Here is a 57,671-nt window from a genome sequence, read left to right as displayed (position 1 = left end):
GCGCCATTCCTGTGGCGCTGCATCGCCGAGCCGGGCCTGTACGCGGCCGCAGATTCGGAAGTCCACCAGCGCCCCCTTCCGCTGGCCGAGGTATCTCCCCGTGACTGCCGAGTGTCCTCGGCATCGACGGAGGCGGCAGCCCCTGATCGCAGTAAACACGTGAACGTGTTCGAGGGAACCAAACGGTTTGTACGCCGACTGACAGCGTTTTGCCACCCCGTTGAGAGCTACCAAAACACGGAATAATCCCGCCTTCTCTGAATGCATTAAATGATCATTTAAGTTGCTCGTTCAATATCAACAAGGGCTGCGATGAGGTGCGGATTTTCCGGAACCGGGAATGGAGTGACGGCGGTGTGTCCAACACGGCGAGTGAACCTTAGCCGGTCAGAAATCCGGCTCGTAGCACCGCCACCGCGGCGATGATCTCTCTGCGGTGAGGGGGCGGAAGAGGTGAACGGCATGGGCAGCAAGGTCGTGGTAGCGGGGACAGCAAGTCTCGCGATCAATGTCGGAGTGCAGGATCTGCCGGTCGATCCGGGCCAGGGGCCGTGGCGTCCCCGATGGTTAGAAGCCGGTGTCGGTGGGGCCGGGGGGCACATTGCAACGATCTTGGCCGGGCTGGGCGACGACGTGGAGCTGTGCACGGTGATCGGTTCCGACGGGCCCGGACGACTGATCCGCGATCAACTCCGTGAGCACGCCCTGGACGGACCGACGGTCCTCGAGGGCACGTCGTCCGCTTTAGCAGCTGTGTTGGTCGCCCCTGATGGCCAGCGGATGGTGTTCTCGCACATGGCCAGCGTCGCAGCGATCCAGTACCCCGAGGAGGTGTTCGCCGAGGCACTGCGCGGGGCTGACCTCGCGGTGTTGACCAGCACTGAGTTCACCCGACCGCTGCTGCCGAGGGCGGTACTGCGTGGCGTGCCGATCGCTGTGGACGTCAATGTGATCGCCGACGTCAACGAGGACTACTACGGACCATGGCTGGAAGTCGCCGACATCGTCTTCTGCAGCCATGAACGCCTTCCCACGACCCCGGAGAAATGGATCTCGCAGATCTTTCGCCGCTATCCGGGTTGTCTGATGGCTGCGGTCGGTCGCGGTGCGCAGGGGTGCCTGTTGGGACTGCGGGACGGAAGGATGGTCAGTGCCGAGGCCGTCGCTCCCTTGGGCGTGTGCAACACCTCTAGCGCTGGCGATTCCCTGTTCGCCTCATTCCTGCATGGCTGGCTGGCGACGGGAAATGCCGTGGAAGCCTTGCCCGACGCGGTGCTCTACGCCGGATGGCGCATCGGGCACCGCTTTCCGTCGGGGGTGTCGCTGAGTCCGGCGGATCTGGCCGTGCTGCGATCCCGCAACCCGGTGCGCGTCACCGTGGGTCGGTGGGACCGGAGTCCTGTTTCCGGTTGAGCTCGTCGAGTTGGCGCGACAGCACCTCGGCGGTGGCATCGCCGAGGTGCTCGAACAAGCTGATCGCCTCGGCGAAATGCGCCCGCGCCTGGGCAAGATCGCCACGCGCGCGGGCGAGGTCAGCCTGGGCGCGGTGCGCGAGGGCACGTCCCGGTCGCGACCGCAGCTCCTCCATGGCCCGGCTGCCGGCATCCACCAAGGGCGCTGCTGCGTCGATGTCGCCGGTGGTGGTCAATGCTTGAGCGACGACGAGGTCAGCCCGGGCATGGTGGAACGGGTCCTGCTGGGCGAACTCGGCCAACGCGTGGCGTCCGTTCTGCATGAGCCGGAGTCCTTCGTCCACGGACCCGGTAGCCAGGTGTGCTTGGCCGAGCAGCAACTCGGCCAAGGCAATCTTGCGTGCATGGCCAAGTGCGGTGAAGTGTTCGTGGGCTCGCCGGGCATGTTCCAGCGCGCGCTGGGGCTGGCCGCTCTCGAGCGCGAGTACGGCGCGAGCGTCGTGGATGCTGGCGACGCCGTAGGCGTCGTCGAGGGACTGGAACAGTGGCATGCATCGGTCCAGCAGGCGTGCGGCGTCTTCGTGGTGCCCGACACGCTGTTCGAGCACGGCCAGCCGACGTCTCGCGCGTGCTTCCCATTCGGCATGGTCCAGTGCTTGGGCGGCCTGGATCGCGAGTTCGTCGGCTCGACGCCAGTCGTCATGGTGGCCATGGAAACGAAACAGCGGCCAGAGCGCGTAACTCAACTGGTACGCCGCGGCCCACCATTGGTGCTCGCAGGCGGCGGCGATGGTCGCGAGCATGCTGGCCCGTTCGGTGTCCAGCCACTCCAGTGCTTCGAGACGTGCGGAGAAGCGTGGAACCTGTGGGGGAGCGGTCGCGCACTGGTAGTCGGTGCCCCGCAAATGTCCGGTGGTGACCGGCCAGGTGGCCTGCGCGGCGAGCAGGTAGTACTCCGCGATCCGCAACACGACTTGCGCTTGGGCGGGCGGTGATTCACGGGTCTCCGCGAGGCGCCGGGCGTGCAGGCGCACCAAATCGTGAAAGCGAAACCGGTCATGGCCTACCTCGTCCACCAGGCTTGCCTCGACCAGCTCATCGATCAAGTCTTCGGCGTGCTGTATCGGTGTGTTCGTGGCGGCAGCGGCCACCTCGAGGGGGAACTCTGTACCGGGATGGAGTCCGAGAACTCGGTACATCCCTTGTGCCTGCAGGCTCAGTGCGTCGTAGGACAGATCGAACACGGGCTCTACCGCCACTTCATCGTCTCGAGACAACAGGGCGAGCCGATCCTGTTCGGCCCGAAGCGCCCTGACCACGTCGCTGACCCGTAATCGCCGCCGTGTCACCAAACGCGCCGCGATCACAGATAGGGCGATCGGCAGACCACCACACAGACGGGCCAACTCCTCGGTCTGTTCCGACTCGTTCGCGATCCGTCCCGGGCCGAGCGTGTCTTCGAGAAGACGCGCACCGTCCTGTGTGGACAACGGGCCGACGTGGATGAAGCGGGCCCCATCGGCCAACAGGCTTCCGAGCCGACGACGACTCGTCACCAGCACCACGCTCTGCGAGGACGGCGGCAGCAGCACCCGCACCTGCGCAGCCGTGGCCGCGTTGTCGAGCAGGATCGCGACCTTCTTGTCCGCGAGCAACGAGCGAAACCAACCGACACGCTGCTCGAGGCCGTCGGGGAGGTCTTCGCCGGCGACCCCGAACGCACGCAGGAACCCACCCAGCACTACACCAGGATCAACCGGGCCCCGGACATCCCCGGTGAGGTCGGCGTACAGATGCCCGTCCGAGAACCGTGCTCCGATCGTATGCAGCCATTGCAACGCCAAAGCGGTCTTGCCCGCACCGCCCAAGCCGGATAACGTGATCAATCCGCCCCGCTCTCCAACCTGGCTCAGGGACGCGCCTAGCTCATCGAGTTCGGCACTGCGGTTGGTGAAGTGCGGCGGCGGGGGAGCCCACTGCCGAGGAGGCGCTACCGGCAACTGGGACGCATGAAGGTGAACCCCACCGTGGACCACACCGGTCTGGACGACATGACCGTGGACACGGCCAGCAACCGAATTCCCCACGGGAGACGCCTCGTCGGCACACATCAGCGACCACCCCCAGCCGCTACACAGTACGCATGTACTGCCCGCGAACCGACCGCCGACAGGGCGACCGTCCCCTCCGCCGAAACGCCGCACGTAGCGCGTCGCTCGCTACCGTGACAGCGTGACCATCCTCAGTGGCCTATCGGTACTTGTTTGCGGAGGAGCGGGAGTCGATTCCGGTTACACCGGTGCGGTCATCTCCGATTGCAAAGGCGTAGGCAAACGCATCTTGCTGTATACGAACTTCGCTTGCGGGACGTCGCTGAGGATTGACCAGTTGGCGGTGTGCTAGCCGGGTGGAGCGGTCATTCCGGAGCTGGCTGGAGCGAGACTTGGCACGCCGGCGGTGGCACTCACGAGCGTGTGGAGGTGTCCGGGCACGCAAAGGGATGCATTACCCCTCCTAGTCTTGCCTGGACGTGATCGTTGCGAACGTTGTAACGTCGGCAGCACGTGTGGAGGGGAGTATTCCTTCGCGGCGGCATCGTCAACGCGGCAGCGACCGTTGGTTCGACTGCCCGGTGTCCCGGCTAGCTCCGGCAGCTGGTGGGAGAGACCTCCGGTTAGTTCAGCATGCCTGGACGCAGCCGGAGGACCCCTCGCACTTGGAGATGCTCCAGTGAGGTTTTCTTCGGCTACGTTGAGCAGCCGGAGGGAATCCGTGAACCAGCCTCTCGCCATCTTGGCGCTTTCGTTGAGTCTGCTGATCGCCGTCGTCAAGCCGATGTGCCTGTGGCTGCGGCTACGGTTCCTCCGCCACCTCTTCGACCTAGGTGGCGTCGATGGCATGAAAGCCGGCGCTGACGCGCTGGCCCGCTCCAGCCGTACCGACCCCGTCCACGATGCACGTGAGGCACCTCTAACACGACCTCGTCGCTGACCCGGGAGCCCTACAGCTATTCGAAGACCTCGCCGATCAGCAAGCATGGCGGATCGCACGGGCACAAGATCGCTGGCGTCTGGTCGCGGTCAACCCCTGCCTGGTCATCGGGCGCGCATTGAACGGCGACTCGAATTCCGGTCGCCGCGGGCGAAGATGTCACCGACGTATTCGCGCTGTGGACCACCGGCCCGCAGACACGTCACGGCCGCCCCGTCCTGTGTCTCGCGGGAGAAGAAGTCGACCGGTGGCGCAACATGCGTGAATGACTACTCTCCATCAACCAATACTTCCAAAACGACCTGATCAAGCTCGCACGCTGAAGGTAGCGACCGGCATACGTATTGCTTTCGGTGGCTCCTGTGCTGAGTCAGGGCGTAGCTTCGTGAGTATCCGTTCGCAAATTCGCGAGGATATGTGCGGCTCGAGGGCTTCCCATGCGTTCAAATAGACGTGCAGCTTCATTGCGGTAGGCTGATTCGGCGGCTGCATCGCCACAACGCCCGGCCAGCTCAGCGCGCAACATCACCACATCGGCTTCAACGGTGAGATTGCCGAACTTGGTCGCCTGTTCCTGTGCCTGGTCGAGAAGGGCTCTGGTTTCGTTGACGTAGCCGCGATCAGCTCGAAGCACCGCAATATCGATCAATACTCTTGGTGCGAGGTCGGGTGATCCGGCGTCGAGTATTCCTTGATGGGCAGCGGCGAATCGTTCCTCCGCTTCGTCGTGCCTGCCCAAGTCCCGAAGGGCGCGGCCGACGAACCAGGTCTGCATGGCTGTGCCGCGCCTCCGTCCTAGACGAATATTGATCTCGAGCGACGCGAGGAAGTGCTCAAGCGCATCGCCGGGCCGCTTCTCCCGTAGCGCAAGATTTCCCGTAAAATCATGGATAGAAGCGATCAATCGTTCGCCACAATTCGCCGCCAAGGCCGCAGCGTTCTCAAGTTCTTCACGGGCATCCGAGTACTTTTCGTACTCTTGGTAGACCTTAGCCAGCAGGCAGCGGCACCGCGCTTCGGCCGCACGGTGATCGTCATGCTTCGCCGCATCGACCGCCAAGAGGGCGGTCTGGAGCCAGACGGAGAGGGGACGACGGAGGTCGAGAAAAGGAAAGAACGCCTCGAAAAGCTGCCAGACTCGACGATGCCACCCTTTCACGGCGGCGGCTTCGATCATGGCGGCGATGTTGCTCTGCTCCCGGTTGAACCACGACCAAGCGTACTCTCGGTCGATTGTGGGTATGTCTGTCGGCTCCGTGATGCGCAGTCGCTCCGTACCGGAGAGTGTGACGTCGCATACTCTCGTACCGAAATGCCACCAGTTAACTGCTCGCCGAAGCATCCTCGAGCGCCGGCGTTTGGAATCCTCGACCTGGGATACGCGGCAGGCGTGCAGTCGAACAAGCCTATGGATCGAATACAATTCGTCTTGCTGCCAGTTCACTACACAAGTGAGGTGCAGTTCGCGTAGATCGTCCCGGACGGACTTCACATCGCGTTTCAGCATGGCGGCAAGGGGCTCTGCGCTGAAATGTGAGCCACGGAATAATCCAAGTGCTCTGTACACTTCCTTCTGTGTTTTCGTCAGATTTCTGTAAACCAGGTCGAATGCGGCGGACAGCTGGGCGAGGACCTTACGCTCGGTACGAGAACCCGAAGTACGTAGCTCTTCAACGAGATCCGACACGGTCAACCACGGTCGCATCACCAACTGTGCCCCGACGATACGCAGTGCCAAGGGCAGACAGCCGCATAGCGCCGCGAGCTCTTTCACTTCCGCCGAGTCTTTTTTGATAGGGCATTCGGAGCAAATCTGAAACAGCAGATCGACCGCATCGTCGGAGTCCAACTGTCTCAGGTCCAGGGGAAGTGCCCCGTCAACGTAGAGATCTTCTAATAACGCTGGCCTGTCTGTTGCGACCAGAACCAATGCTGTCCCGGAAGTCGGCAATACGCTCGTCACTTGTTCTGGGTTGGTGACATTGTCGAGAAGTATCACGACCCGTTTTCTGGCGAGCATGGCACGCAGGCAATCAGCCCGCATTGCAGTGTCTGATGGGACGCGATCTTGTGGGAAGTGCATTTGTGCCAGCATCCGTGCCATGGCGTCATGTGGCGTTTTTTCGTGGGGTCCGTACGCGACATGTAAGATCCCGTCGCTGAAGGAACCGCTAAGATCAGCGCCAGCTTTGCGCAGGAGTGCGGTCTTCCCAACCCCGCGTATACCGGCAACAACTCCCACCGGCGGACGTGGGCAGGACGGTCCCGTGGTGTCCGCTAGCTCGCGGATGTCTCGGAATTGATCCTCGCGATCGACAAAGTAGTCCGGTGGCGCCAAAGGTTGTGGTGGTCCGACGTACGGCATCGCTGGCGCAGCGAACGTAATAGGGCCAACGCCATTACCCTGGATGATCACTCCTGCAGTGTCCGAAACGTTGTTGCATGCCCCGATGTCGGCCACTGGCGTGCCTTTCCCCGGTCCGATACTGATCGTGACAGCAAGATTACCGCAGGGTACTGGTCCCCGTAGGCGGTTTCTCATCCTCCAGGGCCGGCGAGGATCGCAACGACGGCGGGCAGACCGAGATCGTGCGCCCGAGCGAAAATGGCGTCGGCCCTCTAGGACCGGCGAGGATCGCAACTCGAAGCGCCGCGACGACGACGTGGAAACCCTCGACCGTGGCGTCGGCCCTCCAGGACCGGCGAGGATCGCAACGACGAACTGCGCCGCGAAACCGCGGGGGATTCGTACTGTGGCGTTGACCCTCATGAGGAGGATGCGACGACCGCATGTGGCCGCGGTCCTCCGCCGTCGCGAACTTGCAATGGGATCGTCGACGCACACATCTGGTCGGACTGCGCCGTGGTGTCGGCCTCCAGAACCGATGCGGACGTGCTCATCGCGCCGCTGGCAGCGCTGCAGTTGGTTGGCGGTGTTGGCGGATGTGGTGGGTAAGGGTGCGGGCTCGTTTCGAGCCGATATTGAGCTTGCGGCGGAGGGTGTCGGCTGAGATCGGGCGCTGGTGCAGGTTCCAGTGTTCGACGTCGAGCCTGTGGGCTTCTTCGCGCAGCGGATCAGCATCCTCATCGTGCGGAAATCCTGAGTCAGCATCGTGGCTGTTGGTGCTGTGACCAGGCGCGTTGTTCACGACCGTGCGCAGCGCTGGCACCTCGGCACTCGCCCCGGACTCCTCTGGCAACGAGCGGGTTTCACCCATGTCCGGTGAGTGCGGCTCTGGTGATGCGTTCTCGTCTGACTGGTGACCGATGCCGCTCGCTGTCTCCGCGTGGCGCCGCTTGAGAGCCTGGTTGAGTAGTTCGACCGATAGCAGCAGTGCTAGGGGTGGGCAGGCGGCGACGGCGATGGAGAAGGAGTTCAGCTCGGGTGCGGAAGCGATGTTGGCGCATAGGGAGAGTCCGATGCCGAGAACGAAGGACAACCATGCTTTCCATTGCCCGGTGGCGCGATGACGGTGACCGGTTTTCCACAGCTCGATGGTCGCCATCGTCAACAAGCCATCAACGATGAGCGGCCAGAGAGTTGCGGTGGTCTCGTCGGCGCCGAACCGTAGGGCGAACTCGCGGCCGTGCCGGTAGGAGACGTAGGCCGCGCCGACGGCTACCAGGAGCGTGCACGCGCATTGCAGGTGCAGTGATCGATCGGGGGTGGGGCTTGTTGGGGATGGCGTGCTGGTCATCGGGTGTCACCGGCCCGAGGCTGTCCCTGGGTGTCACGGATGGCGACGCCGCGTTCGTGCAGGCGTTGGCGGACGGTGTCGGCGGCGACGTTCATGCGTGCGGCGATCGGGGCCAGCGACCACCCCTGGTTGTAGAACCGAACGGCGTTGTCGACCTGCTCCTCGGACAGGCCGTGGCGACGCATCGGAACCCCGTGGCGGTGCAGGATCGCGCTTACTGTGCGGCGCTCGATGCCGAATTGATCACCCAGTTCGTAGACGGTTGCGCCGGACTTGTAGCCCTCGATCAGTTGCTGCACCTGCGCGTCGGGGAGGCGCCGATTGCGGCCGGGCTTTGCCCGCTTCGGTGTCGACTGGGGCGGTGTAGCCAGGTCCGGCAGCTTCGTCCGCAGTATTTCCAGGGCGCTGACCTGGTCCTTTGTGTTCGAGTAAGCTCCCCCGACCTCCACCTTCGGGTGCTCACTGGCGCCCAACAGCAGCCGACGGGCAGGGCGCAGTTGCTCCCGAGACGCTCCGTGTAGCGCGAGGTAGCGGGTGCCGATCAACAAGCCGAGGACGGAGAGATCGACGGCTGGTGCGACCAGTGGGGCCACGTAGACCGGCACCCCGAGTCGCAGTCCGAGGCTGAAGACGTTGCCGAACCCGAACAGAAAGGTCAGCGCGATGACGGTTCCGATGATCCCCGTCAGGGCCCGGATGACCGTGTCTCGATCGGCGATCATCGCGTACCACCGGCACGGCCGCGCCGACGACGAACGATGCTGACCTGTGCGGATATGCGCAGTTCACGACCAGAACGGTGTCGTGACGATGCTGTATGTGCCCCCGGTCCGATTCGAACGGACACTGTACGGATTTTGAGTCGGCCGAGCGGTGTGGCTCTGGTGTTGTCCTGCGGCAGAAGAACCGGATCGGTGGTGGAAGCGTCGTTTTGAGGGCATCGGTGGCGTTCGTTCATGCCCATGTCCATGCCCACGGGTACCCACACGCGCGTTCCGCGTGCGTGGCGTGCCGATCTCCTCAAGCCGCAGGTGCCCTTTATTCGTAGGTTTTCCTATTCCCGGCGTTCTCCGCTGGAATCTGAGGAAAGCGGATCCCAGACCAACGGGCCAGGAAAAGCTTGAGGAACAAACTCATCCCAGCGGCCAGCTTTCCCCTCAGGGGACTCCACCGGTCCTGTAAGCTTCCAACCGCTAGGCCAGGTGGGCTCTGGTAGTTTTCCTTTGGGGTCTCTGCGAACTCGTGCACCGTATAGGTCTACCTTTTTCGCGTGTAACTTTTCGTCAAATTTGACGCTTCGTTCAAATTCTGCCTCTAGGAAGTTCGCCGACTCCTCGATGGTTAATCCCTCGAAGGAAGCAACATCATAAAATCGAGCTCTCATGAAGCTCACTATCCCTTCGAATTGGCCACCCTTATGAAAACGGTCGCCAAACCTGACTTCGCCGAAAAATTTCGCGCCGGAAAAGTTCGAGGAGGATACATGTGCGCGGGAGAATCTTGTTTCACCATGGAACTGAGCTTTCGAGAAGTTACCATGTATCGAGCATCTCGATGCGTCCCAGTCGTGAAGAACTGCACTAGACAGGTCGATTCTCAGATCTCCCCAAAAATCTCTGCCGCCAGGGCGGCCATTTTTGTCCCAGAAATCTGGACGAAGATGACTGCAGATCAAATTTTGAGCGGCTCGGCGGACTTCGAGTTCCCCTTCCTGGCGTTCAACTCCATCTAGCGATAGTCCTGCAGCTGCTGCTAGGGTGGGCGCCAAATCGATCAAAAAGGGTTCCTGTGCGGATGCATCCGCGGGCTTGCTTAGCGCGCCGTCGTTTGGTTCATTCGGATGAGTAAAATGAACTCTAAGGTAAGCACACAGTAGGTTAATTACTGTCTGCCTTTGGCTTTTGTTTACCTGTCCAATTCTTTCCAGTGTGTAAAGTCCTGCCAAGCGAACAGGAGCTTTGTCCGAATCTAATTGCGCTGCTGCCGCGCTATAAAGATCGGTCGCTCGTTGCTCAGCCGCATCGCTCTCGGTGTGGCGCTGCGAATGCTCGGCGAGCCACTGCCGACGAGAGGTAAACACCAGTGCAACAACACCGACCAGACCCGCAGCCAAAGTCAATGTAGTCCGAACCGCCTCGATTCGAATCTTGGCGATCTCTGCGGGCGGAGCCTGGGCGGCGACGTCGAGCAGCTTGAGCAGCACGAGGCCACTGACCGCCGTAATGCTCAAGGCCACAAGCAGTACCCACCACCATCGAAGGGGGCGCACTTCCGGCTGCGAGTTAGTGGGATTCCTATTAGGCCGCAAAGCCTTGTTGGCTATGGTGGCTATAACAAGCAGTGCCAATCCTGTTCCTGCCAGCGCCCCAGGGAATCCTATGCGCAAGAGCGCATGTTCTGTTGACCGCAATAGTGCAAGCCAATCCACGGGTAGCCCGCATGCCAAGCCAACAACCACGAGTGCCACGCCTAAACGACGTAGCCAGAAAACACGGGGAAGCCAGCGCATCTGCCGACGCAATCGTCTCAACCTGAACTCACGCACTATGCCATGATCGCATTAGTCCTGTGGGCCATCACCGGCGCGGTGCCAACCTTTAGTATTTGCTTCGGCAAGTAGTACCTAAACAGTCCGCAGCGCGCTAATTCGTCTTAGTTGCCTAATGGACCCCAAGTTGTAAGCCATCTTGCTTGCCTTGTCGAGCTGCCCAGAGGCTTTATCGATCTCGTGCAGTGCAATTAGTGCGCTTGCTAGGTCAACTCTAAGGGCGGACTCTGCGCGGATGAATGTCGGATCCAGGCCCTTCAGTGCATTGGTTAGCAAGCTGAAAGAGCCCACACGGTCTGATTGGGATACCGAGTGGCCACGCCAGCGTGTAAGGTGATTCCTATCGAGAACTATGTACGGTCCCTCTTTTGGAACGCTTTCTCGTGGGAGTTGATGTTCGGCTTCGTCAAACTGCTTTCGAGATTGGTCCGGTTGTCGATCGGCTGCTAATGTCTCTCCGTGGGCGGCAACAAGCCAAGCGCGTAGGAGTTGTGGGCAGCGGCGTTCGGCTGCTCGGAGTGTCGATTCGAGCAGATGAACCGCTGTGGTGGTGTAGTTGAGGTCGATCAAGGTGAAAGCTTGTTCAGCTGTAGCGTGAACATGGTAGGAAATTTCCTCGGTTTCTAGGGCTGCTTGTTTGGCTTCTTCGTAGTGGCGCCATGAAACGGAGCGGTGGCCAGTGTCGAGCGCCTGCCATCCTGCTAGAGTGTGCATCTCTGATAAGAGAATGGCGAGTTCTCGGCGAGTGGTGACGGTGAGGCTATACGTGAATAGGTCGCGGACCTGAGATATCCTCGCTAAGACTTCGGTGTGCGTGACGATCGCGCCGAATTGGCGGTCGGTGCGACGTATAGAGTTGAGTTGGCCGCGGAGGCTCTGCAACATGCCTGCATCGACACGCTTTGCCTTCTGGATTCGTTCCCGGAGTTCGGCGGCGTCGTCATCGGGTGGGGCGACGGCCTGCATGGGGGAGGACAGGAGGTCGCTGCTGTCCGTCTCGAAGATGCGTTCCAGGAGGCGCGCGGTCGCTGGGCGGATCGGGCCGAGGGGTTGGCCTTTCGGGCCTTTGCCTGCGACCAGGCGTTGCAGGTGACGGAGGCTGAGGGTTCCTGGCTCGCCGTGTTCCCGGGCGAACCCCTCGGCGTAGGCCGCGAACTCCTCCAAGGTCATCCGGCGTTCTCTGATCTTCTGTTCGAGCAGTGTGCGGTAGGGGCGCACTGTGTCCTCCCGTCCCCCGTGCGGAAGTCGTGTTCATGTCGTGCTTGTGTCGTTCCGCTGATGTCGGCGGTTCGGCAAGCTGGTTTCAGTTTGACATGGACCGCTTGCGGGCGGTCATCCGAACCGCCTGGTGACTGCGTTCCGCCTCTCAGCCGTCGCCAGGCGCCCGGTCACGGTCGGGGTCGGCGGTCCCCCGAACGTCGGCTCCGACCGTGATCCATAGCTGGGCACCCAGTGACCGTTTGTCTTCCAGGAGGTGGAGCCGTATGGGCGCGGATGACGCTGCCGCGGTGGCTGTGTTGCTCCGGCAAGCGCAGTGGGCTCTCGATGACGCCGCGCACCGGATTCCGGAAGACCGGCTCGACGGTGAAGCGCATCGGGAGCTTGCCAAAGCGTTGGAACGCCTTGCGGCGGTTCTGCTGTCGCGGGCGGACCGGTGCACCGTGATCGAGCAGCCGAGTGGTTGAGCATGTCCGGCGGCCAGCACTCGCGCGAGCGCGGCGGGTACGTCACTGCGTGGTGCGGCGATCTGAACGCGGACCTTCCGACGATCACCTTCGTTCGCCCCTGCCCGGAACCCGAACCGCCGAAGGCTGTAGACGGCCGTCCGTCGCCCGCTTTGCTCCGATGGGTACTGGACGGACTGCGGAAGTTGTAGACGCCGGGACAGGCTCAGCGTGCTGCCTCGGAGCGGGGCGCTGGGCGGTGAAAACGGACGGGTGGGACAGGTCGCTTGGACCCGTCCCACCCGTCTTCTTCGTCGTTTGACCACGTCAGCGCCGGTCCTTGCCTGTCCCGCGTCCCGTGACGGGTTGTCCCGCCGTGGACAGGTGCGTGACGGCTATGTCCCGCCCTCGTCGGTGCCCGTTCGGTGTTCCTCGATGACGGCTCGGAGGTCGGCGCTGTAGTAGCCGCGAACCTGCCGGGCGGTGCCGTCGTCACCGACGAGTCGTCCTCGGCGTGGCTGGCATCCGAGATCGCCCATCCGGCGGCCGAATGCGGTTGGTTCCATGCCGAGTGCGTCGGTGAGTTCGGCGGTCGGTACGAACTCGCGGGTCTCCAAGTCGTCGCCGAGGTAGTCGAGGATCGCGCCGAGCGGGTCGGGCAGCTCGGCCGGTTCGGCGGGAACCGCGCCGAGCGCGTGCGCGACCGCAGAGGAGTCGACCGCGCCACTCGTGGTGTCGCCTGCTGCGTGGCCGGTGAGGGTGCCCGCTGCCTCGCGCAGCTTCCGGCCTCGGTTGCAGATGGTTCGCCATTCGGGGTTGGGCAGGTAGTACGTCCGCACGGTCATGGCGAGTACGTCGCCGGTGCCGTCCGCCTCGCCGTCCGGCCGCAGAATGCCTACCCCTTTGTGGCTCGGGAGCAGTGTGGAGGCGTCAAAGCCACGGGTGTTCATCTGTTCGCCGAGCACGATGTTCGAGTCTCGCCAGTCCATCACCCGCAGGGCGAAGCGCGAGCCGAGCACCGAGCGGAGCCGGGACGGAATCGTGTTGGAGTCCGGCCGCTGAGTAGCCAGGATGACGACGATCCCGGCGGCTGGACCCTTCCGGGCGAGGTAGGCCAGCAGGTCCGCGATGTAGGCGCCGCGAGTCGTCTTCTTGCCGCCGACTTCCTCGGGCGACGGGTCATCGAGGAAGACTTGCACCTCGTCCAAGACCACTGCGGTGACGGGCATCCCGAGGTCGCCGTCCCGCGAGATCGTCCGCGTGATCTTCGATTCGGAACACAGGTCGTCGTCCAGTTTGGACATGCGCGTGTAGCGTTGCTGCACTTCGCCGACCAGCTCGATGAGGAAGTCTCGGACCGCCGCTACGTGTCGGTCCTCGTCGCCGCACACGAAGCGGTGCGCGACTTCCGCTGCGGCTTCCCAGTCCTTTCCGCCTTTGCCGTCGAAGACGTACAGCCGCACGTACGGGTCGAGGACCAAGCCGGCGACCGCGAGTCGGGTAGCGAACGTCTTGCCTTGCCGTGGAATCGCACCGACGACCAGGGATGTCCACACCAACGGCAGGTCTATCCGCCGGTTTCGCGCGTCGCGGCCGAACGGGACCGGTCGCCACGCATCCCACGAGTCCACTTCGAGCAGCGGGCACTTCGGCGGCGGTCCGGAGTAGGGGTCGTCGTCGGCAACCCACAGGAACACCCGTCCTGCGTGCCCGCCTTTGCCGCGGACTCGTTCGGCGATGAGCTGCACTTCGTCCACGGCGAGTGCGGAGGCGAGTGCTTCCCTGTTCTTGACCACGTCCGCGGCTTTGCGAGTGGCTGGCAGGTCCACGGTGATCGCCCAACCGTCGCCGGAACGCGCCGCTCGTTCGACCAGGCGCAGCGATTCGTCCTTGCCGATCAGCTTCGCGTCCCGGAAGGCGTCGACCAGGACTTGCGGGTCCATCGTCCACGTCAGCGAACGCGGACCCGCGAGAACCGGCTTCCGGCCCGGTGCGCCTTCCTTGCGGCGACCGGTCACCGCGAATACCACAGCGACAGCAGCCAACACTGCCCACAGTGCCGACAGTCCGAACAGGACACTGAGAACCACGCCTGCGCCGACTGCGGCGAGTGCGACACTTCCGGTGACCTTCCAGCGGAACAGCGTCAGCGAGCGGATTTCCAGGAACTTGTCCGCCAGCTTCTCGGACTCCTCGGCGGCCTCGCGGTAGTCGTGCACGCGCACCCACCGCCGCCACTGGCGCACGACCAACACCGCGCCGCGGACCACGGCTCGCAGGAATGTCCACGGTGAACGCAGCACCCATGCGGCGGCGTCCAGGAGTGCTTGCCGCAGCAGCGGCCAGGACTTCAACCGGGAGGGCACGCGCGGAGAGTTCAGCCACCACTTCGCGAACCGTCGTGCCCGTTCACGGCGCGGTTCGTCCACTATCTCGGCGTCGAACACCTTCCGTTCCACCTCGTTCACGGGATCGCGATGCGTCTCGTCCGATGGGTTCATGAGTTGCCCCGTTCGGTGTTCACTTCCTCCGCGAGCGCGGCGGCCAGTCGGGAGGACAGGCCGCGCGAGCAGCCGGTGACGTCGCGAATCCAGGCGGGAGTCACGGTCACGTCGGGCTGCCACGCCTGGCGCGCGCGGTTCAGGTACTCGTCGGCCGAAGTGCGCCGTGCGGCCTGCTCGGCGCGTTGCACGGGTTCCGGCCGTTCCGGTGTCTTGGGCGATTTCGGTGCGTTCATTGCGGCGAGTGCGGCGACTTCGCCGAGCTTGTCGCGTAGGTCGGTGACCGCCTCGGCGGCCACGAACACCACCAGGGGCGGCACAGAATGCAGCACGACCATCGCGGCGGAGGAGTCCGCGAACGCCTCCCACGTGTTCATGACGTAGGTGGCCGCGAGCGTGAACCACTTCGCGCCGCGGACCCATCCGCCGGTGTGCACGCCGTAGCGGGCGGTGATCTGCTCGGCGCGCAGGATCGCCAGCAGGACCAGCGACACCATCGGATCGAGCAGCCACGCTGCCGACCACCGCAGCGACCACACCGCGGCGTCTCCGGCCGCGAAGCTCTGGACGTTGGTCATGGTGAACGCGAGCCCGAGCAGGATTCCCGTCCAGCACAACCGGTCCACCTGCCGCCGCACGTGCTCGACCGGTTCGGCCCCGGAGGGGGCGGGCGGCGCGTGCCGCCCGCCCCGCGATGCTTGGCCGCTCATCGCTTCCGGCTCCGGTGGTGCGGAGGCTCCGGCGTCGTGACCGTCAGTGCCTTGGTGAGCGTGTAGGACGCCAGCACCGCCGGAATCCCCAGCACCGTGAACAGGGCCGTCCCTCCGCCCGAGTGCATGATCACTAACCACTGCACGAGCACGATCGCCCCTGCCGTCGCCACAACCCGCCCGGTGAGAGACACCAACCGCGCCCCGGTGCGTGCGGTTTCCGCGGCCTTCCGCGAGGCACGGGCGCTCGCACGCCACACACCGACCAGGACGAGCAGCGCACCGACCACCGCGAGCACTTGGACCGGAGTCAGTTGCAGCGTCATTCCCAGTCACCCCTTTCGGCCTCGCGGCGAGCCCGCCACATCGGGTAGAGCGCACGGCGGTCCTCTTCGGACAGTGCGCCCCACACGCCGACCGTTTCGGCCCCTGCGGAGCGAAATTCCAGTTCCAAGCACTCGTCACGAACCGGGCAGCCCGCGCACAGCCGCGCGGCCAACTCCCGATCCGGTTCGGCACTGCCGGACACGTCAGGCGGATCGCCCTCGGTGAACTCCCACAGGCAGCGGCCGTTCTGCGTGACCACGTCGGTGAGTGCGCCCAGCGGCAGGGACCGCAGCAGGTCCAACCGGGCGAGCCGTTCGTTCTCCTCGGGGGTCACCACGGCGCACCCCCGTTCAGCCGCGCCACGTCGCGAGCGGTCCGGCGTTCGGCGGCCATCTGAGCCACGTCCACGCGAGCCCCGGACTCGCTCGCCTCGGCGGCGAGCTGGTCCACGGCGACGCTCGGGACGACGTAGCGGGTGCGGACCCGGACGGCGGGGAAGGCGTTCTCCCGGATCGCCCGGTACAGCGTCGAGGGGTTGCAGCGCATGATCCGCGCCGCTTCCCGAACTGTGTAGAACGTCGGTCGCCCGGCGTTCTCGGAGTTCTGTTCCATTGCGGGATCTCCAGAGAATCGCAAAAGGCAAGGATTTCGGCGGAACAAGAAGCTGATATCAGCTTTCAGTGAGCGCGAAGTGCCTCGTCTTTCGCGTGGGGTTGCTGAGTCGAATGAACTCCGCGCTAATCTCGGCGCTGAGGCGGAACGCGGAGGAATACGTGACGGAGGACTGGACTGCGGTCGCTCACGCGATCAACCAGCGCGTGAGCGAACTCGGTATGCGGCAACGCGAGCTGGCCGAGCGCTCGCACGTGTCGCAAGCGATCGTGCGCGAGTTGCAGCACAACACCGTTGAGCGGCGGCGGAGCGCGCGCACGCTCGAAGCCCTCTCGCTGGCGCTGGGCTGGCACGCCGAACACCTCTCCGCAGTCCTGGACCGACGCACACCACCCGCGGCCGGCGAACCACTGTCCAGCAAAGACGACGTACCCAGCCGGCTGACCGCCATCGAGCAGCACCTTCGCCAGATCACCGAAAAACTCGACGAGCTGAACTCGCGACTCCCCGCCGAGACCGGCCGTGGCAGCGGGCAAGGCGGATAGCCGACCGCTTCGGCGATCAACCGGCCTGCCCCGGTGGGCCGTTCCGTGTGCGCTGTCCATGCCTCCAAGAAACGGCAGTCGAGCGCGTTTTCACAGATGGCGCCGGTTAACCACGAGCCCATTAACCGCAATTAACTTCGCAGGTCAGGTCGCATATCGGGGGATGGTGCGATGAGTCCGAAAACCCGCTTGCAAGCGGTGCGCAGACAGCTCGGCTACTCGGCCGATGACGTGATTCGGATGCTCGGTCAGCGCGGGGAACGGCTCAGGATTCCGATCATGACGCCGACCAGCCTGAAAACGAAGCTCTCCCGTTGGGAGAACGGGCACGAGTCGGTCAGCGAGCCGTACCGGCGCCTGTTCCGCGAGGTCTACGGGCGCACCGACGAGGAGATGGGCTTCCCGTCCGAGCCGGACGACGAAGATCTAGCCGAGCTGCGCAACCGGATCGCCATCGCGCGTCGGGTCGATCCGGAGATGGTGGAGGTCTTTCGCCAGCAGGTCGACCACGCCCGGCAAATCGATCGCCGTTTCGGCGGCGTCACCATGCTCGACCAGCTCCGGAGCAACATCGACCATGTGGGAAGCCTGCTCGGGTACAGCACCCTGACCGGGCACCGCGAAACGCTCGCGGGCGTGCTCACCGAAGCGTCCACATTGGCCGGATGGGAAGCACTCGACCGCAGCGCGCACGGGCAGGCGTGGGAGCACTACGAACGCGCCAAAACCGCCGCCCGCGAAGCCCTATCCGCTCCACTGGTCGCACACGCGACCGCAGAACAGGCATTCGTGCTCATCGACATCGGCGAGACGGCCGCAGCCGCCGAACAACTCGCCGCCGCCCGCGAGCTGGCATCGGAAGCTGCACCGCCCTTGCTGCGCGCTTGGCTCGCGGCCGCGCATGGGGAAGGACTCTCCGCTCTCGGGCACCGAGACGGGGCGCTGCGCGCGTTCGACGAAGCCGACCAGCTCTTGCCCGCCGAAGCGACAGACCCCGCGCTGCCGTTCCTATTCCTCGCTGGCGCACACCTGGACCGGTGGCGCGGCAACGCATTGAGCAAGCTCGGCGAGCCGGAAGCGATCGACCAACTCACCGACGCACTGCCACGGCTACCCGAAGCATTCACCCGCGCCCGCACTGGAATCCTCGTGGACCTCGCGTACGCCCACGCCGCGGCCGGAGACCGAGACGCCGCGCTCGAACACTCCCGGCAAGCGCGACGCCTGGCCTCGCAGATCAAGTCCGACCGCCAGCTACGGCGACTCAGCGGCTTGATCCTTCCCGGCGGCTCCACGTGAGGCCAGGTAGTACAGCAACGCGACCAACGTCCCGGACCCGAGCAGCTTGCGCTGCTGCGTCAGCTCGATGACCCGGTCCAGCGGAACCCACTCGATGGTTCCGGCTTCCTCTTCGTCGGTCGGGTCGCCGATGTGCTTCGCGCCGCGCCACAGGTAGACATCGAACTGAGCCGTGACCATGCCCGGAATCGGCTCGAAGCTCACCAGGTGCTCCGGCTCGCCGAGCGGTTCCCAACCGCTCTCCTCGCTTGTCTCACGCAGTGCCGTCGCCGTGGACTCCTCGTCCCCGTCAACGATGCCGCCCAACAGCTCATAACCCCACTCATCTGTGGCGAACCGGTAGCGCCATAGCATCAGCACTTCGTCGCGCTCGTTGACGATCAGCGCCACCGCGACCCGGTCCAGGTGGACCACGTGATGCTCGAACCGCCGCCCGTCCGGCGGCTCGACATCCACCAGCCCCAACCGGACATACCGGTTGTCGTAGATCGTCCGCTCCCCGTACACCTGCCATGCTCCGCGCTCAGTGCTCACGGGGGAAGACTACGGATGGCCGGTGCGTGGAGCACCGGCCATCCGAAGTGTCGTGGCTACGTTCGCCGTCAAATAGATTGCTTACCGTGCGCTCTGACGAAGCAGCGATAGATTGGATTGTACTGATACGATCCGCAGCGAAGAAAAGTCGCGATGATACCTATCCCAGCGGCCCGCCTGGTCAGGATCAGCGATCTCTTTTCCGATCATGCCATCGGAACTTTTTGTGGATATGGCATCCCAGCCCCCTTCTGAATCGGCAAACGCTTTGCTTAGCATGTCGAAAGTCGGATTGTAGTGGTCAACGTGTGCTTGGCTGCGATCGAGCGCTTCCCCGGTGATTGCACAGGTTAGCGCCCCACATCTTTGGTATGTTTCGCGGATGAACTCGTTGATCTGTGGAACGACAGCCCTGCGGAGGGTCGCTTTCGCCAACTTTGCTTGACTTGGGGGAGTTAAACACTTCAGGTAAGAAAAATCCGTTTCCGACCCGTCGCTGCGGACCAGGTATATCGTTCGCTTGCGTTGGATCTGCGGATTTTCCCGAACCTCAAAGTGATCGATGCCGTGCCCCACTTTTCGATCCCTGTCGGGATGCATATTCAATACATCAAGAAGGAGCCTCTCGTCTTCGGGGGTTGATACAGTATCGCCCGGCCGATATCTGTAGAGTATTGAACGGCACTCTTGCTCGGCGTCCTTCTTGAGTGCAAAAAATCGTTCCCCGATGACGATTGGTTTTCGCGCCATTGGTTCCATCCTTGTTTATGTGATCACTCGTTGCGGACGGTACCGGCGGGGACTGACAGGTGTGCGGCATCTATCGAAAGCTGTTCGCGTCAAGCCGCTAGAAGCGTGATGACATGCGTCCGGTTGGCGCAGGTGCAAGTCTGGGTTACTCGGCAGGCTTGTTTCGCTTGGGCATCCTGCTTCCGAGGATTTCGGCTGCCTTCCGGTCGGATGCGGCTACCCACGCCGCATAGACGCGGAGTGTGGTTGCGCCTCCGCCGCCGTGGCCGAGGCGGCCGGAGACGGTGGGGAGGTCGACTCCGGCGGTGAGTAGTTCGGTGGCGGAGTAGTGGCGCAGCGAGTGGAGGTGAGTGGAGATGCCGAGCCGGGTCGCCATGTCCTTGTACCGCTGGGTGATGGCGTTGGGGGAGTAGGGCTCGGAGTGATCCGGGGTCTTCCTGCCGCCGAAGACGAACAGGTCTTCCGTGAAGCTGGCGCCGATCCGCTCGACGCGCTCGCGCACTCGCTCCTTGTGTTCCTTGAGCAGCGTCACGGTTTCGGAGTCGAGGGCTATGCGGCGGTTCTGGTGAGTTTTGGTGCCCTTCTCGACACCGCGGACCCAGTTGCGGCGGAGGTCGATCACCTCTTCGTCCAAGTCGACTCGTGAGAAGCGGAGTCCGACGAGTTCGCCGCGGCGCATCCCGGTCGTCATGGCCAGCCACACCAGCGTTCCCCAGTCCTCGTCCATCTCGAACGCCCTTTCCGAGAGCCGTGCGGCTTCGGCCGGAGTGGGCGGGTCGGGTTCAGGTCGTTTCTGCTTCGGCTTGCGTGCGACCCGTGCCGGGTTGGAGCTGATCCAGTCCCAGCGTTCGGCGGCGTCGAGCGTGCCGCTGAGGATGGCGTGAATCTGGCGAACGGTGGAGTTGCCCATCGGCTTGCACGAGTGCGGTTTGCAGCCTGCTTCCGCGCAGTCGTGCTCGTCTGCTTTGGCGTGCTTCTCGATGCTGGGCTTGCCGTTGCAGCGGGCACGGCAGCGGCGCAACTCCGTGTAGAAGGTTTCCAGCATTCGGGCGGTCAGCTTGTTCACCGCGACGCCGCCGAGTGCCGGTTCGATCGTGCGCGAGACGTAGCCCTCGTACGTGTGCCGTGTGCTCTCAGCAAGCTCTGTCGTCCGCAGCCACTCATCGAGCGCGTAACTGAGCTTCACCGAGGACTGCGCCGACCGCTGCTTGGCCACTTGCGTGCGGAACTCGGCGAGCTTCGCGTCTGCCTTATCCCAGGCGGCCTTGTTCGTGCCGGGGATGGTGGCGCGGAGGTAGCTCTGTCGACCGGTGACGGGGTCGGTCCCGGCGTATAGCCGTACGCGAAGCGCGCCGCCGCGCTCCTCGATGTTGCCCTTGGGCCGCGAGTTCGGGCGAGCAGCACTCATGGCCTTGAGTATACTCGTGCCCAAGGCCATGCCCACGGATCAGTTCCATGATCGCTGTGTTCGGTTGTAACGCCTGTTCAGGCGGGGTGCCCCCGGTCCGATTCGAACGGACACTGTACGGATTTTGAGTCCGCCGCCTCTGCCGGTTGGGCTACGGGGGCTTGAGGGAACAGCCTAGCGTGGGCTTGATCAAAGGTTGTGGGCGGGGTTCGCATGTGGCCTGCGCAGGGCGTCTACGAGCCCCTGGCTTCGGCTGGGCGCGCTCTCGGCGGGACGGTCCGGTCCGCAGTGATCGCCGACCGGGCGCCGATCGGGTGATGTCGGTGCATTCGCCGGAGGTGGCGTCGATCGTCTGCTGTAGTGCCCGGTGGCCGTGCCGCGTCGCGTTACCGGGGCTGTCGCCCGCGGTCGTGCGGCGCCGGTGAGCTCCGCACCGAGGAGACCAGCGTGATCGATCCACGTTGCGAAGCCGTCCTGATCCAAGATCAGTCCGGGCGGTTCCAGGACCAGACGCGAGATGTGTCCGGACACGATTCGGCCGACGGGAAGGTCGGCATCGTGTTCAACGGTGGCCGCCGGTACGCGTACCGCCCGGAGCGCGTTTCGATCCTCGCCGGTCCGGAGCAGGTAGTCGTCGGTGAACACGAGCGGGTCGAGGTGAACGGCGCCGTGTGGTCGAGCGCCGTGGAGGTCTGCACGTTCTCCGGAGCGGAAGGTGCGTGGTCTCGGGTCTTCTACCGGACGCAGCGGGGTGAGGACCACCGCTGCTATCCGGCGGCCCAGGTGCGGGTGCTGAACTGCCCTCCGCCGACAGGACTCGAGGCCGGGGTGCGCGACTACTGGAACGCGGTCGTGGCGGGGCTCCCCGCGGGTGATCCGTTGCGGCGCCCGTACGAAAGGTTGGAGTTCATCCATCCGGAGAGCGCGCTGCGTTCCTACCTCTCGGCCGCCCCGATCCGGACCCGGGAGGCGGGCACCGCCCCGATCTTTCCGTTCCGCTGCAACCTCAGCCAGCGCGCGGCGGTGGACGGGGCGCTCACCCACGACCTGTCGGTCATCGAAGGCCCGCCAGGCACCGGCAAGACCGAGACGATCCTGAACCTGATCGCGAACGTCGTCGTCCGGCGCGAAACCGTGGCAGTGGTCTCGCACACCAACGCCGCCGTGGACAACGTGCAGGAGAAGCTCGCCGAGCTCGGCTTCGGGCACGTGCTCGCCAACCTCGGAAACAAGGACAAGCAAGCGAAGTTCTTCGCCGGCCAGACCACCCGCAACGAGCAGGTTCGCGCATTCGCCGCCGAGACCCCGGAAAACCCCGATCCCGCGCGGCTGGCCGAAGTGGACGATCGGCTGCGCCGGTTGCAGCGGGACGAGCGGCGCAGCGCCGAGCTCCGCCAGGAGGTCGAGGCGTACCGGCTGGAACTGCGGCACTTCGAGCAGCACCTGCGCCGTGAGGAGCTACCCGACCTGGAAGGGCTGCCGCTGCTGCGCCGCTCGTCCGCCCGCGTCCTGGACTACCTGGCCGAAAGCGACCTGGAACGCAACGGTGCCCGGCCGGGGCTGCTGCGGCGGATCCGGAAGTACTTCAAATACGGATCGCTGCGCGGGATCGACCCCGGGGACACCGACGTGGTCGTGCGGCTCCAGCGCGCGTACTACGAAAAGCGGATCGCCGAGTTGGACGAACAGCTCCGCCGACTCGACGACGGCCTGGAGCGGGCGGAATTCGGGGCGCTCGCGGAAGAGCACCGGGATCTTTCGATCCGGGCCCTGCGCGCCGAACTCGGTTCTCGGTACCGGAACCGTCCGCGCAAGACCTATCGGCAGGACAAGTACAAGCGGGGCAACGAGTTCCAGGACTTCCTCGCGGACTACCCGGTCGTGCTGAGCACCTGCCACTCGCTCGCGGACAGCATAGCGAGCGGAGTCCTGCTCGACTACCTGATCATCGACGAGGCTTCGCAGGTCGACCCGATCGTCGCCGGGCTGGCGCTGGCGTGCTGCCGCAATCTCGTCGTGGTCGGAGACGCGCGGCAACTGGCCCCGATCGCACCGAAGCCGGCGGAGGACCTCCAACCGCCGAGTCCCGCTTACGACTGCCGCAACAGCCTCCTGGACTCGCTGCGGGAAATCCACGGCGACGACGCGCTCCCGCGAACGCTGCTGCGGGAGCACTACCGGTGTTCCCCGGCGATCATCGGTTTTTGCAACAAGAAGTTCTACGACAACGAGCTCATCCCGTACACCAGCGGCGGCGCCGAGCGCTCGATGCTCGTGTGGCGCACTGCCGAGGGCAACCACATGCGCAAGCACCGCGAAGGGGGCCGCTCGAACCAGCGCGAGGTGGACGTCATCGAAGCCGAGGTGATCCCGCAGCACCGCGGCGGAATCGCGGATGCGGACATCGGCGTCACGACCCCGTACCGGTTGCAGAGCGACAAGGCGGGTGACGTCCTCGACGGGATCGACGTCAACACCGTGCACAAGTTCCAGGGCAGGCAGAAGGAGATGGTCGTGCTGACCACGGTCCTCGACGAGACCCGGTACGGCCGGACCGGGCTGCCGTTCGTGGACGAGCCGAAGCTGATCAACGTGGCGGTGTCCCGGGCGAAGCAGCGGTTCGTCCTGGTCACCAACCACGACATGATGCCGCTCAGCCGCCACATCCGGGATCTGGTCGGCTACATCCGCTACCAGGACCTCGGCGATGGCGTGGCGGACAGCTCGATCATCTCGATCTTCGACCTGCTCTACCAGGATTTCTCGCAGCGGTTGGAGGCGTTGAGAAAACGAACCCTGCGCCGGACCGAGTACCCCTCCGAGAACATCGCGTGGACGGTGCTCGGCGAAATCCTCGGCGAGGAGGGAAACGAGCACCTCACCGCGGTGCCCCAGGTCCTGCTGAAGAACCTGTTCCCCGACCAGAGCCGGCTCACGCAGCGGCAACGGACACTCGTCAAGCACCGCTCTTCGGTCGATTTCGTCGTCTACAACCGCGTGACGAACCAGGCGCTGCTGGCGATCGAGGTCGACGGCTTCAAGTACCACGAGGACAACCCGGCCCAACTGGAGCGGGACGGGGTCAAGGACGCGATCTTCCGGGAGCACGACATGCCGATCCTGCGGCTGCCGACCACGGGAAGCCGGGAGCAGGAACGGATCCGGCGGGCCCTGGCGGACGCCGCGGACCACTGGGCGACTCGCGGATGATCACGCAGGTCGGGCCGGGCGGATGGTCGAACCGGTGTCGGCATGGTCACCCTCCCTGGTCATCTCGGCCTTCGGGTGTGGCCGGTAAGCTGAACTTTCCGGTGACCAACGCACTGGACCGTGTCAGAACTACCCCAGGAGGACCCGGTGACCACGCCGGCTGCCGAGGACCCACGCGAGGCCAAGCCCGTCGAACGTCGCGTACTCGTGGCCGAGGACGAGGCGTTGATCAGACTCGATCTGGTGGAGATGCTCAAAGAAGAGGGATACCAGGTCGTCGGCGAGGCCGGGGACGGGCAGGAAGCCGTGCGGCTGGCCGAGGAGCTGCGGCCGGACCTGGTGATCCTGGACATCAAGATGCCGAAGATGGACGGGATCGAGGCCGCATCGAACATCGCGGGGGAGCGGATCGCGCCGGTGGTGATCCTCACCGCGTTCAGCCAGCGCGACCTGGTCGAGCGCGCCCGCGACGCGGGGGCGATGGCCTACCTGGTCAAGCCGTTCGCGAAGCGGGACCTGGTGCCCGCGGTCGAACTCGCGGTGTCCCGGTTCACCGAAGTGCAGGCGCTGGAGGCCGAGGTCGCCGACCTCAGCGAGCGGCTGGAGGCGCGCAAGACCATCGAGCGCGCCAAGGGCCTGCTGATGAGCAAGCACAACCTCTCCGAGCCGGAATCCTTCCGCTGGCTGCAGCGCACCGCCATGGACCGCCGGACCACGATGAAGGCCGTGGCCCAGGCGGTGCTGGACAACCTCGAGTGATCAGCGCCGGTCGTGATCAGCGCCGGTCGTGATCAGGGCCGGTCGCGCAGCACGCAGGTCAGCCGCGCCGTGCAGGTCCGCTTGTCCCGCTCGTCGACGATCGCGATCTCGTAAGTCGCGGTGCTGCGGCCCCGATGCAGCGGGGTCGCGGTACCGGTCACGACTCCTTCGGTGGGGCCGCGGTGGTGCGTGCAGGACAGCTCCAGGCCCATCGCGATCCGGTCCTCGCCCGCGTGCAGCGCGGCCGCGATGGAACCGACCGACTCGGCAAGCACCGCGTTTGCCCCGCCGTGCAGCAGGCCGTAGGGCTGGCGGTTGCCCTCCACCGGCATCGTCGCCACCACACGTTCCGGTGACCACTCGACGAATTCGATGCCCATCCGCCGCTGCAACTGGCCGCTGTCCGGGGCCTGCACCTGGTCCATCCCGGCGTTGCCCGCCTGCTCATCCTCGGTCGCGGTCACGCTTCACCTCTCCTCGCGCCTCGCCGCACGTGCTGTCGGTGGCTCAGCCTAGACTTCGGCGGCGTGATGGCTTCAGAAGACCGACGACTGCTGCTGATCGACGGCCACTCCATGGCCTACCGAGCGTTCTACGCCCTGCCGAAGGAGAACTTCCAAACCGGCACCGGCCAGCACACCAACGCGGTCTACGGCTTCACCTCGATGCTGATCAACCTGCTGCGCGACGAGCAGCCCACGCACTTCGCGGTCGCCTTCGACGTGTCCCGCAAAACCTTCCGCAGCGAGAAGTTCGCCGACTACAAGGCGAATCGCAGCACCACCCCGGACGAGTTCCGCGGGCAGGTCAGCCTGATCCAGGACGTGCTGGGCGCGCTTTCGGTGCCGGTGCTGAGCATGGAGGGCTTCGAGGCCGACGACGTGATCGCGACGCTGACCGAGCAGGCCACCGCGGAAGGCTTCCGGGTTTCCATCTGCACCGGCGACCGCGACTCCCTGCAGCTGGTCGACGACCAGGTCACGGTGCTGTACCCGACCAAGGGCGTCTCCGAGCTCACCCGCTTCACCCCGCAGGCCGTGCAGGACAAGTACGGCCTCTCGCCGCAGCAGTACCCGGATTTCGCCGCGCTGCGCGGGGACCCATCGGACAACCTGCCGAAGATCCCCGGAGTCGGGGAGAAGACCGTGACCAAGTGGATCCAGCAGTTCGGTTCGCTGGACGAGCTGGTCGACCGGGTCGACGAGGTCAAGGGCAAAGCGGGCGACGCGCTGCGGGAACACCTCGCGGCCGTGCAGCTGAACCGGGAACTGACCGAGCTGGTCAAGGAGGTGCCGCTGGGGGTGGCCCCGGACGAGCTGGTGCTCGCCCAGTGGGACCGGGACGCGGTGCACCGGCTGTTCGACGACCTGGAGTTCCGGGTGCTGCGGGAGCGGCTGTTCGCGACGCTCTCCTCGGCCGAACCCGAAGTCGAGGAAGGCTTCGAGGTCACCGGCGGTCCCGTGGAGCCCGGTGCGCTGGCCGGATGGCTCGGCGAGCACGCCGCCGACGGCGCGCGCGTCGGGATGACCTGCACCGGTACCTGGAGCACCGGCGGCGGTGACCTGCGCACCCTGGCGCTGGTCAACCAGCACGGAGCCGGTGTGTACGCCGACGTCACCGAGCTCACCCCGGACGACGAGAAGGCGCTGGTGGACTGGCTGGCCGACCCGGCGCTGCCGAAGGCCGCGCACGACGTCAAAGGCCCGCTGCACGCGATCCGCAACCGCGGCTGGGAACTGGCGGGCCTGACCAGCGACACCGCGCTGGCCGCCTACCTGGTGCGGCCCGGGCAGCGGTCGTTCGACCTGCCCGATCTGGTGGTGCGCTACCTGCAGCGCGAGCTGCGGGCCGAGCAGGACGGCGGCGATGGCCAGCTGTCCCTGCTCGCCGACGAGGAGCAGGAGAAGGCGAACGCGGCGGCCGCCGAGCTGGTCCGGGCGCGCGCGGTGGGCGAACTGGCGGACGCGCTGGACTCCGAGCTCTCCGCGATCGACAGCGCCGGGCTGCTCACCGACCTGGAACTGCCGCTGCTGGAGGTGATCGGCGAGCTGGAGGCCGCGGGCATCGCGGTCGACGCGTGGCGGCTCGACGAGCTCGGCGCGCACTTCGCCGGGCGGGTCAAGCAGGCCGCGCAGGAGGCCTACGCGGTGATCGGCAAGGAGATCAACCTCGGCTCGCCGAAGCAGCTGCAGGTGGTGCTGTTCGACGAACTCGGGATGCCGAAGACCAAGCGCACCAAGACCGGCTACACCACCGACGCGGAAGCGCTGCAAGGGCTCTACGAGAAGACCGAGCACCCGTTCCTGCAGCACCTGCTGGAGCACCGGGACGCCACCCGGCTCAAGACCACGGTGGAAGGGCTGGTCAAGTCCATCGCCGCGGACGGCCGCATCCACACCACGCTGAACCAGACCATCGCCGCGACCGGCCGGTTGTCCTCGACCGAGCCGAACCTGCAGAACATCCCGATCCGCACCGAGGAAGGCCGCCGGATCCGGGAGGTCTTCGTCGTCGGCGGCGGCTACGCGCAGCTGATGACCGCCGACTACAGCCAGATCGAGATGCGGATCATGGCGCACCTGTCCGGCGACGAAGGTCTCATCGAGGCGTTCCGCACCGGTGAGGACCTGCACAGCTTCGTGGCCTCGCAGGCGTTCGGGGTGCCGATCGGGGAGGTCGACCAGGAGCTGCGGCGCCGGGTGAAAGCCATGTCCTACGGGCTGGCCTACGGGCTCTCCGCATACGGGCTCGCGCAGCAGCTGCGGATCTCGGCGGAGGAGGCGAAGGCGCAGATGGACGCCTACTTCGCCCGCTTCGGCCGGGTGCGGGACTACCTACACGAGGTGGTGGCGAAGGCACGGGAGGACGGCTACACCGCGACGATCCTGGGCCGTCGCCGCTACCTGCCGGACCTGCTCAGCGACAACCGGCAGCGCCGGGAAATGGCGGAGCGCATGGCGCTGAACGCGCCGATCCAGGGCAGTGCGGCCGACATCATCAAGGTGGCGATGCTGGGCGTGCACCGCGCGCTGGCGGAGTCGGGGCTGCGCTCGCGGATGCTGCTGCAGGTGCACGACGAGCTGATCATCGAACTGGCCGAGGGCGAGCGGGCCGAGGTGGAGCGGATCGTGCGGGAGCAGATGGGGGCGGCGCATCCGCTGGACGTTCCGCTGGAGGTCTCGGTCGGTGTCGGCGGATCCTGGGACGCCGCGGCGCACTGAGCCGGGCGGACCCGGGTTCCGCGGAACCGGCGGGCCGGTCGGCGGATTTCGGGTCGATCACGAAACGATCATTCGCCCGCGCCGAGCGCGTCCCAGCCATTGAGATGGCGGGACGCGAGCAGGCGGGCCCCAGCTGAGCCTTTCGGGTGATACGGGGGATAGCCTGCCTCCTTTGCGGAACAACGGATGCCGACGACTGCGGTGCGCGGTGCGCGCCCGGCGAACCGGGGCTCGACGCCCCGGAGGAGGAAAATGATCAACATCGACAGAGTGGACCACCTGGTGCTCACCGTGGCCGATGTCGATCGGGCTGCGGAGTTCTACGAGCGGATCCTCGGGATGCGGACGGTGACCTTCCCCGGCGACCGCCGTGCGGTGAGCTTCGGCGACCAGACCATCAAGCTGCACGCGGCCAGCGAACTGGTGGAACCCACCGCCACGCACCCGGTTCCCGGCTCGGCGAACCTGTGCCTGGTCACCGAGCAGCCGATCAGCGAGGTTCAGGAGCACCTGCGCGCCAACGACGTCCGGATCGAGGAAGGCCCGGTGGGGCGCACCGGTGCGGCCGGTCCGATCACGTCGCTGTACCTGCGGGACCCGGACGGCAACCTGCTCGAGGTCGCCCGCTACGACGAAGAAGCCGAGGCGTCCGCCGTCACCGATTGAGTCGCGCGGCAAAAGGGGCCGGAGGTGCGCACCTCCGGCCCCTTCCTCGTCCGGTTCACAAGGACAGTTCGGGTTTCAACCGGGCTGGTGTCCACACCCGCTGGCGCCACGCGGCCGCGGTGCTCAGCAGCAGGCCCGCCGCCAAGTAAGCCACCAGCACCCACGCCGACGTGCCCGCCGCGGCCAGGTCTTGGCCGCCGTAGAGCAGGTGCCGCAGGCCGGTCACCACGTAGCTCAGCGGCAGCACGTTGTGCAGCGGGTGCAGCGGTGCCGGCGTGGTCTGCCACGGGAACGTGCCGCCCGCGGTGACCAGTTGCAGCACCAGGATCACCAGCGCGATGAACTTCCCGCGCGCTCCGAACGCTGCGTTCAGCGCGTGCACCACCGCGGTGAACGCGAATGATGTGAGCAGTAGGAACCCGACCGTCAGCCACGGGTGCGCGGGCTGCACGCCGACTCCGAACACCACCACGAGGTAGAGCAGCACCGCCTGCGCCGCACCCACGATCGCCGCGGGCAGCCAGCCGCCGAAGGCGATCTTCCACGGCGCCACCCCGCCTGCCAGCGCGCGCTGCGACAGCGGACGCATGATCAGGAACAGCACGAACCCGCCGATCCACAACGCCAGGCCCATGAAGAACGGGGCGAGCCCCGCGCCGTAGGTGGCCGCCTTGACCTGCGCCTGGTTGTCCACCGCGACCGGGTCGCCGATGGTCCGCGCGGTGTCCGTCCTGGTCTTGTCGTCGAGGTCCGGGATGTCCTTGGCGCCCTTGCCGAGTTCGTCGGCGAGGGTGTGCGAACCGTTCTCGAGCTTCCCGGAGCCGTCGGCGAGCTGCTGCGCACCGCCATCGAGCCGGTCCGCGCCGTCGGTGAGCGCACCGGTTCCGTCGAGCGCCTGCTGCTGCCCGGTGTGCAACCGCTGGGCACCGGAGCCCAGCTGGGCGGCACCGCCGGAGAGCGTTCCGGACCCGTCGGTGAGCTGCCCGATGGCGCCGGTGAGCGCGGGCGTCGATTCGGCGAGCTTCCGGTTGCCGTCGGCGACCTGGCGGGAACCGTCGGCGAGCGCGTCCAGCTGCCCGATCTGGCCCTGCACCTGGTCGTTCGTGTCGGTGATCGGCTGGTTCAGCTGGTCCAGGCCGTCCAGCACGCGCTGCACGGTCTGTTCGTCGGCGCCGGTGGAGCGCAATTGGTTCGCGATGCGGGTCTTGTTCTGCTCGAGGTTGTCGACGAACCGCTGCGAGGCTTCGCCGAGCTTGTCCGCGGTGCCCGCGAGCTTCTCGTTGCCGTCGGCGACCTTGTCGGCGCCGTCGGCGAGCTTCGCGGTCTGCTCCGGCAGCGGTGCGGTGCGCTGCTGCAGTTGCTGCAGCCCGTTGTGCAGCTGATCGGCTCCGGCGCTGAGCCGCCCGGTGCCGTCGACTAGCTGCCCTGATCCGTCCACCAGCTGCTGCTGGCCGTCCAGCAGCCGGTGCGCCCCGGCGGAGAGCTGACCGGTGCCCTGCTCGGCGGTGCCGATGCCGTCGCGCAGCTGCGTCGCGCCGTCGGCGAGCTTCCCGGCACCGTCGGCGGCCTGCACGGTCTTGTCGTGCACCGTGCCGAAGCCGAGCAGCAGCTGGTCGGCGGCTTCGGTGCCCGCGTCGCCGGCCACGGCCTTGCGCACCTCACCGGCGACCTTGTCGGCGATGGTGGAGATCAAGTAGTTGTTCGTGTCGTTGGTGACCAGCCGCAGCTGCGCCTGCCGCGGCTCGAACTCCCCCGGCGAGAGCAGCGCGGCCGAGAAGTCCTTCGGCACAACCAGCGCGAACGTGTAGCGGCCCTGCTGCACGCCCTGCTCGGCGTCGCGTTCGCCGGTGCGGTGCCAGTCGAAGGAACCGGAACCGGCCAGTTCGTCGTAAACGCGGTCACCCGCGTTGAGCGTGCTGCCGTCCTGGCGCTGCCCGCCCGCGTCGTCGATCACGACTGCGGCGGGCACCGAGTCGAGCCGGTTGTAGGGGTCCCAGTTGGCGTAGAGGTACATCGCGCCGTACAGCAGCGGCACCAGCGTGATGGCGACCAGGGCCAGTCGCGGCAACCTGCCGGAGGTGAGCCTGCGCAGCTCGGTCATGGTCAGGCGGAACGTGGTCATCGGGCACCTTCTTCGGCGGCGCGGCCGTCCGCGCCGATGCGAGCTTGGGGGACGAGGGCGAGCCGGTCGGCGGAATGCGCGGAGCACAGCACGACCACCGCGCGCTGCCTGCGGCTTTCCCGCCGCGCGAGCTCGTACCAGGCGTGCGGGTCGCCGCCGTGCCGGTCCGGGCTGTCCAGCACCAGCGCGGTGGTGCGCTTCGCGGCGCACGCCAGGTCGATCAGCAGCCGGGTGCGTTCGGCGGCGGGCAGGTTCTCCATCCGGGTCGAGGTGTGCTCGGCCAGCTCGTGCGCGGCCAGCCAGGAACGCACCGCGGCGCGTCCGGCGCGGCGGCCGGCGAGGCTGAGCCCCTCGGCGACCACGGTCCGCACCGGCACGCTCGGCTCCGGCTCGGTGATCTCCGGCGCGTCGACGACCGCGACGGCGCGGCGCAGCGCCTTCGGGTCGGCGCGGCCGTCGATCCGCACCGAACCGCGGGCGGGACGCAGCCTGCCGGACAGCGCCAGTGCCAATGCGGTGTGCCCGGAGTTCGGTTCACCGGTCACGACCAGCAGTTCTCCGCTGGACACGCGCATCGAGGTGGGCGCGAGCAAGGTGCTGTGCGCGCCGACGACTTCGACTGCTTCTGCGGCGATCTCCACGACGTCGTCTCGACTCCTTCTCGGCGTGGGAGATCAGCGCAGCGCGGTCGCGGGGCGCACCTCCCACATGGTCCACAGCGGCCGGTAGCCCTGGCGCGGCCAGAACACCGAGGACAGCGGATTCGGCGGGTTGTAGTAGAGGAAGCTGCCGACGGCTCCGGCGCGGACGAACTCCTCGTGCGCCACGGCCATCAGCCGCTGCCCCACGCCGCCCCCGCGGGCCTGCTCGTGCACCGACAAGCAGTTCACGTAGGCCCACAGCCCCCGGCGCAACCGGTGCCCGCCGGGCTGGCGGGCGGTGTCGACCCAGCCGCATTCGGCGAGCGCGATCGGCGTCCCGTCCTGTTCGGCCAGCCACACCGGGTCGGTGCCGGAGTGCAGCCGCTGGCGCGCGGCGATGCGCTTGAGGTCACCGGCTCCCGGGCGGGGCACCGACGTGCCGACGAGGGCGGCGTAATCGTGCTCGGCGATCGCGAGTTCGACGACGGCGTCCAGATCGGCCCGTCCGGCGCGGCGCACTTTTACGGTACCAGGTAGTTCCGTAACGGTGTCCGGGGTCGGCGGGCGGATCGCCATGCAGGACAGCGGCGCGAAACCGTGATCCAGCAGCGCCCGGGTGGCCTGCACGTCCCGGCTGGGCCAAGTGACCACGCAGGACGAGTCCTCGGCGGGGATCGAACGAGCCGCCAGCCACTCCCGCCAGGCCCCCAGCACGCCGTCCATGCCGGCGCGCGGGTGATCACCCAGCAGCGGGAAGAGCTCGAAGACGTCCGACGCCTGCCACAGGCTCTGCGCCGAACCGGGCGGATTGTGGGTGTGCGCCACCAGGCCCGCCACCGGCTCGCCACCGGGCAAGCGGGCCATCAGCGGGTCGCCCTTGGGCAACAGGTAGTCGTCCGGCAGCTGCGGATCCAGCCCGCGGAACCGCGCGCACTGCCGGTCCACCAGATCCTGCGCGCCGCCCACGTCCGCCGAACCTCCTGTCGTGCCGGGGTGACCCGGATTCTGGCAGCCGCGGCGCGGGACCGGGCTACTGCTCGTCGAGCGTGCAGCAGAAGATCGCGGTGCCGGGGAAGAGCTTGCCGCGCAGCGGGCTCCACTGGCCCCAGGTGTGCGTGGCGCCCTTCGGCCACTCCGGCTCGATCAGATCCACCAGCCGCAAGCCGGCTGCGGCGAGCTGGCGCACGTAGTCGCCGAGCGTGCGGTGGTGCTCCACGTAGGTGGCCTGCCCGAGCCCGTTGACCTCCAGGTACGGAGTGCGGTCGAAGTAGGGCTGGGTGACGGTGAGCCCGCCGGGGCCGGGATCGTCCGGGAAGATCCACCGCATCGGATGAGTCACCGAGAACACCCAGCGCCCGCCGGGCCGCAGCACCCGCGCGACCTCGCCGAACACCGCGCCGGAGTCCGCCACGAACGGCACCCCGCCGAACGCGGAGCACGCCAGGTCGAAGCTGCCCGCGGCGAACGGCAGCAGGTCCGCGCTGGCCTGCACCAGCGGCACTTCCACGCCGGTGGCCGCTGCGCCGTCGCGCGCGTGCCGCAACATGCCGGCGGAAATGTCCAACGCCACCGGTTCCGCACCTCGGCGGGCCAGCCAGCGCGAACACGACGCCGAGCCGCAGCCGACCTCCAGGACGCGCTTTCCCGCGACGTCGCCGAGCAGGCCCGCATCGGCTTCCCGGAGGCGCTCCGGGCACCAGACGAAGTCTTCGGCGCCGAGGAATTCGCCGTGCTCGGCCTGGTAATCGTCCGCGTCGGCGTCCCACCACGCCCGGCTCGCCAAGCGGGATTCGACCGTGCCCGCGGTGCGCTTGCTCACACCCGTGGTGCCCAGCGCGAGTTCCGCGGCAGCGTGCTCGGAACCACCGTCCGGTGGTTCGTTCTGCGCCGGGCCGGTCGGAGATCCGGCGGCATCGGGTTCCTGGTTCGGCATCGCCAGTCCTGTGATTCGCCAACTGCGCCGGTATGTGGTTTGCCCGGCGATCGCACGGCCGCGTACGATACCGCCCGCGCCGTGGGTCTTAACGTCTCCGTGCATTCCGGCTGGGAAACCCGCCACGGCCCGGTCCGCCGCTGATCCGACCGAGCGATCACCGCCACGACCGGGACGGACGGAACTACCAGGTCGGGAGCCGTGCCCTGATCGGGATTACCGGTGGGGGGTTCAGCGTTCGACCAGAGGCGGCCCGCGCGGAACCGGCACCGGCTGCCCGGAATCGGACTCCCGGAACCGGACTGGGCGGGCCGCAGCGACCAGGGATCGTCGGCGGAGACCCGCCGACGCAGCGAACTGGGGCCGATCAGCAAGGCTGAGCCGTACCGGGGACGTGGTTCTCGCCGGTTCCGCTCGTCGCGGTGTCGGCTCCGGAGTCTAAGATCCAGGGCGCAACCCCGAAGGGGTCGGCGCCGGTGCGCGCCGGGTGGTCTGCCAGGCTGGAAGGTCTGCCGGATCGGCCGGTGGCGAGCCGCCGGCCGCTGCGGGGTGAACCGCACAGGCAACCGACAAAACTATCCGTACCGGAGCAACCCACCTGATGTCCACCGACACCACCACCGTCCCGGCTGCAGCCGCTACCAAGCCGCAGGTCGCGGTCAACGACGTCGGGACGGAGGAGGACTTCCTCGCCGCCGTCGACCAAACCATCAAGTACTTCAACGACGGCGACATCGTCGAGGGCACCATCGTCAAGGTCGACCGCGACGAGGTGCTGCTCGACATCGGTTACAAGACCGAGGGCGTCATCCCGTCCCGGGAACTGTCGATCAAGCACGACGTGGACCCGGCCGAGGTCGTCGCGGTCGGCGACTTCGTCGAGGCCCTGGTCCTCCAGAAGGAGGACAAGGAAGGCCGCCTGATCCTGTCCAAGAAGCGCGCCCAGTACGAGCGCGCCTGGGGCACGATCGAGGAGCTCAAGGAGAAGGACGAGCCGGTGCGCGGCACCGTCATCGAGGTCGTCAAGGGCGGCCTCATCCTCGACATCGGGCTGCGCGGCTTCCTGCCCGCGTCGCTGGTCGAGATGCGCCGCGTCCGGGACCTGCAGCCCTACGTCGGCCGCGAGCTCGAAGCCAAGATCATCGAGCTGGACAAGAACCGCAAGAACGTGGTGCTGTCCCGTCGCGCCTGGCTGGAGCAGACGCAGTCCGAGGTGCGCAGCGAGTTCCTCAACCAGCTGCAGAACGGCCAGGTCCGCAAGGGCGTGGTGTCCTCCATCGTCAACTTCGGTGCGTTCGTGGACCTCGGTGGTGTCGACGGTCTGGTGCACGTCTCCGAGCTGTCCTGGAAGCACATCGACCACCCGAGCGAGGTCGTCGAGGTCGGCCAGGAGGTCACGGTCGAGGTCCTCAACGTCGAGATGGACCGCGAGCGCGTCTCGCTGTCGCTGAAGGCGACGCAGGAAGACCCGTGGCGGCAGTTCGCCCGCACCCACGCGATCGGCCAGATCGTGCCGGGCAAGGTCACCAAGCTGGTGCCGTTCGGCGCGTTCGTCCGGGTCGACGAGGGCATCGAGGGCCTGGTGCACATCTCCGAGCTGGCCGAGCGCCACGTGGAGATCCCGGAGCAGGTCGTGCAGGTCGGCGACGACGTGATGATCAAGGTCATCGACATCGACCTGGACCGCCGCCGGATCTCGCTGTCGCTGAAGCAGGCCAACGAGGGCTTCACGCCGGACTCCGAGTTCGACCCCACGCAGTACGGCATGGCCGCCGAGTACGACAACGAGGGCAACTACATCTACCCCGAGGGCTTCGACCCGGAGACCGCGGAGTGGCAGGAGGGCTACGAGACCCAGCGCGAGGAGTGGGAGCGGCAGTACTCCGAGGCGCTGTCCCGCTACGAGCAGCACATGAAGCAGGTCCAGAAGGCCGCCGAGGCCGACGCGGAAGCTGCTGCCGAGAGTGCCTCCGGCGGGGGTGGCGGCGGCGGTGCCGCTGCCGGCTCCGGCGAGGCGCAGGGCGGCGGGAACTACTCGTCCGCGGCCTCCTCGTCCGAGCAGCAGGAGGACGCGGGCTCGCTGGCCAGCGACGCGCAGCTCGCCGCGCTGCGGGAGAAGCTCTCCGGCGGCGCCTGATCCGCGCAGACCGGTCGACCCGGTACGGATAGCGCACGGCCCCGCACCTGTCCGCAGGTGCGGGGCCGTTTCGCGTCCGGCCGTTGTCGAGTTCGTGCTGCGCAGGTGGTCGCTCGACGGAACCGCAGCCGCGTGGGCTGAAGTGCGAACTTCGGGGCCGGTATCGAGGGCTGGCAGGATGGGCCGCATGTTGCGGGTGGGCCTCAGCGGCGGGATCGGATCGGGCAAGTCGACGGTGGCGGCGCGGCTGGTGCAGTGCGGTGCGGTGCTCATCGACGCGGACAAGCTGGCGCGGCAAGTGGTGGAGCCGGGCAGTGCGGGCCTGGCCGAGCTGGTGGATCGCTTCGGGCCGGACATCGTGACGCCGGAAGGCGCGCTGGACCGGCCGGCGATGGCGAAGAAGGTGTTCGGCGACGACCAGGCGCGGGCCGACCTGAACGCGATCACGCACCCCAGGATCGGCGCGTTGACCGCCGAGCGGATGGCGCAGGCGCCCGCGGACGCGGTCGTGGTGCACGACGTTCCGCTGCTGGTCGAGAACGGTTACGCGCCGAATTACCACCTCGTGCTCATCGTGGACGCCCCCGAACAGGACCGGGTGCGGCGGTTGGTCGACCGGGGCTTGGACATCGAGGACGCGCGGGCGCGGATCCGCTCGCAGGCGACCGACGAGCAACGCCGCGAGGCGGCCGACGTGTGGCTGGACAACTCCGGGCCGGTGCAGGACCTGGTGGCCGAGGTAGACCGGTTGTGGTCGCAGCGGCTGGTTCCCTTCGAGCAGAACGTGCGCACGGGACGGCGCGCCCCGCAACGGCCGCCGCGGATCGTCGAACCGGACCCGGAGTGGCCGCGGACCGCGCGGCGGCTCGGTGCCCGGATCCGGCAGGCGGCGGGGGACAAAGCGGTGCGGGTCGACCACGTCGGTTCGACCGCGGTCCCCGGGCTGCCAGCGAAGGACGTCATCGATCTGCAGCTGACCGTCCGGTCGCTGGACGACGCCGACGCCATCGCGGAAGCCTTGGGGGAGGCGGGATTCCCGGTCGACGACGGGATCCGGCGCGACCACCCGCACTCGTTCGCCCCCGATCCGGACCAGTGGCTCAAGCGCTACCACAACGCGGCGGACCCGGGCTCCCCGGTGAACCTGCACCTGCGGGTCCAGGGATCCCCGGGGCAGCGGGTCGCGCTGCTGTTCCGCGACTGGTTGCGGGACGACGAGGCGGCTCGGGCGGACTACTCCAGGGTTAAGCGGGAGCTGGCCCAGCGGTTCGCCGAAGACCCGGATCATGAGCGCTACGCGGCGGCGAAGGAACCGTGGTTCGTCGAAGCCTTGCCGAGCGCGCAGGAATGGGCCTCGCGCGTCGGCTGGGTGGCGCCGGACTGACCGGCGCGGCTCACCACAGGTCGAAGATCCCGAGGTGCGCGAGCCACCGGCTGACGTCCCGGTGCCTGCTCAGCTCGACGAACAGCCGGTACACCGTGTGCAGCGCATAATCGGCCTGGTTGAGCCGGATCATGCCCGCCGAGACCGCGGTGGCGAACTCCTCGGCATGCACGATGCGGGCCGAACCGTGGTCCGGCACCTGCAGCCCGAGCAGCAGGTCCGTGGTGACCCACGATCGCGTGTCGTGCTCGATCAGCGCGGCGGTGATCGTGCTGGGTTCGCGCCGGGTGGTCCAGTGCCGGGCGCGGCGCCGCGTGAGCCGCAGGCCGTGGTCCGGCAGCAGCCAGCTCACCTCGCCCTCGTGCACCGGGTCCGCCGGCGTCGCGCACTCCACCGACAAGCCCCACGGCTCCACTTGGCAGCGATTCAGCGGGACGCTGGAACCGGAGGAATGGGAACGTTGCGCACTGAACAGGTCGATCACGTCGACCAACTGAGGAGCGACTGCGGTACCCACGGCCTCAAACAGTAACGTCGATTTCCGCCGATGTGATCCTCAGTACCGTCCTTTAACATAACTTTCGCGCGTTCGCCGGGTACCGATTCGGCCGCCCGCGCGATGATCACCGGTTCAGCGGTAGTGCTATCGGTCGAAATCAGGTTCCTTGCGACGGCTGCCCGCGCCAGCTCAGCGCGACGCCTTCGGAACGGAGCCAGTCGGCGAGCCGGTAGCCGTACCGGGCCAGCCCGTCCATCGCCGCGCACGCCGCGCGCATCGCGTGCTCCGCGGTCCGCTCGTCGAGCAGTTCCGCCCGCACCGCGAGCAGGTACTCGTCCACGTCCAGCAGCTCCGCGGTCCGGCCCTCCGCGACCTGCACGTCGAGGTAGTGGTCGACGGTGCGCCAGTGGTCCGGGCCCGGTTCGATGGCTGCGACGTCGACGTAGAAGTCCCAGCCGTTCGATTGGCCGGGCAGGAAGTTCCAGCGGGTGATCCGCAGGCGGTGGTCCGGCAGCAGCCAGGATTCCAGCGCCCGCAGCTTCGGGTGGTCGGGGACCGGCCGGGCGAGGTAGAGCCCGAACGGCTCCACCCGGTATTCGGCCACGTGACGAACGATCTGCTTGGGGTCGGTGTTGGTGCCCCGCACCAGGTCGAACAGCTCGACCTTCGGCGGGTGCACCGGCAGCCCGAGGTTTTCCGCGATCTCGCGTTGCGTGGTCACGTGGCAACCATAAGTCGCGAGACGCCTCTCACGGGAGGGGCGAACATCAGGTCCGGGCGTCGTGTCGGTGGGGGCTCGTACCCTCGGACACGTGGCATTCGCGACTGAGTACCCGACACCGGCGGACACGACCCACCGCCCGGTGGGGGACATCCCGCGCAGCGGCGGCAGCTTCCGGATGGTCAGCGACTACGACCCGTCGGGTGACCAGCCGGAGGCGATCGACGCGCTGGAACGGCGGATCCGCGCCAGCGAGGCCAACGTGGTGCTGCTCGGCGCGACCGGCACCGGCAAGTCGGCCACCACTGCCTGGCTGGTCGAACGGCTGCAGCGGCCCACGCTGGTGCTGGAGCCGAACAAGACCCTCGCGGCGCAGATGGCCAACGAGATGCGGGAGTTCTTCCCGGACAACGCGGTCGAGTACTTCGTCAGCTACTACGACTACTACCAGCCGGAAGCCTACGTCCCGCAGACCGACACCTACATCGAGAAGGACTCCTCGATCAACGAGGACGTGGAGCGGCTGCGGCACTCGGCGACCTCGAACCTGCTCAGCAGGCGGGACTGCGTGGTCGTGTCCTCGGTGTCGTGCATCTACGGCCTGGGCACGCCGCAGTCGTACCTGGACCGCTCGATCCAGCTGGAGACCGGCGGTGAGATCGACCGGGACCTGCTGCTGCGCGCGCTGGTGGACGTGCAGTACACCCGCAACGACATCTCCTTCGCCCGCGGGACGTTCCGGGTGCGCGGGGACACCGTCGAGGTGATCCCGGCCTACGAGGAGCTGGCGGTGCGCATCGAGTTCTTCGGCGACGAGATCGAGCGGCTCTATTACCTGCACCCGCTGACCGGCGAGATCGTGCGCGAGGTGGACGACCTGCGGATCTTCCCCGCCACGCACTACGTGGCCGGGCCGGAGCGGATGGAAAAGGCGATCCGCGGCATCGAGTCCGAGCTCGAGGAGCAGCTGGGCAAGCTGGAGAAGCAGAACAAGCTGCTGGAGGCGCAGCGGCTGCGGATGCGCACCCAGTACGACGTGGAAATGATGCGCCAGGTCGGGTTCTGCTCCGGCATCGAGAACTACTCGCGGCACATCGACGGCCGGGACGCCGGGACCGCGCCCGCCACGCTGCTGGACTACTTCCCGGACGACTTCATGCTGGTCATCGACGAATCGCACCAGACGGTGCCGCAGATCGGCGGGATGTACGAAGGCGACATGTCCCGCAAGCGCACGCTGGTCGAGCACGGTTTCCGGCTGCCCAGCGCGATGGACAACCGGCCGCTGACCTGGGAGGAGTTCGCCGACCGGATCGGGCAGACGGTGTACCTGTCGGCGACCCCCGGCCCGTACGAGATGGGCCGCGCTGGCGGCGAGTTCGTCGAGCAGGTCATCCGCCCGACCGGGCTGGTCGATCCGGAGGTCGTGGTGAAACCGACCGAGGGCCAGATCGACGACCTGGTCGGCGAGATCCGCGAACGCGCCGAGCGCGACGAGCGGGTGCTGGTGACCACGCTGACCAAGAAGATGGCCGAGGACCTCACGGACTACTTCCTGGAGCTGGGGGTGCGGGTGCGCTACCTGCACTCCGAGGTGGACACGCTGCGGCGGGTGGAGCTGCTGCGGCAGCTGCGGCTCGGCGAGTTCGACGTGCTGGTGGGCATCAACCTGCTGCGGGAGGGGCTGGACCTGCCGGAGGTGTCGCTGGTGTCGATCCTCGACGCGGACAAGGAGGGCTTCCTGCGCTCCGGCACCTCGCTGGTGCAGACGATCGGGCGCGCGGCGCGCAACGTCTCCGGCCAGGTGCACATGTACGCGGACACGATGACCGACTCGATGCAGCACGCCATCGACGAGACGAACCGCCGCCGCGCCAAGCAGATCGCCTACAACGACGAGCACGGCATCGATCCGCAACCGCTGCGCAAGAAGATCGCCGACATCCTGGACCGGGTCTACACCGAGTCCGAGGACACCGAGGAGTCGGTCTCGGTCGGCGGTTCCGGGCGCAACGCCTCCCGCGGCAAGAAGCCCAGCGGGGAGTCGGTGGCGACCTCCGGTGTGCTGGAGGGCAAGGACACCAGCTCGATGCCGCGTGCCGAGCTGGCGGATCTGGTGCAGCAGCTCAACGACCAGATGATGAACGCGGCCCGCGAGTTGCAGTTCGAGCTGGCGGCCCGGTTGCGCGACGAGATCCAGGACCTGAAGAAGGAACTGCGCGGCATGGACGCCGCCGGGATCCAGTGAGGTCGGCGCGGCGGAGGCCACGGGCGTCCGCCGCGCGGCTTGAGGGTGCAGCGGCCTTTCGCGTTACGTGTGATCCGGCCGGACAACCGCGGCATATTCCCGTCCGTCCCACTAATGCCGCAGTCCGCGATGGCTATTTCAACAAGCCGCTGGGCCGAACGGTTCTTTCTGCTGATTAATCGTTGACCGCGGTTTTGCGCGGTCAGTACGCTCCCACTTCTTCTTCCGCCGGGTCGGTTTCTGGGGAATCGGTGGACCCGGAATTCGGTGCTACCGCAGGGGGGTGGGCATGGCTCGGGATGCTGAGCGCTACGCCACGCAGGTGCCGTTGCACGGCAGGGATCGGGAGATCGCCCTCGTCCGGGAGATGCTGGAGCGGCCGGAGCACGACGGTCGGCCCGCGAGCAGGCGGGTGCCGGTGCTGGTGTTCACCGGCGCGCGGGGCAGCGGGAAGACCGCATTGCTCGCGGATCTCGCGAACCGGTGCCGCGAGCGGATCCCGTTCGCCCGGCTGGACTGCGCGCGGCTCGAACGCGACCACCCGGACGGCGAGGAGCGCGGAGCGGCCAGGATGCCGCAGGTGCTGGCCGCGCTGGCCTTCCAGCTCAGCAGGCCGTGCCCGCGCTACGGCGCGGTGGAGTTCGCCCGGCTCATCACCGGGCAGCTGGCGCTGGAGCCGCAGATCGAGGTCGCGCAGTGGGAGAAGGCCCGCAATCAGATCGACGAGGCGCTGCGGACCTATTCGCGGATCCCGGACCCGCCCGACTACCTGGGCGAGCTGGCCGGAGAACTGCTGACCACGGTGCCGGGCCTGCAGGACGCACCCGTCCAGACCGTCGCGCAGCGACTGCCCGGTTGGATCGTGTCCGCGGTGAACTCCGTCCGCAGCAGCCGCGGGAATCCCGCGGTGGGCCGGGACTGGTACGGCGAGCAGGACCGCGGGTTGAGCCTGCGCCCGATCGACGTGCTGGTCGACCTCAACCACAAAGCGCACGAGCCCGCCGCCGAGGGCGGTGACGAGGTCGGCGAGCTGCTGTGGGCGGCGTTCCTGGCGGACCTGCGGGAGGGCTTCGCCCGCGGACGGCGGGCCGAGGCCCGCACGCTCAATTGCACGGTGCTGCTGGACAACGTGGACACGCCTGCCGGGCTGGCGCTGCTGGACGGGCTCACCGGAGCCCGTGAGCGGCGAGCGCACGGCATCGAGCCCGACCCGCTCACCGTGGTGGCGACCAGCCGCACGGACCTGTCCGCGCGCGGTCCCGGTGCCGCGGTCGCCTCGATCGAGTCGGCCTGCTACGCCGACGCGGTGCGCGGGGGAGTGCGGGCGCCGAGCCGGTATTCGGTGCGGCTGGACGACCTCTCGCAAGGCGCGGTGGGGAACATGGTCGCCGCGCTCGGGCCGAAGGTGCGGCAGCGGCAGGTCACCGCGGCGGTGCACCGGTTCACCGGCGGGCACGCGCTGTCCACCCGGCGGGTGCTGGACGCCCTGGCCGAGCAGGGGCTCGCAGAGGCGCAGCTGGGCTCGCTGCTGCCCTGCCCGGTCCGCCCGTCATCCCGGGAGGAACCGGTACCGCTGGAGGAGCTGCTGCTGGCCGAGCTGCTCGCCGGTTCCGAGGAAGCGGCCGCCGCGCTGATCACCACATCCGCGGCCCGCGATCTGGAGCAGGCGCTGCAGCTGGTCAACCAGAGCGCGCTGGCGCCGGAGGTGCAGAACCGGCAGCAGGAGGTCTTCAGCGCGGCGTTGTGGAGCAGCGTCGACGCGGCTGCTCACCGCACCATGCCGCGGGTTCAGCGCACCCTGCTGCTGCGGCGGCTCGCTGCGCGCACCGAAGCGGACGCCGCGGACTGGTCGTCGGTGCACGGCTGGCTGCGCCGGTACTGCGAGAACCACGGCGACGAGGTCGGCGCGCTGCACCACCGGCTGGCGGCAGGCGAGGTGCGGCCGGTCGCGGAGCGGATGACCGCGTTGCTGAAGGAGGTCGACGCGCACGAGTGGCTGCGCCGGCTGCACGCGGTCTGCGCGGCCCCGAACGAGCTCGAACCGGGCGGCTCGCCGGTCGGGAGGGTGCGCGAGCTGACCAGGTGGGCCGATGCGGCGAACGGGTCCGACTCCCATCCCGGTGCGCTGTTGGCGGCCGTGGCCCGCCTGGTGGTGGCGGTGTGGACGGCCGCGGACCCGCTGCTGGTGCCGGGTCGCGAGCTGCGCGGCGAGATCGCCGCCGACCTGGACCAGATCGCGCCCCGTTCCGGGGAGGGCCTGGAGGCGTTCCGCGCGGAAGCGGACCGATACCGGTGAATCAGGGGGAAGCTGATGGCGCACGACGGATTCACTCCGCCGCAGCCGCGGACGGAGACCCGCAGACGGCGGAACCGCCGAATCGTGGCTGCGGCCGCGGTGGTGGTGCTGGTCCTGGCCGCGGGGATCGGCTGGTACGCGCGCGGGTGGGCGCTGGCCGCCCGGGTGCATTGCGGCAGCGGCTGGTGGGTCGATCCTGACCAAGTCGATCACGAGCACGTGGAGCGGTGCATCGGAATCTCCGACTCCTCCACGTTCGGCAACGAGCGGCTCCGGGATGCCGTCGACCTGATCGGCGAGCAGAACGCCTTGGCGACGGGCGATCCGGATCGTTCGGCGGTCACGGTCGCGGTGCTGATTCCCGTGCCGCGCCCCGACCAGGAATTCAGCCCGGCCTCGCAGGACCAGGTGGCGGCGCTGGCCGAAGGCGCCGCCAAGGCGCAGGAACACCTGAACGCGGCCAGGAGCGGCCCGGCGCTGCGCGTCGTGCTGGCCAACGAGGGCTCCGGTGAACAGGGCTGGCAGGCGGTGACCGGGCAGCTGGTGCGGATGAAGGACGATCGGCACCCGCTCGTCGCGGTGACCGGACTCGGGGTGAGCGTGGTCGAGACGTTGCAGGGCGCGCGGGCGCTGGACCGCGCGGAGCTGCCGATGGTGGGCGCGGTGCTCACCGCCAACGGCCTCGACGCGACCGGGCAGGTGGAGGGCGTGGATTCCACCGTGTCCGGCGGCGGCCGGATCGAGGGGCTGTTCCGGGCGAGCCCGAGCAACGGAGCGGAGGCGCAGAAGCTGGACGAATACCTCGACGCGGCGCAGCCCGGCGGAGAGTACGCGCTGGTGCGGGACGCCAACCGCGCGGACTTCTACACCTACGGTCTGGCGAACTCGCTGCGGGATGCGTTCACGGGGAAGGTCCAGCAGGGGCCGCCGGTGGTGTTCGGCGGCGACTCGGACCCCGGGTCGATCCGCAACCAGCTGAATCTGGTGGCCCGGCAGGTGTGCGGTCGCGGCGGGCTGCTCTACGGCGGGCGCGCTTCGCTGCTGCCGGACTTCCTGGAGCGGGTGAGCGAACTCGAGTGCGGCAGCGGTCTCACCGTGGTCACCGGCTCCGACGCGGCCGGCCTGCGCCCGGCCGAGGTGCCGGAGGGCGTCAAGGTGGTCTACGCGGCGCTGGCCGACCCGGACGCGTTGCGCGCCTCGCCCGACCCGCTCGGGCAGAACTACCGGGACTTCGAGGGATCGTTCCTCCGCGACTTCCCGAAAGCCGACCTGGCCAACGGTTGGGCGATCATGGAGTACGACGCGATGCTCGCGGCGGGTACCGCCATCACCAACGCCACGGGCGGCAAGCTCGCCGGCGCGCCGCCGTCGTCGCGCAGCGTGCTGAACAGCCTCCGCCAGCTCGGGCCGGACAACGAGGTGACCGGCGCGGGCGGGCTGTTCTGGTTCGACGCCGAGACCGGGGAGCCGCGGAACCACCCGGTCCACGTCGTGGAGGTCTCCGAGGGGCAGCGCAAGCCCGTCCCGGCGAACTGATCACCGCTTCGGCAGGCGGGGACGGCGGGCCGCTACCGTGGCTCGCGACGTCGCTGATCGCCTTGGGGGAGTCGCCGTGGAGGCCGTTGTAGTCGGAGGTGGCGTCGCGGGTGCGGCCGCGGCGCTGGCGTTGGATGCGGCCGGGATCGGCGTCCGGGTGCTCGAAGCGGCGCCGCAGGACGCGGTCGACGCCGGGGCGTTCCTCGTGCTGGCGGGCAACGGGATGCGGGCGCTGCATCAGCTCGGGGTTTCGCCGACGGCCGGATTCCGGCTGGAGACGGCGCGTTTCCTCAGCGCCGACGGAGCGGAACGCGCGGTGTCGGCGCTGGACGGTCACCTGTGTCTGCGGCGGGCCGAGCTGGTCGCGGAACTGCGGGCCGAGATGCTGCGGCGCGGGCTTCGGGTGGAGCACGACGCTCGGTTCGCCGCCGCTTCGCAGGACGGCGACGGGGTTTCGGTGCGGCTGGCCGACGGACGGGAGGTGCACGGGGATCTGCTGCTCGGCGCGGACGGGCTGAACTCCGCCGTGCGGGCGCAGATCGATCCGGGTCCGCCGCGTTACGTGGGGCAGCAAGTCTTCTACGGGACCGGCGCGGAAGTGCCGCACGAGCCGGGGCGCATCGAGATGATCACCGGGAGCGCGGTGAACTTCGGTTACGCCGTTTCGCCGCAGCGCCGGACGTTCTGGTTCGCACGGCTGGCCGCGCCGCCGCTGGACCCCGGCGAGCCGGCGGCTTCGCGGCGTGCTCGGCTGCTCGCCGCGCTGCGGCCGGACGCGACGCCTGCGGCGGACGTCGTCGAGGCCGCGGACGAAGTGCTGGCCACCAACGCCCGGGACCTGGTGCCGCTTCCGAGGTGGCGCGACGGCCGGATGCTGCTGCTGGGCGACGCCGCGCACGCGGCCTCACCGGCGACCGGGCAGGGCGCCGCGATGGCGCTGGAGGACGCGGTGCTGCTGGGCAAAGCACTGCGCGACCGCGATCTCGACGTCTACGAGCGGTTGCGGCGGCCCCGCATGGAGCGCAACGCGGCCCGCAGCGCCCGCATGTCCATGGCGATCGACGCCGGCCACGCCGAGCGCCCGGAAGACGTCGAGCGGCTGCACCAGCGGCACATCGACGCACCGGACGACGATCCCGGCGAACTGCTGCGCTGGGACGTCGAGCTGCCGGACGTGGAAACCGCCTGAGCGTCCGCGGTTTCCGGAACCTTGTCGCCGGAGTCCGTGTCCGGACACTGTGGACGGTGGGCCGCCTGCGGAGACCGCCGGGGCACGGCACCCGCGTCCGGCCCGCTGACCGCACATCCTCGCGGTGAACGACCGGAAGCGAACAGCCCGGTCGTGACGGGCTGCCGGTTCAGCGGCAGCCCGTCACGGAGTACCTCACGTGAAAGCGCTCAGCCCGGTGATGGACTTGCCGACGATGAGCGTGTTCATCTCGCGGCTGCCCTCGAAGGAGTAGATCGCCTCGGCGTCGGCGAAGAACTTCGCGACCTCGTAGTCCAGCACGATCCCGTTGCCACCGAACAATTCCCGCGCCCACGCCACGACTTCGCGCATCCGCGTGGTGGTGAACGCCTTGGCCAGCGCGGCCTGATCCGCACCCGCCTTGCCTTCGGCGGTGAGCTGGTTGAGCCGCACCACCATGCCGAACATCGCGGTGACGTTGCCGAGCATCTTCACCAGCAGGTCCTGGATCATCTGGAAGCCGCCGATGGGTTTGCCGAACTGCTCGCGGCCGACCGCGTACTCGCGGGCCAGTTCGTAAGCCCGCAGCGCCACTCCGAGCGCCTGCCACGCCACGCCGCCGCGGGTGCGGGCGAGGACTTTCGCGGTGTCCCGGAAGCTGTCGATGTTCTGCAGCCGGTCGGCCTCCGGAACCCGGGCGCCGTCCAGCACGATGTCGGCGTTCTGCACGGTGCGCAGCGCGACCTTGCCTTCGATCTTGGTGGCGGTGACGCCGGGACTGTCGTGGCCGACGACGAAGCCCTTCACCTGGTTGTCGGCGACATCGCGGGCCCAGACCACGATCACGTCGGCGAAGGTGCCGTTGCCGATCCAGCGCTTGGCACCGTCGAGCACCCACTCATCGCCGTCGCGGCGTGCCGTGGTGCGCATCCCGCCAGCGACGTCCGAGCCGCCTTCGGGTTCGGTCAGCGCGAACGCGCCGATCTTGTCCATGCCGATCAGCTGCGGCATCCAGCGGTCCCGCTGCGCCTGGTCACCGCCGCCGTAGATGCTGCCCATGGCGAGGTTGTTGTGCACTCCGGCGAAAACCGCCAGCGACGGATCGACGCGGTTGAGCTCGATGCTCAGGAAACCGGGGAACAGCGGGCTGCGCTGCTTGCCGTCGCCGAACTCCGGGTACGAGTAGCCCGCCAGCCGCAGCTTGGCGAACTTGCCGATCGCCTCGGGCGGGAACTCGGCTCGTTCCCATGCGGCATTGGCGATCGGGGCGATCTCGCGCTGCAGGTAGTCGCGGATCTCGGCGAGCTCGGCCCGCTCGGCGTCGCTGAGCAGCTCGGCGTAGCCGAAGAAGTCGGGTTCGGAGTTGGCCTTCCTGGGCATTGTTACCTCGCAGATTCGTCGTGCAGCGCTGCGCGCAGCGCCAGGTGCTTGCGGTCGCGCCGCTGGGAACGCGCCCGGTACGCCTCCGGGCCGGAGCCGTAGGCGGACTCGGTCTGCCCGGCGATCTCCTCGATCGCGCCGGAGGTCAGCGCCGGGTGGCCGAGATCGCCCCAGCGCCGGGCCATGCCGTGGCCGAGGTGCTGCATCATGTGCCGGATGCCGCCGGGGCCGCCGCCGAGGTGGAAGCTCTCGAACGGGCCGACGGTCGCGTAGCGGCCGCCGAGCGAGGACTTCATCACGGTGTCCAGCTCGTCGGCGCTGACCACGCCGTCCAGCACCAGCGAGATCGCCTCCTGCATCAGCGCGCTCTGCAACCGGTTGGCGACGAAACCGGAGACCTCCTTGTGCTCGCGCACCGGGGTCTTCCCGAGCGTGCGGTAGAACTCGATCGCCCGGGTGATCACCGGCTCCGCGGTGCGCTGGCCCGGCACGATCTCCACCAGCGGCACCACGTGCGGCGGGTTGAAGGGGTGCGCGATCAACACGCGGGCAGCGTCCTGTTCGGACAGTTTCGCGGCGATCTCGGAGGCGACGATGCCGGAGCTGGACGAGGCCAGCACCGCTTCATCCGGTGCCAGCCGGGCGATTTCGGCGAAAAGGTCCTGTTTGGACTCGAGTCGCTCCGGTCCGTTCTCCTGCACCAGGTCCGCGTCGGTGACGGCCTCGGCGAGGTCGTGCACGGTGCGGACTCGGTTGCGCAGGTCTTCCGGGTCGGAGTCCGGGATTCCGGCCGACAGCGACGGAATCGCCTCGGCCACCACCTGCTCCAGATCTTCGCGCGGGTCGGTGATCCGCACGTTGTGGCCGTGCGCGGCGAACAAGGCGGCCCACGACAGGCCGATGGTGCCTGCCCCGACCACCGCCACGTTCGTCCATTGTGGATCGTTCGGCATTTCTTCCCTCATTCGGCGAGGTAATCGTGGACCGGGCGCGCCGGACCCAGGGTGAGATCGGTGACGATGTGGCTGGCCGAAACGACCTCGCGCACCGGCAGATCCGCCAGCGGCGCCAGCGCGTGCTCGAACAGCTGCAGCCGAGCCGGGCCGGTGTAGGCCTCCTTGACCACGATGTCGGTGATCTGGGTGCGCACCAGCTCGGCGATCCGCGGCGCGGCGTCGTAGCCGGGGACCAGCTTGAGCATGAACGTGGGCACCGTGATCTGCGCCTTCGCCGCATCCAGGTCCAGCGCGTGGTGCTTGTAGCCCATCGTCGCGGTCGCCACCCGTTGCGAGCCGTAGTCCAACGTGCCCACCAGAGCGGCGTGGTCGGCGAACAGCGCAGGCGAACCCATCACCTTCGGGTAGGCGCTGAGCTCCCGTCCCGCGGCGGTGGCGGGGAAGTTGTTCAGGTACATGGCGTGCAGGTACTCGCCGTGCTCGGAGCCGTGCCGCACCGGGATCGCCTGCCCGGACTCGACGTACGGGCCGAACGAGGTCACCTCGCCCATCTTCATGATCTCGAAGCGCACCAGCGGCTCGTCGAACTCCAGCGGCTCCGGCACCACCGCCCGCAGCGCGTCCGGGTCGGTCCGGTACACGACGTTGAGGTACTCGCGGTCGGTGAACCGGGCCGCGGTGGGTGCGTACGCAGGGGCGCCGAGCGGGGTGGTGAAGCTGCGCAGAACTTCGTCACGCTTCACCGCTGACCTCCCTGGCCCAGCTCGTCGAGGACTTCGTCGGTGTGCTGGCCGGGAATCGGCGCGTGCTCGCGCACCGAGGCGGGCGTCGCGGAGAAGTTCATCGGCACCCCGACGACGCGGTAGGAGCCCTCGCTGGGGTGCTCACCGAGGTCCAGCAGGTGTCCTTGCCGGACGTAGGGGTCCTCGGCGGCTTCGTCCAGCTTGAGCACCGGGCCGACCGGGATGCTGTTCTTGGTGCACACCTCGATCCACTCGTCGGTGGTCAGGTTCGGCGTGACCGACTCGATCAGCTCGGCGATCGCCGCGCCGTGCGCGCGGGCGTCCAGCACCTCGCCGTTGACCCGCGGATCCTCGGCCAGTTCCGGGTGGCCACCGGCGCGGAAGAGGTCCCGGCAGTTCTGCGGGGTGTACGGCATGATCATGACCTGGCCGTCCTTGGTGGGCCGCGCCCGGTGCCCCTTGTTCATCGACAGCGGGAAACCGGTGCCGCTCATCGGCGGCTCGAACACCGCTCCCTGCAAGTGCTCGACCATGTTGAACGCCAGCAGCGTGTCGGTCATCGGGACCTCGACGAGCTGCCCCTGCCCGGTGGCGCGCTGGTGGTGCAGCGCGGCCAGCGTGCTGTAGGCGATGGTCAGCGCGGCGACCTTGTCGCCGAAGATGCTCGGCAGCACCGCGGGCGAGCCGATGTCCCCGGCGCGCTCGGCCAGGTCGAGCAAGCCGGAGGCGGCCTGCACGGTCTCGTCGTAGGCGGCGAGGTCGGCGCGTTCGGAATCGGGGCGGAATCCCTGCGCGTGCGCGTAGATCAGGTGCGGGTGCTCGGCCGCGAGGCTGTCGTAGTCCATCCCGAGGCGGCGCAGCGCACCGATCCGCATGTTCGTGATCAGGATGTCGGCGCCGCTGATGAGCCGCAGCGCTTGATCGTGGCCGGCCTCGTCCTTGAGGTTCAGCGACACGCTGCGCTTGTTCCGGTTCACGTTGAGGTGCAGCGGTGTCATGCCCGGTGTGTTCCGGTATTGCGTGCTGTTGCGCACGGTGTCCTTCGGTGACTCGATCTTGATGACGTCGGCACCGAGGTCGCCGAGGATCTGGGCCGCGTACGGCCCCATGACCACAGTGGACATGTCGATGACGCGCACCCCGGCCAGCGGGCCCTCCCGGCCCGAGGTCGCGGTGGTGGCAGGGGCGTTCATGCAGGGCACTCCCGGACGAGGTGATTTCGTTTGCTTCACTAACGACATTAGGAGCGGGTCGCGCGCAGCGGCAATCGATCGGTGCGCCCGATCGGAGAACGACGGCGTGACCGCAGCGGTCCAGCGGGACGCGGTATTTCAGCGGGTAGCTCGGCGGTCGCGGATTTCCGCTGCACCGCCCGGTGTTCGTGGACGCCCGCCACCTCGAAATACCCGGGGCCGTCCGGCAGCACACCGCCGGGCGCGCGTCAGCCCAGCGCCGCGATCGCTTCGGTGAGCAGTTCGTGCAGGTCACCGCCGGGTGCGGCCCGGTCGCAGCGGTAGATCAGCCCGGTGGACAGCGCCGGTTCGAAATCGGCGAACGGCAGCGCCACCACGTCGTCCCGGCGCGGGCCGCTCAAGGACTCGCCGCTGCCGAGGATGGTGACCGCGAACGCGCCGCCGCTGGCCACGAACTCCGCGGTGCCCGAGTAGTCCAGCGAGTTCAACGTCGTCCAGCGGTGCACCCCGGCAGCGGCCATCCGCACCTCGAGCTGCTCGAAGTACGTGGGGTTCATGCCCGAACCCGGGCGCACGAAGACGTGGTCGGCCAACTCGGCCAGCGACACCGAGCTGCGCCCCGCGAACTCCGCGGCGGGCAGCACCGCGCCCACCGGTTCCCGCATGACCTCCCGGACCTGCACGTCCGCCACGTGCACCGGCAGGTGCACCAGCGCCAGCTCCAGTTCCTGGCGGCGCACCTGACCGGCCAGGTCCAGGCTGCCGCCCGGCCAGCGGCGCACCTCGAACCGCTGGGCGGCTTCGAACTCCTTGAGCAGGTTCCGCAGCCGCTCGTTCAAGGCGGGAGCGATGCCGATGTGCACCACGGCGGGCTGCGCGCCCAGCTCCTGGCGCAGCCGCCGCGGAATCTCGTCGAACCGCGCCAACGCCTCGCGCGCCAGCGGGAGCAACGCCGATCCGGCCGGGGTCAGCGCAACGTTGTGCGAATCCCGCTCGAACAGGCGCACGTCGAGCTCGCGCTCGAGGTCCCGCACCCGGCGGCTCAACGGCGACACCGCCATGTGCAGTTCGCGGGCCGCCCGGGAGAAGCTCAGGTTCTCCGCGACGGCCGCGAAGTAGCGCAGGTGGAAGACCTCCATCGCGGAGCAGCTTATGCGCCCGTGTTCGAACTCGTCTCGCGCAGGGCCCGGCGGCGGGCCGCCGAACGCGTCAGCTGGTGACGTCCTTGTGGTGGAAGTGCCACAGCGCCAGCGCGGTGAACACCGCCGCGTAGATCACGCCCGAGCACGCGCCGTGGACCACACCGGCCCATTCCGGACCCTCGCCCAGCAGTCCCGTCCACGACGTCGCGTAGTGCGTCGGCAAGTACGCGCGCAGGCCGCCGAGCGCGGAGATCTGGTCGAGGATCTGCGACAGGATGGACAGCACCACAGCGCCGCCGACCGCGCCCAGCGGCGCGTCGGTGCGCACGCTCAGGCACAGCGCCAGACCGGCGACCCAGCTCAGGTGCACGGCCAGGAACGCCACCGCCAGCACCAGGTCGAGCGCGCCCAGCGGGAACGGCACCACGCTGCCCGAAGGACTCACCAGGTCTCCCGGGCCGTACCAGAACACCCCGACCGCCAGCGCGATCGCGGGCAGCAGCACCAGCCCGCACAGCGACAGCAACGCCGCGACCAGCGCCTTCTGCCGCAGCAGGCGGGCCCGCGGCACCGGCGCGGCCAGCAGGTACTTCAGGCTCCTCCAGGAAGCTTCGCTGGCGACGGTGTCGCCGAAGAACAGCGCGACGATCACCACCAGCAAGAACGGGGCCGAGGAGTACAGCGCGTACATCGCGAAGTTCAGCCCGCTGCCGGTGGCCAGATCCACCAGTTCACCGGAGGCGCGGCGGGCGGAACCGGCGTCGCCGATCTCGAACGCGGCCAGCAGCAGCAACGGCAGCAACGCCAGGAAACCCAGCGCGAACCGGGTGCGCCTGCGCTTGAGCTGCCTGGCCAGCTCCACCCGGACCGGCAACGTCCGGGACGCGCGGTAGCCGCGCACGCTGCCGTCCGGCTGGGTCGCGTCCAGGCCGCTGACCGGTAGCAACGCCGCGTCGGTTTCCGCTGCGTGCTGCGACGGCTCCTGCTGGGTGGCCCGCTCCTGCCGGGTGGCCGGTTCCTGCGTCATCAGCGTCGCTCCTCTCCGACCAGGTCCAGGAAGGCGTCTTCCAGCCGGCGACGCGGGCCGACCTGGCTGATCGCCACTCCCGAAGCCACCAGCACGTTCACCGCCACCGACCGGGGCTGCCCGGCCAGGTCGGCGTGCAGCAGATCGCCGTCGACCTCCACCGCGCCGAGTCCCTCCAGCCGGCGCAGCGACTCGGCGGCCTGCTCCGGATCGTCGACCCGGAAGGTCGCCTGCCCGTCGAGCGCGACGACGTCGTCCACCGCGCCCGCGGTGACCACCTCACCGCGGTGCAGGACGACCACGTGCGTGCAGGTCTGCTCGATCTCGGACAGCAGGTGGCTGGAGATCAGCACGCTGCGGCCGGTCTCGGCGTAGCGGCGGAGGATCTCGCGCAGCCGGTGGATCTGCGGCGGATCCAGCCCGTTCAACGGTTCGTCCAGCACCAGCAGGTCCGGCAGCCCGAGCATGGCCTGCGCGATGGCCAGCCGCTGCCGCATGCCCCGGCTCAGCGTCGCCGTGCGGCGGTCGGCGTGCTCGTCCAACCCGGTCATCTGCAGCACCTCGTCGAAGCGGGCCTGCAGCGCGGGGCGGCCGGTGGCGGCCCAGTGGTTCTTCAGGTTCTCCAACCCGGACAGGTGCGGCAGGAACCCGGGCGACTCCACCAGCGAACCCACCCGGGACAGCACCGGCGCGCCGGGGCGCACGGGATGGCCGAAGACCCGCACCGAGCCGGAATCCGGCCGCAACAGGCCGAGCAGCGTGCGCAGCGTCGTCGTCTTGCCCGCTCCGTTCGGCCCGAGCAGCCCGACGACCTGGCCGCGCTGCACCTGCAGCGACAATCCGGACAGCGCGGTGATCCGGTGCGGATAAGTCTTGTGCAGCTCGCTGATCTGCAACGGCACCTCGGCCAGCGCTTCGTCCGGAGCCTGCGCCCGGCCGCGCAGCCGGGACGCGCCCCAGGCCAGCAACGCCAGCAGCACGACGGCTCCGGCGCCTGCGAGCGGCGCGAACGGGAAAGTCGCCGCGGACACGGTCGTCCCGCGCACCGAAGGCACCGACACGGCGTTGTTCCCGGCCAGGGCAACCCGATGCACGGAAGGCTCCACCGGCGTCGCGTACGCCTGATCGGTCGTGGTCACCGCCAGTTCCAGGCGGTGGCCCGGCTCCAGCGAGTGCACTACACCGGGCAGCGAAACGTTCACCTCGGAAGGCTTGCCATCGGGGGAAAGCCCGGTCACGTGCATCGGCGCGGCCGAGTCGCCCAGCAGGTCGCGCCTGCCCGCCGGATCGATGTCGTAGAGCTTCGCGAACAGCACGGCGTCGCCCGTCGCGGGCTGGCCGGGCACCGAGGACACCGACAACCGGGTCTGCGCGGCACCGGAGATCAACGTCCGGGACGAGGCCGGATCGGTGCGGAACGCCGCGACCTGGCCGGGCAGATCGCGCGCGGCGGACTCGTCGCCGTGCTGAGCGGCTCCGGCCGCAGGCAGCGAACTCGTGGAACCGGGCGAGCCACCGGGTGGGTTCACCACCGTCGCCGCCGCACCGCGCAGCGGCAGCGAAAAGCGCGGAGTGCGCTCGGCGGCCAGCCCGGGATAGGCGGGCGCCGCGACCGTGCGCACCGGAATCTCGCCGTCGCGCCGCGGCGTCCCGGGAACGTCGTACTCGAACCCGCTGCCCGGGTCGCGCTGCGGGCCGGGCAGCCCGAGGTGGAACGCGAACCAGTCCGCCACCTTGGCGTGCACCCGAGGTCCCGGCGGGTCGCCGTCGTGGCCACCGGCGAACCACACGAGCTTGACCAGGCCGCCCGCCTCGGTGATCTGCCGCGCGTTCGCCTCCGCCTGGTCCAGGCCGAACAGGGTGTCGCGCTCGCCCTGGACCAGCAGCGTCGGCACCCGGATCGGCCCGGTGGACTTCGGCGATGCCGCGGCCAGCAGGTCGAGCGTGCGCTGCGAAGCGCGGCCGGTGCGGGCGAGCTCGGTGTAGGCCGCGCACACGTCCACCTGGAAGTTTCCGCAGGTCGCGGGCGGTGTGGGGGTGGCTCTGGCCTGGCTCGGCCCGGCGGAACCACCGGAGTCGGCGCCTTGCCGGGTGGCGCCGGCGGAGAACAGCAGCTCCGCCCAGGCCCGCTTGAACACGCCCTGCGGGGAGGCAGCGCTGCGCGCCGGGCTGTCCGCGGGAATCGGGGCGCGCGACGCGGCGTTCGGCAGCAGCGCCTGACCGAGGTCGTTGTAGGTCATCACCGGAGCGATCGAGTCCACCCGCGGATCCGTGCCCGCCAGCAGCAGGCTCAACGCCCCGCCGTAGGAATCGCCCGTGACGCCCACCCGGGGATCGCCGTCGGCGTCGCGCAGCACCTCGGGCTGGCGCGCGAGCCAGTCCACGATCTGGCGCGCGTCGGTGACTTCGTATTCCGGCGAGTTCAGCGCGATGCGGCCCGTGCTGGCGCCGAACCCTCGCGCCGAGTACGTGAGCACCGCGAACCCGCGGCGAGCCAGCTCGCGGGCCTGCGCGGCGGAAGTGTTCTTGTCCCCGCCGATGCCGTGCGCGAGCACCACCGCCGGGGCCGGTGTGTCGGCGGGCGCGTAGAGCGTGGCGTCGAGCTGGGCGCGCTGCTGCCCGCCCGGCCCGTCGGCCACGTCGATCAGCACTTGCCGCGGTTGCGGCAGCGCTGGTGCGGCGGTCCGGCCCGGCCACAGCGCGACGCTCGCGGCCAATGCCACGACGACGAGAACCACGAGCAGCAGCAGGCCATTGCGGCGGGAGGTCGGGGACACGGTCCGGACATTAGGGGAACGAGGCGGCAACGGTTTCATCCTGGAGCGGGTGAAGGCGAAGACGCTATGAAGCAGCAACCGAACAGCAATCGGCCGCCTGCCGCGCCGCCACCTTCACGGTCGTCGAGTCGTCGGTGCACGGCCGCATCCCCGAGTGCGGTCCCGCCACGTGGGCCTGGGGCGGGCGCGGTGATCGTAGCGACGCGACGCGCCGAGTCCATCCCCCGATGGTCGGTTCAACGCTGGTTCGATCGAATGTGATTGGTCACAGCGCGACGTCGCTGCGCCCACTTCGAGTGAGCCGATGACCAGGAAGTTGCCGGTGGAGAATCTGCAGTCGTAACGTTCCGCGTGCACTCGTGCCGATCATCACCCCGACTGGTGGTCGGGACCGCGCATAAGTGACAATCTTGGCAACGTTGTGGAGGGGAGTATTCCTTCGCGGCGGCATCGTCATCACGGTCACGTTCTCCCGGCGCGTCGCCGGGAGGGGCCCGGTGCCGTCGGCCGGTTCGCCGGTGGAAGAGACCTCCGGTCCCGGCGCATGCCCTGAACCGGAGGTGATCCATGGGTGTCCAGCTGATGGCGGCCGCACCCCAGGCCCAAGCAGCGGACACGCTGCACGCGCATTGGTGGGTGTGGGCGGCCACGCTAGGCGGGCTGGCATTGCTGCTGCTGCTCGACCTGGTCATCGTGGACCGCAAACCGCACGAGGTGACCACCGGTGAAGCGGCCCGCTGGGTGGTGTTCTACATCGCGTGCGCGATCGCCTTCGGCATCGGCGTGTGGATCTTCGGTGATGCGCACTTCGCGATCGAGTACTTCACCGGCTACATAACGGAGTACTCGCTGAGCGTGGACAACCTGTTCATCTTCATGGTGATCATGTCCAGCTTCGCGGTACCCACCATCCACCAGCACCGGGTGCTGCTGATCGGCATTCTGCTCGCGCTGGTCATGCGCGGTGCGTTCATCGCCGTCGGCGCGGCGCTGATCCAGCAGTTCGTGTGGGTGTTCTTCATCTTCGGCGGTTTCCTGATCTGGACCGCGTTCGGCATGATCCGGAACAAGGACGAGGACGAGGAGTACAAAGAGAACATCGTGGTGCGCTGGGTGCGCAAGGTCTTCCCGGTCACCGAGGACTACCACGAGACCAAATCGATCATCAAGATCGACGGCAAGCGCTACCTGACGCCGATGTTCGTGGTGATCGTCGCGATCGGCAGCGCCGACCTGCTGTTCGCGGTCGACTCCATCCCGGCCATCTTCGGCATCACGCAGGACCCGTTCCTGGTGTTCACCGCGAACGCCTTCGCGCTGATGGGGTTGCGGCAGCTGTACTTCCTGCTCGGCGGGCTGGTGGACCGGCTGGTCTACCTGAACGTGGGGCTTTCGGTGATCCTCGGGTTCATCGGCATCAAGCTGGTGCTGCACGCATTCCACGAGTACCACCTGGTGCCGACCTGGCTGGAGATCAACAACTGGATGTCGCTCGGCGTGATCGTGGTGGTGCTGGTGATCACCACCGTCGCGAGCCTCGCGAAATCCCGGAAGGACGAAGAAGAGCAGAAGGCGCACCAGCCGGAAAGCTCCTCGTAAAATTCCTGCGCCGTGCCCGGTGATTAGCGGGCGGCGCATCCGGAGGCACCGGAAAGGGCGCGCGGCTGCCGGTCGCGCGCCCTTTTCGCGACTCAGTCCAGCAGCGTGTAGTTCAACTCCTTGCAGACCCGCCCCAGCGGGACGTCCAGGCCCGGGTGGTCCAGCGGCAGCAGCACGTCCGGCGAATCCGGCAGCGCGGTCGCCGACGGCGGATCCCACAGGCACAGCGACGGGTTCCCCGCGTCCATCGCCGAGCGGTACCAAAGCCCGTCCAGCTCCGGGTACGCCGCGCGGATGCTGCGCGCCCACGCCTGCGTGCGCTCCTTCGGGCCGTTGCTGATGGCCTGCGACGCTCCGGCGCGGGTCGGCCACAGCCCGCCGAGGTCCAGCAGCCGCAGCGTGCGCCGCGGCCTGCAGAGCACCAGGTGCGGCTTGCGGGTGCGCCGATCGACCGTCGAGGTCGCTTGGAACACCTCTGCCACGCAGGTCCGCACCGACAGCGAGAAGTAGAGGACCCCGTGCTCCCGGGTCACCGTCGGCCCGCCTTGGGTGTTCGGCAGGTGCGGGTCGAATCGGGCGTGCGGCAGCGGGCCCGCGTAGCGGAAGCTGTCCCACTGCTGCGGGTGGTTGCCGCCGGAGGTGAACACGCGCGAGAGCCGGGTTCCCGCGGGAACCGCGATCACGTCCTCGGTGCGCCGCAGCATCGCCTGCAGCACCGCCGGTGCCGGCGGCTGGGGAAGTCGTGCCAACGGATGTCCTGGTCACTTCGGCGGCTTGAGGGATTTGTCCGGGCTGGATTTGCGTGGCGGTGCCGGTAGCGGAACCTCAGCGGCTTTGCCGCTGACAAGGCAAAGAACAAAAGCTCTCGTGAACGTCCTCTCCGAGTGTTGCAGAAGTGCTCCGCGTGGTGTTCGTCCAGCGGAACCCGCACGCCTGCGCGCCGTGTCGGCTGCACAGCTGGCGGGCCGTGCAGCGCGTCGTCGCACTGCGGTGGGCTACGCGCCGCGGCGCAGCGAGCCGGTGTAGTGGCAGACGCTCGGGGAACCGCTGCGGTTGCCGAATCACCCAACCGTTCGCCGACGACGGCCGTTAAGCGGGGGTGCCGATCGCCGAAGCCAGGTCGGCCACCCGGCGCGCGCCGCCACCGGCCAGCAGCCAGTCGCGCGGGCTGACCGGGCGGTCGCCGAGTTCCAGGTCGTCCTGCGCCGTGGTCATGAACTTCGCGAGCACCAGTGCGGGCTGGTCCTGCGGCATCGATGCCAGCACCGTTTCCAGGCCGGGCAGCACGTCGTC

The 57,671-nt window shown here is 68.0% G+C and carries 47 protein-coding genes and 1 tRNA gene (2 of these 48 cut by a window edge); 16 read left to right on the top strand and 32 right to left on the bottom strand.

The window, feature by feature from the left end; translation table 11 throughout:
- A protein-coding gene (locus V1457_RS29560) for an NB-ARC domain-containing protein (RefSeq protein ID WP_338598473.1) crosses the window boundary here: on the bottom strand, nucleotides 1–66 show its 5' end (the start). It extends 1,761 nt beyond the left edge of the window; only the first 66 of its 1,827 coding nucleotides appear in the window; it begins with the start codon at nucleotides 64–66; the stop codon falls past the left edge of the window.
- Between the two features lie 396 nt (nucleotides 67–462).
- Here V1457_RS29560 and V1457_RS29555 point away from each other — a divergent pair, with 396 nt between their 5' ends.
- A complete protein-coding gene (locus V1457_RS29555) occupies nucleotides 463–1,413 on the top strand; it encodes a carbohydrate kinase family protein (RefSeq protein WP_338598471.1) in 951 nt (316 codons plus the stop codon).
- On the opposite strand, the gene V1457_RS29550 is transcribed toward V1457_RS29555, so the two are convergent.
- Nucleotides 1,373–3,523, bottom strand: coding sequence for an NB-ARC domain-containing protein (locus V1457_RS29550; protein WP_338598469.1), 2,151 nt, complete (start codon nucleotides 3,521–3,523; stop codon nucleotides 1,373–1,375). The genes V1457_RS29555 and V1457_RS29550 overlap by 41 nt on opposite strands.
- A gap of 661 nt (nucleotides 3,524–4,184) precedes the next feature.
- On the opposite strand from V1457_RS29550, the gene V1457_RS29545 reads away from it, so the two are divergent.
- Nucleotides 4,185–4,403, top strand: a complete 219-nt coding sequence (locus V1457_RS29545) for a hypothetical protein (protein ID WP_338598467.1) — start codon at nucleotides 4,185–4,187, stop codon at nucleotides 4,401–4,403.
- 370 nt (nucleotides 4,404–4,773) lie between these two features.
- Here V1457_RS29545 and V1457_RS29540 read toward each other — a convergent pair whose 3' ends face one another.
- From V1457_RS29540 to V1457_RS29520, 5 genes are all read right to left on the bottom strand, one after another.
- Nucleotides 4,774–6,819: an NB-ARC domain-containing protein gene (locus V1457_RS29540; protein WP_338598465.1), complete on the bottom strand. Its 2,046-nt coding sequence runs from the start codon at nucleotides 6,817–6,819 to the stop codon at nucleotides 4,774–4,776.
- A 481-nt stretch (nucleotides 6,820–7,300) separates the two neighbouring features.
- Nucleotides 7,301–8,101: a DUF2637 domain-containing protein gene (locus V1457_RS29535; RefSeq protein WP_338598463.1), complete on the bottom strand. Its 801-nt coding sequence runs from the start codon at nucleotides 8,099–8,101 to the stop codon at nucleotides 7,301–7,303.
- On the bottom strand, nucleotides 8,098–8,823 hold the full coding sequence (locus V1457_RS29530; protein WP_338598461.1) for a hypothetical protein: 726 nt from the start codon (nucleotides 8,821–8,823) through the stop codon (nucleotides 8,098–8,100). Before V1457_RS29530 ends, V1457_RS29535 begins: the two co-directional genes overlap by 4 nt.
- A gap of 332 nt (nucleotides 8,824–9,155) precedes the next feature.
- Entirely contained in the window at nucleotides 9,156–10,646 is a 1,491-nt protein-coding gene (locus tag V1457_RS29525; protein WP_338598459.1) for a pentapeptide repeat-containing protein, read from the bottom strand.
- Nucleotides 10,647–10,724: 78 nt separating this feature from the next.
- Nucleotides 10,725–11,819, bottom strand: coding sequence for a hypothetical protein (locus V1457_RS29520; RefSeq protein ID WP_338598457.1), 1,095 nt, complete (start codon nucleotides 11,817–11,819; stop codon nucleotides 10,725–10,727).
- A 314-nt stretch (nucleotides 11,820–12,133) separates the two neighbouring features.
- Here V1457_RS29520 and V1457_RS29515 point away from each other — a divergent pair, with 314 nt between their 5' ends.
- Nucleotides 12,134–12,334, top strand: coding sequence for a hypothetical protein (locus tag V1457_RS29515; RefSeq protein ID WP_338598455.1), 201 nt, complete (start codon nucleotides 12,134–12,136; stop codon nucleotides 12,332–12,334).
- Nucleotides 12,335–12,708: 374 nt separating this feature from the next.
- Here V1457_RS29515 and V1457_RS29510 read toward each other — a convergent pair whose 3' ends face one another.
- The 5 genes from V1457_RS29510 to V1457_RS29490 are packed head-to-tail and all read right to left on the bottom strand — an operon-like array spanning nucleotide 12,709 to nucleotide 16,463.
- Entirely contained in the window at nucleotides 12,709–14,814 is a 2,106-nt protein-coding gene (locus tag V1457_RS29510; protein WP_407074734.1) for an FtsK/SpoIIIE domain-containing protein, read from the bottom strand.
- Entirely contained in the window at nucleotides 14,811–15,524 is a 714-nt protein-coding gene (locus V1457_RS29505) for a hypothetical protein (RefSeq protein ID WP_338598453.1), read from the bottom strand. Before V1457_RS29505 ends, V1457_RS29510 begins: the two co-directional genes overlap by 4 nt.
- Nucleotides 15,521–15,850: a hypothetical protein gene (locus tag V1457_RS29500; RefSeq protein ID WP_338598451.1), complete on the bottom strand. Its 330-nt coding sequence runs from the start codon at nucleotides 15,848–15,850 to the stop codon at nucleotides 15,521–15,523. The genes V1457_RS29505 and V1457_RS29500 overlap by 4 nt, the downstream gene beginning before the upstream one ends.
- A complete protein-coding gene (locus V1457_RS29495; protein ID WP_338598449.1) occupies nucleotides 15,847–16,185 on the bottom strand; it encodes a WhiB family transcriptional regulator in 339 nt (112 codons plus the stop codon). The genes V1457_RS29500 and V1457_RS29495 overlap by 4 nt, the downstream gene beginning before the upstream one ends.
- Complete coding sequence (locus tag V1457_RS29490; protein ID WP_338598446.1) at nucleotides 16,182–16,463, bottom strand: helix-turn-helix domain-containing protein; 282 nt, start codon at nucleotides 16,461–16,463, stop codon at nucleotides 16,182–16,184. Before V1457_RS29490 ends, V1457_RS29495 begins: the two co-directional genes overlap by 4 nt.
- Nucleotides 16,464–16,624: 161 nt before the next feature.
- Between V1457_RS29490 and V1457_RS29485 the strand changes: the two genes are divergently transcribed.
- Both V1457_RS29485 and V1457_RS29480 read left to right on the top strand, forming a co-directional pair.
- Nucleotides 16,625–17,008: an XRE family transcriptional regulator gene (locus V1457_RS29485; RefSeq protein ID WP_338605161.1), complete on the top strand. Its 384-nt coding sequence runs from the start codon at nucleotides 16,625–16,627 to the stop codon at nucleotides 17,006–17,008.
- Between the two features lie 171 nt (nucleotides 17,009–17,179).
- Nucleotides 17,180–18,307 carry a tetratricopeptide repeat protein gene (locus V1457_RS29480; protein ID WP_338598444.1) on the top strand — a complete coding sequence of 376 codons (1,128 nt, stop codon included), beginning with the start codon at nucleotides 17,180–17,182 and terminating at the stop codon, nucleotides 18,305–18,307.
- On the opposite strand, the gene V1457_RS29475 is transcribed toward V1457_RS29480, so the two are convergent.
- The 4 genes from V1457_RS29475 to V1457_RS29460 form a co-directional block, all read right to left on the bottom strand.
- Nucleotides 18,263–18,841 carry an NUDIX hydrolase gene (locus V1457_RS29475; protein WP_338598442.1) on the bottom strand — a complete coding sequence of 193 codons (579 nt, stop codon included), beginning with the start codon at nucleotides 18,839–18,841 and terminating at the stop codon, nucleotides 18,263–18,265. The two genes, V1457_RS29480 and V1457_RS29475, sit on opposite strands and share 45 nt — an antisense overlap.
- Before the next feature lie 81 nt (nucleotides 18,842–18,922).
- Nucleotides 18,923–19,591, bottom strand: coding sequence for a DCL family protein (locus V1457_RS29470; RefSeq protein ID WP_338598440.1), 669 nt, complete (start codon nucleotides 19,589–19,591; stop codon nucleotides 18,923–18,925).
- A 145-nt stretch (nucleotides 19,592–19,736) separates the two neighbouring features.
- A complete protein-coding gene (xerC, locus tag V1457_RS29465) occupies nucleotides 19,737–21,029 on the bottom strand; it encodes a tyrosine-type recombinase/integrase (protein ID WP_338605159.1) in 1,293 nt (430 codons plus the stop codon).
- A gap of 57 nt (nucleotides 21,030–21,086) precedes the next feature.
- Nucleotides 21,087–21,160, bottom strand: a tRNA-Leu gene (locus V1457_RS29460).
- A 286-nt stretch (nucleotides 21,161–21,446) separates the two neighbouring features.
- On the opposite strand from V1457_RS29460, the gene V1457_RS29455 reads away from it, so the two are divergent.
- Both V1457_RS29455 and V1457_RS29450 read left to right on the top strand, forming a co-directional pair.
- Nucleotides 21,447–24,209 carry an AAA domain-containing protein gene (locus V1457_RS29455; protein ID WP_338598438.1) on the top strand — a complete coding sequence of 921 codons (2,763 nt, stop codon included), beginning with the start codon at nucleotides 21,447–21,449 and terminating at the stop codon, nucleotides 24,207–24,209.
- Nucleotides 24,210–24,356: 147 nt separating this feature from the next.
- Nucleotides 24,357–24,968, top strand: coding sequence for an ANTAR domain-containing response regulator (locus V1457_RS29450; RefSeq protein WP_200072009.1), 612 nt, complete (start codon nucleotides 24,357–24,359; stop codon nucleotides 24,966–24,968).
- A 32-nt stretch (nucleotides 24,969–25,000) separates the two neighbouring features.
- On the opposite strand, the gene V1457_RS29445 is transcribed toward V1457_RS29450, so the two are convergent.
- Complete coding sequence (locus V1457_RS29445) at nucleotides 25,001–25,393, bottom strand: PaaI family thioesterase (protein ID WP_338605157.1); 393 nt, start codon at nucleotides 25,391–25,393, stop codon at nucleotides 25,001–25,003.
- Between the two features lie 105 nt (nucleotides 25,394–25,498).
- Between V1457_RS29445 and polA the strand changes: the two genes are divergently transcribed.
- Nucleotides 25,499–28,189: a DNA polymerase I gene (polA, locus tag V1457_RS29440; RefSeq protein WP_338598435.1), complete on the top strand. Its 2,691-nt coding sequence runs from the start codon at nucleotides 25,499–25,501 to the stop codon at nucleotides 28,187–28,189.
- 252 nt (nucleotides 28,190–28,441) lie between these two features.
- Nucleotides 28,442–28,855, top strand: coding sequence for a VOC family protein (locus V1457_RS29435; protein WP_200072011.1), 414 nt, complete (start codon nucleotides 28,442–28,444; stop codon nucleotides 28,853–28,855).
- Nucleotides 28,856–28,910: 55 nt separating this feature from the next.
- Here the strand turns inward: V1457_RS29435 and V1457_RS29430 are convergent, their stop codons facing one another.
- From V1457_RS29430 to V1457_RS29415, 4 genes are all read right to left on the bottom strand, one after another.
- Nucleotides 28,911–30,977, bottom strand: a complete 2,067-nt coding sequence (locus V1457_RS29430) for a YhgE/Pip domain-containing protein (RefSeq protein WP_295142849.1) — start codon at nucleotides 30,975–30,977, stop codon at nucleotides 28,911–28,913.
- Complete coding sequence (locus V1457_RS29425) at nucleotides 30,974–31,618, bottom strand: ATP-binding cassette domain-containing protein (protein WP_200072013.1); 645 nt, start codon at nucleotides 31,616–31,618, stop codon at nucleotides 30,974–30,976. Before V1457_RS29425 ends, V1457_RS29430 begins: the two co-directional genes overlap by 4 nt.
- Nucleotides 31,619–31,651: 33 nt before the next feature.
- Nucleotides 31,652–32,584 carry a GNAT family N-acetyltransferase gene (locus V1457_RS29420; RefSeq protein ID WP_338598431.1) on the bottom strand — a complete coding sequence of 311 codons (933 nt, stop codon included), beginning with the start codon at nucleotides 32,582–32,584 and terminating at the stop codon, nucleotides 31,652–31,654.
- A 64-nt stretch (nucleotides 32,585–32,648) separates the two neighbouring features.
- Nucleotides 32,649–33,551, bottom strand: coding sequence for a class I SAM-dependent methyltransferase (locus tag V1457_RS29415; protein ID WP_295149702.1), 903 nt, complete (start codon nucleotides 33,549–33,551; stop codon nucleotides 32,649–32,651).
- 601 nt (nucleotides 33,552–34,152) lie between these two features.
- On the opposite strand from V1457_RS29415, the gene rpsA reads away from it, so the two are divergent.
- Both rpsA and coaE read left to right on the top strand, forming a co-directional pair.
- Nucleotides 34,153–35,688: a 30S ribosomal protein S1 gene (gene rpsA / locus V1457_RS29410; protein WP_338598428.1), complete on the top strand. Its 1,536-nt coding sequence runs from the start codon at nucleotides 34,153–34,155 to the stop codon at nucleotides 35,686–35,688.
- 187 nt (nucleotides 35,689–35,875) lie between these two features.
- On the top strand, nucleotides 35,876–37,072 hold the full coding sequence (coaE, locus tag V1457_RS29405) for a dephospho-CoA kinase (protein ID WP_338598426.1): 1,197 nt from the start codon (nucleotides 35,876–35,878) through the stop codon (nucleotides 37,070–37,072).
- Nucleotides 37,073–37,082: 10 nt separating this feature from the next.
- Here coaE and V1457_RS29400 read toward each other — a convergent pair whose 3' ends face one another.
- Complete coding sequence (locus V1457_RS29400; protein ID WP_338598424.1) at nucleotides 37,083–37,589, bottom strand: hypothetical protein; 507 nt, start codon at nucleotides 37,587–37,589, stop codon at nucleotides 37,083–37,085.
- A 139-nt stretch (nucleotides 37,590–37,728) separates the two neighbouring features.
- Nucleotides 37,729–38,292, bottom strand: a complete 564-nt coding sequence (locus V1457_RS29395; RefSeq protein WP_200072018.1) for a DUF402 domain-containing protein — start codon at nucleotides 38,290–38,292, stop codon at nucleotides 37,729–37,731.
- A 91-nt stretch (nucleotides 38,293–38,383) separates the two neighbouring features.
- Here V1457_RS29395 and uvrB point away from each other — a divergent pair, with 91 nt between their 5' ends.
- The 4 genes from uvrB to V1457_RS29375 all read left to right on the top strand — a co-directional run bounded on the left by uvrB (nucleotide 38,384) and on the right by V1457_RS29375 (nucleotide 45,561).
- Nucleotides 38,384–40,540: an excinuclease ABC subunit UvrB gene (uvrB, locus tag V1457_RS29390; protein ID WP_307850196.1), complete on the top strand. Its 2,157-nt coding sequence runs from the start codon at nucleotides 38,384–38,386 to the stop codon at nucleotides 40,538–40,540.
- A gap of 289 nt (nucleotides 40,541–40,829) precedes the next feature.
- Nucleotides 40,830–42,836 (top strand): AAA family ATPase, encoded by a 2,007-nt coding sequence (locus V1457_RS29385; protein WP_200072019.1) that lies wholly within the window; start codon nucleotides 40,830–40,832, stop codon nucleotides 42,834–42,836.
- Nucleotides 42,837–42,920: 84 nt separating this feature from the next.
- A complete protein-coding gene (locus V1457_RS29380; RefSeq protein WP_338598419.1) occupies nucleotides 42,921–44,372 on the top strand; it encodes a hypothetical protein in 1,452 nt (483 codons plus the stop codon).
- A 76-nt stretch (nucleotides 44,373–44,448) separates the two neighbouring features.
- Nucleotides 44,449–45,561 carry an FAD-dependent monooxygenase gene (locus V1457_RS29375; protein ID WP_338598418.1) on the top strand — a complete coding sequence of 371 codons (1,113 nt, stop codon included), beginning with the start codon at nucleotides 44,449–44,451 and terminating at the stop codon, nucleotides 45,559–45,561.
- A gap of 195 nt (nucleotides 45,562–45,756) precedes the next feature.
- Here the strand turns inward: V1457_RS29375 and V1457_RS29370 are convergent, their stop codons facing one another.
- From V1457_RS29370 to V1457_RS29340, 7 genes are all read right to left on the bottom strand, one after another.
- Nucleotides 45,757–46,941: an acyl-CoA dehydrogenase family protein gene (locus tag V1457_RS29370; RefSeq protein WP_338598416.1), complete on the bottom strand. Its 1,185-nt coding sequence runs from the start codon at nucleotides 46,939–46,941 to the stop codon at nucleotides 45,757–45,759.
- Nucleotides 46,942–46,943: 2 nt separating this feature from the next.
- A complete protein-coding gene (locus V1457_RS29365; protein ID WP_338598414.1) occupies nucleotides 46,944–47,894 on the bottom strand; it encodes a 3-hydroxyacyl-CoA dehydrogenase NAD-binding domain-containing protein in 951 nt (316 codons plus the stop codon).
- Nucleotides 47,895–47,902: 8 nt separating this feature from the next.
- Nucleotides 47,903–48,640: an acetoacetate decarboxylase gene (locus V1457_RS29360; protein ID WP_295150749.1), complete on the bottom strand. Its 738-nt coding sequence runs from the start codon at nucleotides 48,638–48,640 to the stop codon at nucleotides 47,903–47,905.
- The gene (locus tag V1457_RS29355; protein ID WP_200072025.1) at nucleotides 48,637–49,833 is read right to left on the bottom strand and encodes a CaiB/BaiF CoA-transferase family protein; all 1,197 of its coding nucleotides are present in this window, start codon (nucleotides 49,831–49,833) and stop codon (nucleotides 48,637–48,639) included. Before V1457_RS29355 ends, V1457_RS29360 begins: the two co-directional genes overlap by 4 nt.
- Nucleotides 49,834–50,081: 248 nt before the next feature.
- Nucleotides 50,082–50,972: a LysR family transcriptional regulator gene (locus V1457_RS29350; protein WP_295150744.1), complete on the bottom strand. Its 891-nt coding sequence runs from the start codon at nucleotides 50,970–50,972 to the stop codon at nucleotides 50,082–50,084.
- A 70-nt stretch (nucleotides 50,973–51,042) separates the two neighbouring features.
- Complete coding sequence (locus V1457_RS29345; protein ID WP_295150741.1) at nucleotides 51,043–52,002, bottom strand: ABC transporter permease; 960 nt, start codon at nucleotides 52,000–52,002, stop codon at nucleotides 51,043–51,045.
- Nucleotides 52,002–54,818, bottom strand: a complete 2,817-nt coding sequence (locus tag V1457_RS29340) for an alpha/beta fold hydrolase (RefSeq protein WP_407074733.1) — start codon at nucleotides 54,816–54,818, stop codon at nucleotides 52,002–52,004. Before V1457_RS29340 ends, V1457_RS29345 begins: the two co-directional genes overlap by 1 nt.
- Before the next feature lie 543 nt (nucleotides 54,819–55,361).
- On the opposite strand from V1457_RS29340, the gene V1457_RS29335 reads away from it, so the two are divergent.
- Nucleotides 55,362–56,378 carry a TerC family protein gene (locus V1457_RS29335; protein ID WP_233628029.1) on the top strand — a complete coding sequence of 339 codons (1,017 nt, stop codon included), beginning with the start codon at nucleotides 55,362–55,364 and terminating at the stop codon, nucleotides 56,376–56,378.
- A 92-nt stretch (nucleotides 56,379–56,470) separates the two neighbouring features.
- Here the strand turns inward: V1457_RS29335 and V1457_RS29330 are convergent, their stop codons facing one another.
- Nucleotides 56,471–57,127 carry an RES family NAD+ phosphorylase gene (locus V1457_RS29330; RefSeq protein WP_200072030.1) on the bottom strand — a complete coding sequence of 219 codons (657 nt, stop codon included), beginning with the start codon at nucleotides 57,125–57,127 and terminating at the stop codon, nucleotides 56,471–56,473.
- Between the two features lie 340 nt (nucleotides 57,128–57,467).
- Nucleotides 57,468–57,671, bottom strand: partial view of a DNA-binding protein gene (locus V1457_RS29325; protein ID WP_200072031.1) — the final stretch only. Its footprint extends 381 nt past the window's final position; the window shows 204 of its 585 coding nt (coding positions 382–585); its start codon lies off the right edge, out of view; its stop codon occupies nucleotides 57,468–57,470.

Origin of the sequence: Saccharopolyspora sp. SCSIO 74807, assembly GCF_037023755.1 — a bacterium.
Taxonomy (GTDB): domain Bacteria; phylum Actinomycetota; class Actinomycetes; order Mycobacteriales; family Pseudonocardiaceae; genus Saccharopolyspora_C; species Saccharopolyspora_C galaxeae.
The sequence above is the reverse complement of the archived record's forward strand: the minus strand, read 5'-3'. Positions and strand labels throughout refer to the sequence as shown.

Bases quoted from the DNA above. Each gene is read 5' to 3' on its own strand.
- V1457_RS29555 (WP_338598471.1), top strand. From the start codon at position 463: ATGGGCAGCAAGGTCGTGGTAGCGGGGACAGCAAGTCTCGCGATCAAT.
- V1457_RS29550 (WP_338598469.1), bottom strand. From the start codon at position 3,523: ATGTGTGCCGACGAGGCGTCTCCCGTGGGGAATTCGGTTGCTGGCCGT.
- V1457_RS29535 (WP_338598463.1), bottom strand. From the start codon at position 8,101: ATGACCAGCACGCCATCCCCAACAAGCCCCACCCCCGATCGATCACTG.
- V1457_RS29530 (WP_338598461.1), bottom strand. From the start codon at position 8,823: ATGATCGCCGATCGAGACACGGTCATCCGGGCCCTGACGGGGATCATC.
- V1457_RS29520 (WP_338598457.1), bottom strand. From the start codon at position 11,819: ATGACCTTGGAGGAGTTCGCGGCCTACGCCGAGGGGTTCGCCCGGGAA.
- V1457_RS29515 (WP_338598455.1), top strand. From the start codon at position 12,134: ATGGGCGCGGATGACGCTGCCGCGGTGGCTGTGTTGCTCCGGCAAGCG.
- V1457_RS29510 (WP_407074734.1), bottom strand. From the start codon at position 14,814: ATGAACCCATCGGACGAGACGCATCGCGATCCCGTGAACGAGGTGGAA.
- V1457_RS29505 (WP_338598453.1), bottom strand. From the start codon at position 15,524: ATGAGCGGCCAAGCATCGCGGGGCGGGCGGCACGCGCCGCCCGCCCCC.
- V1457_RS29500 (WP_338598451.1), bottom strand. From the start codon at position 15,850: ATGACGCTGCAACTGACTCCGGTCCAAGTGCTCGCGGTGGTCGGTGCG.
- V1457_RS29490 (WP_338598446.1), bottom strand. From the start codon at position 16,463: ATGGAACAGAACTCCGAGAACGCCGGGCGACCGACGTTCTACACAGTT.
- V1457_RS29480 (WP_338598444.1), top strand. From the start codon at position 17,180: ATGAGTCCGAAAACCCGCTTGCAAGCGGTGCGCAGACAGCTCGGCTAC.
- V1457_RS29470 (WP_338598440.1), bottom strand. From the start codon at position 19,591: ATGGCGCGAAAACCAATCGTCATCGGGGAACGATTTTTTGCACTCAAG.
- xerC (WP_338605159.1), bottom strand. From the start codon at position 21,029: ATGGCCTTGGGCACGAGTATACTCAAGGCCATGAGTGCTGCTCGCCCG.
- V1457_RS29445 (WP_338605157.1), bottom strand. From the start codon at position 25,393: ATGGACCAGGTGCAGGCCCCGGACAGCGGCCAGTTGCAGCGGCGGATG.
- polA (WP_338598435.1), top strand. From the start codon at position 25,499: ATGGCTTCAGAAGACCGACGACTGCTGCTGATCGACGGCCACTCCATG.
- V1457_RS29435 (WP_200072011.1), top strand. From the start codon at position 28,442: ATGATCAACATCGACAGAGTGGACCACCTGGTGCTCACCGTGGCCGAT.
- V1457_RS29430 (WP_295142849.1), bottom strand. From the start codon at position 30,977: ATGACCACGTTCCGCCTGACCATGACCGAGCTGCGCAGGCTCACCTCC.
- V1457_RS29415 (WP_295149702.1), bottom strand. From the start codon at position 33,551: ATGCCGAACCAGGAACCCGATGCCGCCGGATCTCCGACCGGCCCGGCG.
- rpsA (WP_338598428.1), top strand. From the start codon at position 34,153: ATGTCCACCGACACCACCACCGTCCCGGCTGCAGCCGCTACCAAGCCG.
- coaE (WP_338598426.1), top strand. From the start codon at position 35,876: ATGTTGCGGGTGGGCCTCAGCGGCGGGATCGGATCGGGCAAGTCGACG.
- V1457_RS29385 (WP_200072019.1), top strand. From the start codon at position 40,830: ATGGCTCGGGATGCTGAGCGCTACGCCACGCAGGTGCCGTTGCACGGC.
- V1457_RS29370 (WP_338598416.1), bottom strand. From the start codon at position 46,941: ATGCCCAGGAAGGCCAACTCCGAACCCGACTTCTTCGGCTACGCCGAG.
- V1457_RS29365 (WP_338598414.1), bottom strand. From the start codon at position 47,894: ATGCCGAACGATCCACAATGGACGAACGTGGCGGTGGTCGGGGCAGGC.
- V1457_RS29355 (WP_200072025.1), bottom strand. From the start codon at position 49,833: ATGAACGCCCCTGCCACCACCGCGACCTCGGGCCGGGAGGGCCCGCTG.
- V1457_RS29350 (WP_295150744.1), bottom strand. From the start codon at position 50,972: ATGGAGGTCTTCCACCTGCGCTACTTCGCGGCCGTCGCGGAGAACCTG.
- V1457_RS29345 (WP_295150741.1), bottom strand. From the start codon at position 52,002: ATGACGCAGGAACCGGCCACCCGGCAGGAGCGGGCCACCCAGCAGGAG.
- V1457_RS29340 (WP_407074733.1), bottom strand. From the start codon at position 54,818: ATGAAACCGTTGCCGCCTCGTTCCCCTAATGTCCGGACCGTGTCCCCG.
- V1457_RS29335 (WP_233628029.1), top strand. From the start codon at position 55,362: ATGGCGGCCGCACCCCAGGCCCAAGCAGCGGACACGCTGCACGCGCAT.